This window comes from Paracoccus sp. (in: a-proteobacteria), assembly GCF_046289755.1.
Taxonomy (GTDB): Bacteria; Pseudomonadota; Alphaproteobacteria; order Rhodobacterales; family Rhodobacteraceae; genus Paracoccus.
Window position 1 is genome coordinate 1 of record NZ_JBKBVD010000024.1, and the last position, 53,580, is coordinate 53,580.

At 67.5% G+C, this 53,580-nt stretch carries 48 protein-coding genes and 1 pseudogene; 31 read left to right on the forward strand and 18 right to left on the reverse strand.

Features of this window, described 5'->3' with window-relative positions; translation table 11 throughout:
• Window positions 1-143, forward strand: a pseudogene (tuf, locus tag ACK41U_RS10580) (elongation factor Tu); the annotation flags it as partial.
• Between the two features lie 187 nt (window positions 144-330).
• Window positions 331-726: a VOC family protein gene (locus ACK41U_RS10585; RefSeq protein WP_409679519.1), complete on the forward strand. Its 396-nt coding sequence runs from the start codon at window positions 331-333 to the stop codon at window positions 724-726.
• An 87-nt stretch (window positions 727-813) separates the two neighbouring features.
• On the opposite strand, the gene ACK41U_RS10590 is transcribed toward ACK41U_RS10585, so the two are convergent.
• Entirely contained in the window at window positions 814-1,311 is a 498-nt protein-coding gene (locus ACK41U_RS10590) for a ferritin-like domain-containing protein (protein WP_409679522.1), read from the reverse strand.
• Window positions 1,312-1,500: 189 nt separating this feature from the next.
• On the opposite strand from ACK41U_RS10590, the gene ACK41U_RS10595 reads away from it, so the two are divergent.
• Window positions 1,501-3,372 (forward strand): ABC transporter ATP-binding protein, encoded by a 1,872-nt coding sequence (locus ACK41U_RS10595; protein ID WP_409679526.1) that lies wholly within the window; start codon window positions 1,501-1,503, stop codon window positions 3,370-3,372.
• A gap of 164 nt (window positions 3,373-3,536) precedes the next feature.
• On the forward strand, window positions 3,537-4,166 hold the full coding sequence (locus ACK41U_RS10600) for a LysE family translocator (RefSeq protein WP_409679529.1): 630 nt from the start codon (window positions 3,537-3,539) through the stop codon (window positions 4,164-4,166).
• Window positions 4,167-4,242: 76 nt separating this feature from the next.
• Here ACK41U_RS10600 and ACK41U_RS10605 read toward each other — a convergent pair whose 3' ends face one another.
• The 6 genes from ACK41U_RS10605 to ACK41U_RS10630 all read right to left on the reverse strand — a co-directional run bounded on the left by ACK41U_RS10605 (window position 4,243) and on the right by ACK41U_RS10630 (window position 10,656).
• A complete protein-coding gene (locus ACK41U_RS10605; protein WP_409679532.1) occupies window positions 4,243-6,321 on the reverse strand; it encodes an OmpA family protein in 2,079 nt (692 codons plus the stop codon).
• A gap of 377 nt (window positions 6,322-6,698) precedes the next feature.
• Window positions 6,699-7,541 (reverse strand): ferredoxin--NADP reductase, encoded by an 843-nt coding sequence (locus ACK41U_RS10610; protein ID WP_409679535.1) that lies wholly within the window; start codon window positions 7,539-7,541, stop codon window positions 6,699-6,701.
• Window positions 7,542-7,589: 48 nt separating this feature from the next.
• The gene (locus ACK41U_RS10615) at window positions 7,590-7,961 is read right to left on the reverse strand and encodes a DUF934 domain-containing protein (RefSeq protein WP_409679538.1); all 372 of its coding nucleotides are present in this window, start codon (window positions 7,959-7,961) and stop codon (window positions 7,590-7,592) included.
• Window positions 7,958-8,689: a phosphoadenylyl-sulfate reductase gene (locus ACK41U_RS10620; RefSeq protein ID WP_409679541.1), complete on the reverse strand. Its 732-nt coding sequence runs from the start codon at window positions 8,687-8,689 to the stop codon at window positions 7,958-7,960. Before ACK41U_RS10620 ends, ACK41U_RS10615 begins: the two co-directional genes overlap by 4 nt.
• Window positions 8,682-10,340 carry a nitrite/sulfite reductase gene (locus ACK41U_RS10625; protein WP_409679544.1) on the reverse strand — a complete coding sequence of 553 codons (1,659 nt, stop codon included), beginning with the start codon at window positions 10,338-10,340 and terminating at the stop codon, window positions 8,682-8,684. Before ACK41U_RS10625 ends, ACK41U_RS10620 begins: the two co-directional genes overlap by 8 nt.
• Window positions 10,333-10,656, reverse strand: a complete 324-nt coding sequence (locus tag ACK41U_RS10630; RefSeq protein WP_409679546.1) for a DUF2849 domain-containing protein — start codon at window positions 10,654-10,656, stop codon at window positions 10,333-10,335. The genes ACK41U_RS10625 and ACK41U_RS10630 overlap by 8 nt, the downstream gene beginning before the upstream one ends.
• Window positions 10,657-10,740: 84 nt before the next feature.
• Here ACK41U_RS10630 and ACK41U_RS10635 point away from each other — a divergent pair, with 84 nt between their 5' ends.
• The 3 genes from ACK41U_RS10635 to ACK41U_RS10645 all read left to right on the forward strand — a co-directional run bounded on the left by ACK41U_RS10635 (window position 10,741) and on the right by ACK41U_RS10645 (window position 13,469).
• On the forward strand, window positions 10,741-11,271 hold the full coding sequence (locus tag ACK41U_RS10635; RefSeq protein WP_409679549.1) for an Lrp/AsnC family transcriptional regulator: 531 nt from the start codon (window positions 10,741-10,743) through the stop codon (window positions 11,269-11,271).
• 4 nt (window positions 11,272-11,275) lie between these two features.
• On the forward strand, window positions 11,276-11,641 hold the full coding sequence (gene arsC / locus ACK41U_RS10640; RefSeq protein WP_409679552.1) for an arsenate reductase (glutaredoxin): 366 nt from the start codon (window positions 11,276-11,278) through the stop codon (window positions 11,639-11,641).
• Window positions 11,642-11,798: 157 nt separating this feature from the next.
• Window positions 11,799-13,469, forward strand: a complete 1,671-nt coding sequence (locus ACK41U_RS10645) for a cation:proton antiporter (RefSeq protein WP_409679555.1) — start codon at window positions 11,799-11,801, stop codon at window positions 13,467-13,469.
• A 4-nt stretch (window positions 13,470-13,473) separates the two neighbouring features.
• Here the strand turns inward: ACK41U_RS10645 and ACK41U_RS10650 are convergent, their stop codons facing one another.
• Window positions 13,474-13,932 (reverse strand): Rrf2 family transcriptional regulator, encoded by a 459-nt coding sequence (locus ACK41U_RS10650; RefSeq protein ID WP_409679557.1) that lies wholly within the window; start codon window positions 13,930-13,932, stop codon window positions 13,474-13,476.
• A 195-nt stretch (window positions 13,933-14,127) separates the two neighbouring features.
• On the opposite strand from ACK41U_RS10650, the gene ACK41U_RS10655 reads away from it, so the two are divergent.
• The 9 genes from ACK41U_RS10655 (at window position 14,128) to ACK41U_RS10695 (ending at window position 26,894) form a co-directional block, all read left to right on the forward strand.
• A complete protein-coding gene (locus tag ACK41U_RS10655) occupies window positions 14,128-14,790 on the forward strand; it encodes an alpha/beta hydrolase (RefSeq protein ID WP_409679560.1) in 663 nt (220 codons plus the stop codon).
• A gap of 3 nt (window positions 14,791-14,793) precedes the next feature.
• Window positions 14,794-15,936: an HD domain-containing protein gene (locus ACK41U_RS10660; protein ID WP_409679563.1), complete on the forward strand. Its 1,143-nt coding sequence runs from the start codon at window positions 14,794-14,796 to the stop codon at window positions 15,934-15,936.
• Window positions 15,937-16,039: 103 nt separating this feature from the next.
• Entirely contained in the window at window positions 16,040-17,251 is a 1,212-nt protein-coding gene (locus tag ACK41U_RS10665) for an NADP-dependent isocitrate dehydrogenase (protein WP_409679566.1), read from the forward strand.
• Between the two features lie 194 nt (window positions 17,252-17,445).
• A complete protein-coding gene (purQ, locus tag ACK41U_RS10670; RefSeq protein ID WP_409679568.1) occupies window positions 17,446-18,114 on the forward strand; it encodes a phosphoribosylformylglycinamidine synthase subunit PurQ in 669 nt (222 codons plus the stop codon).
• Window positions 18,115-18,240: 126 nt separating this feature from the next.
• Window positions 18,241-20,016 (forward strand): ATP-binding protein, encoded by a 1,776-nt coding sequence (locus ACK41U_RS10675; RefSeq protein WP_409679653.1) that lies wholly within the window; start codon window positions 18,241-18,243, stop codon window positions 20,014-20,016.
• Window positions 20,017-20,037: 21 nt separating this feature from the next.
• The gene (locus ACK41U_RS10680; RefSeq protein WP_409679571.1) at window positions 20,038-21,363 is read left to right on the forward strand and encodes a sigma-54-dependent transcriptional regulator; all 1,326 of its coding nucleotides are present in this window, start codon (window positions 20,038-20,040) and stop codon (window positions 21,361-21,363) included.
• 738 nt (window positions 21,364-22,101) lie between these two features.
• Entirely contained in the window at window positions 22,102-23,286 is a 1,185-nt protein-coding gene (gene metZ / locus ACK41U_RS10685; RefSeq protein ID WP_409679574.1) for an O-succinylhomoserine sulfhydrylase, read from the forward strand.
• A 104-nt stretch (window positions 23,287-23,390) separates the two neighbouring features.
• Complete coding sequence (gene folE2, locus ACK41U_RS10690; protein WP_409679577.1) at window positions 23,391-24,368, forward strand: GTP cyclohydrolase FolE2; 978 nt, start codon at window positions 23,391-23,393, stop codon at window positions 24,366-24,368.
• 162 nt (window positions 24,369-24,530) lie between these two features.
• Window positions 24,531-26,894 (forward strand): ATP-dependent helicase, encoded by a 2,364-nt coding sequence (locus ACK41U_RS10695; protein ID WP_409679580.1) that lies wholly within the window; start codon window positions 24,531-24,533, stop codon window positions 26,892-26,894.
• Here the strand turns inward: ACK41U_RS10695 and ACK41U_RS10700 are convergent.
• Together ACK41U_RS10700 and ACK41U_RS10705 are read right to left on the reverse strand one after the other, a co-directional pair.
• On the reverse strand, window positions 26,861-27,757 hold the full coding sequence (locus ACK41U_RS10700) for an EcsC family protein (protein WP_409679583.1): 897 nt from the start codon (window positions 27,755-27,757) through the stop codon (window positions 26,861-26,863). The two genes, ACK41U_RS10695 and ACK41U_RS10700, sit on opposite strands and share 34 nt — an antisense overlap.
• Window positions 27,758-27,817: 60 nt before the next feature.
• Window positions 27,818-28,741 (reverse strand): cation diffusion facilitator family transporter, encoded by a 924-nt coding sequence (locus ACK41U_RS10705; RefSeq protein WP_409679586.1) that lies wholly within the window; start codon window positions 28,739-28,741, stop codon window positions 27,818-27,820.
• A gap of 155 nt (window positions 28,742-28,896) precedes the next feature.
• Between ACK41U_RS10705 and ACK41U_RS10710 the strand changes: the two genes are divergently transcribed.
• From ACK41U_RS10710 to der, 9 genes are all read left to right on the forward strand, one after another.
• Window positions 28,897-30,186, forward strand: a complete 1,290-nt coding sequence (locus tag ACK41U_RS10710; RefSeq protein ID WP_409679589.1) for a sarcosine oxidase subunit beta family protein — start codon at window positions 28,897-28,899, stop codon at window positions 30,184-30,186.
• A 95-nt stretch (window positions 30,187-30,281) separates the two neighbouring features.
• Complete coding sequence (locus ACK41U_RS10715) at window positions 30,282-30,560, forward strand: hypothetical protein (RefSeq protein ID WP_409679592.1); 279 nt, start codon at window positions 30,282-30,284, stop codon at window positions 30,558-30,560.
• A 150-nt stretch (window positions 30,561-30,710) separates the two neighbouring features.
• Window positions 30,711-31,079 (forward strand): sarcosine oxidase subunit delta, encoded by a 369-nt coding sequence (locus tag ACK41U_RS10720; protein ID WP_409679595.1) that lies wholly within the window; start codon window positions 30,711-30,713, stop codon window positions 31,077-31,079.
• On the forward strand, window positions 31,076-34,006 hold the full coding sequence (locus ACK41U_RS10725; RefSeq protein WP_409679598.1) for a sarcosine oxidase subunit alpha family protein: 2,931 nt from the start codon (window positions 31,076-31,078) through the stop codon (window positions 34,004-34,006). Before ACK41U_RS10720 ends, ACK41U_RS10725 begins: the two co-directional genes overlap by 4 nt.
• Window positions 33,999-34,532: a sarcosine oxidase subunit gamma gene (locus ACK41U_RS10730; RefSeq protein WP_409679600.1), complete on the forward strand. Its 534-nt coding sequence runs from the start codon at window positions 33,999-34,001 to the stop codon at window positions 34,530-34,532. Before ACK41U_RS10725 ends, ACK41U_RS10730 begins: the two co-directional genes overlap by 8 nt.
• A 218-nt stretch (window positions 34,533-34,750) precedes the next feature.
• Window positions 34,751-35,350, forward strand: coding sequence for a superoxide dismutase (locus ACK41U_RS10735; RefSeq protein ID WP_409679603.1), 600 nt, complete (start codon window positions 34,751-34,753; stop codon window positions 35,348-35,350).
• A gap of 170 nt (window positions 35,351-35,520) precedes the next feature.
• Window positions 35,521-36,189, forward strand: coding sequence for a hypothetical protein (locus ACK41U_RS10740; protein WP_409679606.1), 669 nt, complete (start codon window positions 35,521-35,523; stop codon window positions 36,187-36,189).
• A gap of 49 nt (window positions 36,190-36,238) precedes the next feature.
• Entirely contained in the window at window positions 36,239-37,564 is a 1,326-nt protein-coding gene (locus ACK41U_RS10745) for a PQQ-binding-like beta-propeller repeat protein (protein ID WP_409679609.1), read from the forward strand.
• The gene (gene der / locus ACK41U_RS10750; RefSeq protein ID WP_409679611.1) at window positions 37,561-39,042 is read left to right on the forward strand and encodes a ribosome biogenesis GTPase Der; all 1,482 of its coding nucleotides are present in this window, start codon (window positions 37,561-37,563) and stop codon (window positions 39,040-39,042) included. The genes ACK41U_RS10745 and der overlap by 4 nt, the downstream gene beginning before the upstream one ends.
• A gap of 18 nt (window positions 39,043-39,060) precedes the next feature.
• Here der and ACK41U_RS10755 read toward each other — a convergent pair whose 3' ends face one another.
• The 4 genes from ACK41U_RS10755 to ACK41U_RS10770 form a co-directional block, all read right to left on the reverse strand.
• Window positions 39,061-39,774 carry a hypothetical protein gene (locus ACK41U_RS10755; protein ID WP_409679614.1) on the reverse strand — a complete coding sequence of 238 codons (714 nt, stop codon included), beginning with the start codon at window positions 39,772-39,774 and terminating at the stop codon, window positions 39,061-39,063.
• 58 nt (window positions 39,775-39,832) lie between these two features.
• Window positions 39,833-41,125, reverse strand: a complete 1,293-nt coding sequence (gene serS / locus ACK41U_RS10760; RefSeq protein ID WP_409679616.1) for a serine--tRNA ligase — start codon at window positions 41,123-41,125, stop codon at window positions 39,833-39,835.
• Window positions 41,126-41,273: 148 nt separating this feature from the next.
• Window positions 41,274-41,606 carry an ArsR/SmtB family transcription factor gene (locus ACK41U_RS10765; RefSeq protein WP_409679619.1) on the reverse strand — a complete coding sequence of 111 codons (333 nt, stop codon included), beginning with the start codon at window positions 41,604-41,606 and terminating at the stop codon, window positions 41,274-41,276.
• A gap of 17 nt (window positions 41,607-41,623) precedes the next feature.
• The gene (locus ACK41U_RS10770; protein ID WP_409679622.1) at window positions 41,624-42,094 is read right to left on the reverse strand and encodes a hypothetical protein; all 471 of its coding nucleotides are present in this window, start codon (window positions 42,092-42,094) and stop codon (window positions 41,624-41,626) included.
• 151 nt (window positions 42,095-42,245) lie between these two features.
• On the opposite strand from ACK41U_RS10770, the gene meaB reads away from it, so the two are divergent.
• From meaB to ACK41U_RS10795, 5 genes are all read left to right on the forward strand, one after another.
• Window positions 42,246-43,229, forward strand: a complete 984-nt coding sequence (meaB, locus tag ACK41U_RS10775) for a methylmalonyl Co-A mutase-associated GTPase MeaB (RefSeq protein ID WP_409679623.1) — start codon at window positions 42,246-42,248, stop codon at window positions 43,227-43,229.
• Window positions 43,230-43,318: 89 nt separating this feature from the next.
• On the forward strand, window positions 43,319-44,386 hold the full coding sequence (locus tag ACK41U_RS10780) for a bifunctional transcriptional activator/DNA repair enzyme AdaA (RefSeq protein WP_409679626.1): 1,068 nt from the start codon (window positions 43,319-43,321) through the stop codon (window positions 44,384-44,386).
• A gap of 122 nt (window positions 44,387-44,508) precedes the next feature.
• Window positions 44,509-44,799: a 50S ribosomal protein L28 gene (rpmB, locus tag ACK41U_RS10785; protein ID WP_409679629.1), complete on the forward strand. Its 291-nt coding sequence runs from the start codon at window positions 44,509-44,511 to the stop codon at window positions 44,797-44,799.
• A gap of 132 nt (window positions 44,800-44,931) precedes the next feature.
• The gene (locus tag ACK41U_RS10790; protein WP_409679632.1) at window positions 44,932-45,267 is read left to right on the forward strand and encodes a hypothetical protein; all 336 of its coding nucleotides are present in this window, start codon (window positions 44,932-44,934) and stop codon (window positions 45,265-45,267) included.
• A 39-nt stretch (window positions 45,268-45,306) separates the two neighbouring features.
• Window positions 45,307-45,789 carry a copper chaperone PCu(A)C gene (locus ACK41U_RS10795; protein WP_409679635.1) on the forward strand — a complete coding sequence of 161 codons (483 nt, stop codon included), beginning with the start codon at window positions 45,307-45,309 and terminating at the stop codon, window positions 45,787-45,789.
• Between the two features lie 114 nt (window positions 45,790-45,903).
• Here the strand turns inward: ACK41U_RS10795 and ACK41U_RS10800 are convergent, their stop codons facing one another.
• Both ACK41U_RS10800 and ACK41U_RS10805 read right to left on the reverse strand, forming a co-directional pair.
• Entirely contained in the window at window positions 45,904-46,041 is a 138-nt protein-coding gene (locus ACK41U_RS10800) for a hypothetical protein (protein WP_409679639.1), read from the reverse strand.
• 10 nt (window positions 46,042-46,051) lie between these two features.
• Window positions 46,052-48,469 carry a heavy metal translocating P-type ATPase gene (locus tag ACK41U_RS10805; RefSeq protein WP_409679642.1) on the reverse strand — a complete coding sequence of 806 codons (2,418 nt, stop codon included), beginning with the start codon at window positions 48,467-48,469 and terminating at the stop codon, window positions 46,052-46,054.
• Between the two features lie 484 nt (window positions 48,470-48,953).
• Here ACK41U_RS10805 and ACK41U_RS10810 point away from each other — a divergent pair, with 484 nt between their 5' ends.
• Window positions 48,954-49,499, forward strand: a complete 546-nt coding sequence (locus tag ACK41U_RS10810) for a L,D-transpeptidase (RefSeq protein WP_409679645.1) — start codon at window positions 48,954-48,956, stop codon at window positions 49,497-49,499.
• A gap of 125 nt (window positions 49,500-49,624) precedes the next feature.
• On the opposite strand, the gene ACK41U_RS10815 is transcribed toward ACK41U_RS10810, so the two are convergent.
• Window positions 49,625-51,841 carry a methyl-accepting chemotaxis protein gene (locus tag ACK41U_RS10815; RefSeq protein WP_409679648.1) on the reverse strand — a complete coding sequence of 739 codons (2,217 nt, stop codon included), beginning with the start codon at window positions 51,839-51,841 and terminating at the stop codon, window positions 49,625-49,627.
• A 98-nt stretch (window positions 51,842-51,939) separates the two neighbouring features.
• A partial coding sequence (locus tag ACK41U_RS10820) for a methyl-accepting chemotaxis protein (protein WP_409679650.1) occupies window positions 51,940-53,580 on the reverse strand: 1,641 nt, incomplete at its 5' end.

Below are 53,580 nucleotides of genomic sequence, written 5' to 3' on the forward strand. Positions count from 1 at the left end.
CCGAGATGGTCATGCCGGGCGACAACCTCAAGTTCGAGGTCGAGCTGATCGCGCCCATCGCGATGGAAGAGAAACTGCGCTTCGCCATCCGCGAAGGCGGCCGCACCGTCGGCGCAGGCGTCGTGTCGAAAATCATCAAGTGATTGCGCGCCGGGCCGCAAGGCCCGGCAGCCACCGCCATATCGGGTGATCCTTTCGGGGATATCACGATGGAAAGGCCGTCCTTCGGGGCGGCCTTTTGCCATTCCGGCCTGCGGTTGGGCGTCTTGACGGCTTGCGGGTTCCGGCGCAGGTTCGGCCCCGAAGATGACCAAAGACATGGAGGGGCCGATGGCCAGGTATATCCACTCGATGATCCGCGTGCTGGACGAGGCGCGCTCGGTCGATTTCTACGATCGTTGTTTCGGCCTGAAGGTCGCTGACCGGCTGGATTTCGACAGTTTCACGCTGATCTATCTGTCCAATGATGAAAGCGGGACCGAGCTTGAGCTGACCGTGAACAAGGACCGGACCACACCCTATGACCTGGGCGACGGCTATGGCCATGTCGCGTTTTCGGTCGATGATGTGGACGCCACCCATGCCCGGCTGCTGTCCGAGGGCTTTGCACCGCGCAAGCTGGTCGATTTCGCGCCCGGCGGCGAGGTGATCGCGCGGTTCTTCTTTATCCGCGACCCGGACGGCTACGAGATCGAGGTTCTGCAACGCGCAGGCCGCTATAAATAACGCCCCGCCCGCCCGTCAGAGGCGCGCGAGGCGTGGCGATCGGGCCCGTGTCTTCATCGGCAAGACACGGGTTTTTTCATCAGGCGGTTACTGCGCGGCGGCCGCGTTCACGCCACCTTCGGCGATCTTGCTCATATGCACATCGCCGCCACGGGTGCTGTCCAGACAGTCTTTCAACGCCACGGCATCGTCGTCATAGCCGAGGCGTCTGGCGAAGGTGTGAACGCAGCCATAGCCCGCAATGGCGTAGTGGGTCAGGCGCTGATACTGGGTGATGATCGCCGCATCGCGGGTGTCGTCGTCGCCGAAATCGGCCTCCAGCCCGTGTTTGCGGGCCTCGGTCACCAGACCCTCCATGCCCTTGCAATGCTCGCCCTTGGGGCTGATGTCGTGGCGTTTGCACAGCTCGGCCAGAATCTCCTTGCCCTTGCCGATGCCGTCAGCCCCGGCCTTCAGCGCGTCGGACAGTTCCAGATTGGTGGCGGCGCGGGCCAGTTCGGACGTGACCGGCTGCGACTGGGTGCAGGCCGAGTACAGATCCTTGAGCTGGTCCAGATACAGGTCGTGCAGGTTGCGGATGGTCATGTGAGCCTCCTTGGCGTCTTGCGTCTGGTCCGCGCGGTGCGGACCCCTGAGCAGACAACCCGCAGCCGCGCGCCCTGTTCCAGCCAGTGGCACAGATCAGCGCAGACCTGCCCATGCGCGCTTGACAGTCCGCGCCTGTCGGGCCAGCAGTTCGGCCCTGACCCCACCTCCTTGCAGAGAGGCAGACCCATGTTCGGCTGGTTCGAGCGACGCATCGACCCCTATCCCCCGCAGATGCCGGCCATGCCGCCGCGCACGCTATGGGGCTTTGTGCTGCATTACAGCCGTGGCGCCTTGCCCTGGCTGGTGCTGCTGGCGCTTGGCTCGGCCGCGATCGCGCTGATCGAGGTGATGCTGTTCTCGTGGCTGGGCGAGCTGATCGACCGGCTGTCGGACACGCCGCGCGAGGTGTTCTGGGCGCAAGAGGGTGGGCGCATCGCGCTGATGGCGGTGGTGCTGCTGATCGCGATGCCGCTGCTGCATCTGTTCAGCTCGATGATCATGCATCAGACGCTGATGGGCAATTTCCCGCAGCGCATCCGCTGGCAGGCGCATCGCTATCTGCTGCGCCAGTCCATCGGCTATTTTCAGGATGAATTCGCGGGCCGCATCGCGCAGCGCCTGATGCAGACGGCTTTGGCCGTGCGCGAAGTGGCGATGAAGCTGATGGATGTCGGCAGCTATGTGCTGATCTATTTTCTGGGCGCGCTGGTGCTGGCGGCCACGCAGGACTGGCGGCTGGCAGTGCCGTTCGTGCTGTGGGTCGCGGGCTATGGCGCGCTTTTGTGGCTGATCGTGCCGCGCCTTGGCCGGGTGGCGCAGGCGCAGGCCGATGCCCGCAGCGCGATGACGGGCCGGATCGTGGACAGCTATACCAACATTGCGACGGTCAAGCTGTTCTCGCATTCCGACCGCGAGGAACGCTGGATGCAGGCGGGCATGGACCGTTTTCTGGGCACCGTGCATGCGCAGATGCGACTGTCTGCGGCACAGGACATTGTGCTGAACCTGCTGAATGTGGTGCTGGTGGCGGCGGTGGCGGGTCTGGGCCTGTGGCTTTGGTCGCAGGATCAGATTGCGGTCGGCGCGGTGGCCATCGCGGTGCCTCTGGCGCTGCGGCTCAGCAATATGTCGCATTGGATCATCTGGGAATTCGCCGCTCTGTTCGAGAATATCGGCACCGTGCGCGACGGCATCTCCAGCCTTGCGCTGCCGCGCGAGGTGCGCGATGTGCCCGGTGCGCTGGCGCTGGCCAGGGGGCCGGGCGAGGTGCGCTTTGATGCCGTGACCTTCCGCTATAGCGGCCCCGAGGGCGCGCGCCCGCTGCCGGTGCTGGAGGATCTGACCCTGACCATCCGCCCCGGTGAACGGGTCGGGCTGGTCGGGCGTTCGGGTGCGGGGAAATCGACGCTGATCAACCTGCTGTTGCGGTTCCACGACATCGAAACCGGGCGCATCACCATCGACGGGCAGGACGTGTCGCAGGTCACGCAGGACAGCCTGCGCGGGGCGATCGGGGTGGTGACGCAGGACAGCTCGCTGCTGCACCGCTCGGTGCGCGAGAACATCGCCTATGGCCGGCCCGACGCGACCGACGACCAGATCATGGACGCATTGCGCATGGCCGAGGCCGACGGCTTCGTGCCGGGCCTGTCCGACAGTCAGGGCCGCCGCGGGCTGGAGGCGCATGTGGGCGAGCGCGGCGTCAAGCTGTCGGGCGGCCAGCGCCAGCGCGTGGCGATTGCGCGGGTGGCCCTGAAGGACGCGCCGATCCTGATTCTGGACGAGGCCACCAGCGCGCTGGACAGCGAGGTCGAGGCCGCGATCCAGTCCCGGCTGGAGGTGCTGATGGCGGGCAAGACCGTCATCGCCATTGCGCACCGCCTGTCCACGATTGCCGCCATGGACCGGCTGGTGGTGATGGATCAGGGCCGCATCATCGAGCAGGGCACCCATGCCGAGCTGTTGGCCCGTGGTGGCCTCTATGCCCGGCTGTGGCAACGCCAGTCGGGCGGCTTTCTGGATCTGGACGAGGCGGAGGCTGCGGCACAGGGCGGATGACGACAGGGCTGCCGCCGCCTTGTGGTGCAGGCCGCCCGCCCTTTGGGCTGTGGCGCGCGATTTTGGTCGTGGGCGCCGTCCCGTGGTCAGAAAACCGTTCCCCCCTGTCGCAAACTGAATAATGTAAGGCGCCGGGCCCCTCCGGGCGACAGACAGGAACCACCATGCTGACAGATCACGCCCATCACCTGATGCTTGTCTTTGCCGCATATCTTGTGGTGATCGCCAGCCCCGGCCCCAGCACGATGGCGATCATGGCCGTCGCCATGAAGCAGGGTCGTGCGCGCGCCGTGGCGCTGGCGCTGGGGGTGGTGACGGGCAGCATGTTCTGGGCGGTTCTGGCCGCGACCGGCATCTCGACCGTTCTGGCGACCTATGGGGGGGCGCTGTTCGCGATCAAGATCGCCGGGGGCCTCTATCTGCTGTATCTTGCGTGGAAATCGGCCCGCGCGGCGCTGGCATCGGGGGACGGGCCGCTCAGGTCCATTCCGGTGGCAACGAAGGCGGCGCTGTATCGCCGGGGGGTGCTGCTGCATGTGTCCAACCCGAAAGCCATTCTGGGCTGGATCGCCATCATGTCCCTCGGGCTGCGGCCTGACAGCCCGTCCTGGACCATGCAGGCGGTGATCGCGGGCTGTGCCGTTCTGGGGCTGGCGGTCAATATCGGCTATGCGCTGATCTTTTCGACCGGGGTGATGGGGCGGGCCTATCGGAAATCGCGCCGCTGGATCGAGGGCGGGCTTGCCGCGATCTTTGGCTATGCCGGGGTCCGCCTGCTGATGCTGAAGCCCTGAACGGCGGCCTTGCGGGCCTTGCCCATGCAAAAGGCCCCGGCGTGATACCGGGGCCTTTCGTCATCTCTTGCGCGGCTTACTGGGCCAGCAGATCGGTGATGCGACGCACCGAAGCGCGGCGGTTGTTGCGGATGTCGCCTTCCTGACGGATCAGCAGGAACTGCTCGCCATAGCCCTGCGTCACCAGATTTTCCGGCGGCACGGCGAAGTATTCGGCCAGCGCCAGCGCCACGGTTTCGGCGCGGCGGTCGGACAGGGCAAGGTTATAGGCCTCGGACCCCACCGTGTCGGTATGGCCCTCGATCAGAAAGATCTCGCGCGGATTGGCGCGGACCTGCTCCTGAATGATCCGGCCAAGCGTCGCCAGCTGCTGCGCCTGATCGGGACGGACCGCCGCCGAGCCGGTGTCAAAGGTGATTGCGTCGATATTGACCGGCGCGACCAGGGCCCGCACCTCGGGGATATTGCGCACCTGCGACAGGGTAAAGCGGCGGTCGACATTGGCCTGACGTTGCAGCGCCGCGCGCAGCTCATCCTCGTTCAGACCGGTCTGCGCGTTCACCGTTGCCGGGGCGGGCAGGGTGGTCACGTCGACGGGCTGCACATCGGCGGTGTCGTCGATCAGCCGCGTGCTGGTGCCGTCGGTCGAAACCAGCGTGCGCCGCAGCACCCGCAGATCGGCGTCGCGGATCGTCACGACACGGCTGCCGTCTTCGCGCGTGACAATGGTGCGCGACGAGCCGTCGTCAAAGTTCTCGGTGGTGACGGTCGAGCCGGGCTGACGCAGCAGCGCGACCTCATCCTTGATCACCTCCTGACTGCCATCGGCGCGGGTCACGACCACGCGGTCGGGCGCGCTCAGCGCCACCTGACGGTTGTTGTTCAGCACCGTGCCGACCGCGACCGCGCCCAGACCCAGCAACAGTGCCCGCGTCAGATCGTTGTTGCCGCCGCCCGAAGACGGCTCGGCCTGACCCTGCACCGCACCCGACAGGGCGTCGCGCAGATTGGTCTGGAAATCCTCGGAAGACGACCGCGCGCTGTCCTCGGTCACCTGCTGTTCGGTCACCTCGCCCGACCCTTCCTCGGCCTCCAGCGCCGAGGCGCCGGACGGGGCCGAGCCTGCCGCGGCCTCGCGCGAGGCTTCGGTCTCGGGGGTGTCCTCTTCGGCGGCGCGCAGCACCATCTCGCCGCTGCCGTCAACGCGATACATCTGCGCGGTGACCGGCGCCAGGCGGTATTCGCCGATGTCATTGGTCTCGATCACCACGCCGCGCGGCGTCATCGAGCGACCATCGCAGGGCGGCGTGCTGCTGTCGATGCAGGTCAGCGCGGCGACCTCAAGGCCCGCCGCCAGCTCCTCATCCAGCACGCGGGCAAGGCCGGGCAGGTTGCGGGCGCGGTCCTGCTGAACCTGTCCGCGCGCCAGCCGGACCGCGCCATCATCAGCCATGTCCTCGGCCGCGCTGTCGTCCGTTGCGGCGGGGGCTTCCGTCTCAGGCTGGGCGTCGCCGGACAGGGCGCGGGCCAGCTCGTCCACCAGATCGGTTTCGTCATCCGCCCCGGTCGCGGCGTCAGGCGCGACATCGGGTTCGGCTACCGGCTCAGCCACAACCTCGGCCTCCGCCACAACCTCGACCTCAGGCTCTGCCACAGCTTCCGGCGCGGCCTCGGCCTCTGCCATCGCCTCTGCCTCGGGCGGCGGCGCCGCCTCTTCCGCCTCGGTCATCTCCGCTGCATCGCCAGACGCGACCTCTTCGGCGGCCAGTGCGGCGGCCAGATCCTCCGCGCTCACCTCACCCTCCGCGACCGGCATCCCGTCGCTCTCCGCCGCCGCCGTATCACCATCTGCGTCGGCCAGCACGATCGCGCCGCCCTCGGACAGATCGACGGCAATCCCGCCCGGCGTCACCAGCCCGATATCGTCGGCGCAGGGCCGTTCGGACCCGTCGGCGCATTCCAGCGTGCCCGCCTCCAGCCCGTCGTCCAGTTCCGCCTGAAGGGCCGCAGCCTCGTCAGGCCGCGTCCCGGCCTGTGCGGCGGCACGGATGGCGGCCTCATCGTCCGTGATGCGCAGCTCTGCCATCGCCAGCTGGGGCGCCAGCAGGGACAGGCAGGCGGCAATCGCCGTCGTGTTGTGGATGATCCGGCGCATGGGTGCTCCTCTCCGTCGCATTGATCCTTGGTCGAGGGTGTAACAGCATTCGAAAAAATCGGTTCCCAAAAAGGGCGTTACCGGCCCGTGATGCCGCGCTGCCGCAGCGACATCGCGCGGGCAACCCGGTCGGATAGCTCCTGGGTGGAAAACCGCATCCCTCAAGAATGTCAGGTCATGCGCCACATGGCGAAACTGCAAACGTGGACAACCAGCAAAGGCGCGCAGGATACCCACGCCCTGATCCCCGGGCACGCGACCCCCGGCCTTCAGGCCTCCTTCCGGTCACAACGCAGGAAGGGGCGGTCATCCCGCCCCTTCTTCTTCATTCAAATATCCTGGGGTGAGGCCCGGCACGGGCCGAGGGGCAACGCCCCTCAGACGCCCTCGCCGACGAACGCCTTTTCGACCACGAATTCGCGCGGATCTGAATTGGCGCCCTCGTGCAGGCCGAACCCTTCCAGAACCGTCTTCACATCCACGTTGAAGGCCAGCGAGCCGCAGATCATCGCGCGGTCGGTCTCGGCCGACATCGGCGGCAGTCCCAGATCCTGGAACACCTTGCCCGAGGTCATGTTGTCGGTGATCCGCCCCATGAAGGGCGACGGCTCGCGCGTGGTCGTGGGATAATACAGCAGCCGCTTGGCGAAATCCTCGCCATAGAGTTCCGACAGCAGCGGGTCGTGGCGCAGATTGTCGACCAGTTCGGCGCCATAGACCAGCTCTTCTCCGGTGCGGCAGGTGTGCATCATGATGACCTGCTCATAACGCTCATAGGTCTCGGGGTCGCGCATCAGGCTGGCAAAGGGCGCGATGCCGGTGCCGGTGGCCAGAAACCACAGCCGCTTGCCCGGCAGCAGCGCGTCCAGAACCAGCGTGCCCACGGGTTTCGGGCGCAGGATGATCTGATCGCCCGGCTTGATGTGTTGCAGCCGCGAGGTCAGCGGCCCGTCCGGCACCTTGATGGAATAGAATTCCAGCTCGTCGTCCCAGTTGGGCGAGGCGATGGAATAGGCGCGCAGGACGGGCTTGCCGTTGTCGCCGGGCAGGCCGATCATCACGAACTCGCCCGAACGGAAGCGCAGGCTGGCAGGCCGTGTCACCCGGAACGAGAACAGGCTGTCGGTCCAGTGCCTGACCGAGGTGACGGTCTGGGCATCGGGAAGCGTCTTCTTGGCAGCGTGGGTCGCGGGTCCGGTCACGGGCATGTCCAGCGTCATTGTGAATTCCTTGCGTCTTCTAGTCGATGGGGCAGGCGGGCGAAAGGCTCAGCCCGCCAGATGCGCCCGATGGTCCCAGGCTTTCCAGTCGGCGCGCGCGCGCCACTGATCTTCGGGCTGGCGGGCGGCGATGTCACCGGCCACCTGCACCTCGTCGAACCCCACACGGCGCGCCATGGCATATTGATCCGCGATCAGCCGTCCCGTGGCGCGCAGGCGCCCGGTATAGCCCAGCTCGCGCAGCAGGCGGGCCAGCGTAAAGCCGCGCCCGTCGCTGAAGGCGGGAAAGTCGATAGCGATCAGCGGCTGGTCCAGATGTCCGGACAGGCTGGCCGGGGGCGTGTCAGGGGCCAGCACGACCGAGGGCTGGTCGGTGACCGGGTGAAAGCCGTCGTCACGGGCGAGAACATCGGTGCTCATGCCGAAACCTTTCCGCGGACCATGCGCCCGCCAATGAAGTGAATGCCGCATTCGGATTTGTCCTGCCCGCGCCAGCGGCCCGAACGGGGGTCTTCGCCCGCAGCGACGGGCGAGGTGCAGGGCGCGCAGCCAATCGAAGGGTAGCCCTGCGCCACCAGCGGATGCCGGGGCAGGCGGTTCTCGATCATGTAATCCTGCACATCCTCGGGGCGCCAATGCGCCAGGGGGTTCACGCGCAGGCGGGCGGGGGGTTCCGGCTCGAAGAACTCCAGTGCCGCGCGCTGGCCGTTCTGGAACCGCTTGCGGCCGGTGATCCATGCGTCATAGCCCGACAGGACACGTTCCAGCGGCACCGTCTTGCGGAAATCGCAGCAGGCGTCGGGATTGGTCTTGTTCAGGGTGCCGTCCGGGTCATGGGCGGCGATCTCGGCCTGACTGGCGCTGATGACCTGCACATTGGTCAGGCCCAGCTTCGTCGCCACCTCGCGCTGATAGGCCAGCGTTTCGGGAAACAGCATCTGCGTGTCGATGAACAGCACCGGCAGGCCCGGCGCCACGAGGCTGACCATATGCAGCAGCACCACCGATTCCGCCCCGAAGGACGACACCAGCGTCACCTGCCCCAGATCGGGGTCGGTGACGGCGCGCCGCAGCACCTCGATGGCGGCATGGTGGCGATAGCGGTCGTTCAGCCGCCCCGCGCGCGTGTCGAGGTTGCCGTCAAGCATCGGCCTGCGCCGGATAGAGCGCCGCCTTGAAGGGCGCCTGCCCAAGCCTGCGATAGGCGTCGATAAAGCGTTCCGACGCATCCTCACGCACCTCCAGATAGGCGCGCAGCAGCCGGTCGATGGCGGGCACGACCTGTTCGGCGGGGAAACCCGCGCCTGCGCGTTCGCCGATGGCCGGGATGTCATAGGCATCGCCGCCAAGGGTGATCTGGTAGTTCTCGACCCCCGCCCGGTCGAGGCCCAGAATGCCGATATGGCCCAGATGGTGGTGCCCGCAGGCATTGATGCAGCCCGAGATGCGGATGTTCAGATTGCCGATCTCCTGCTCCAGCCCAAGGGTGCGGAAGTGGTCGGCGATCTCTTCCGCGATGGGGATGGAGCGCGCGGTGGCCAGCGCGCAGTAATCCATGCCGGGGCAGGCGATGATGTCGCTGGTCAGCCCGGCATTGGCGGTGGCCAGCCCGGCGTCTTTCAGCGCCGCATACAGCGCGGGCAGGTCCGATTTGTGGACATGCGGCAGGGCCACGTTCTGGTCGTGCATGATGCGCAGGTCGTGATGGCCATACCGCTCGGCCAGATCGGCCAGCAGCCGCATCTGCGCGGCCGAGGCATCGCCCGGCGTCTGGCCCGGCGCCTTGAAGGTCACGATGGCGCTGGCATAGCCATCCACCCGGTGCGCGCGCAGGTTGGTATCAGCCCAGCTGCGGAAGGCCGGGTTGGCCGCGCGTTCGGCCTCATAGGCATCGGTGGGCGCATTGCGGAAGTCGGGCGCGCTGTAGCGGTCCTTGAAGATCGCCAGCGCCTCGCGGTCGGCGCCCTGAAAATCGCGGCGGCGGGCGGCGAATTCTTCCTCGATCTCGGCGCGCATGGTGTCGATGCCGCGCTCGTGCACGGTGATCTTGATGCGGGCCTTGTATTTGTTGTCGCGACGCCCGGCGAGGTTATAGGTCGCGATGATCGCCTCGACATAGGGCAGCAGGTCGTCCTCGGGCAGGAAGTCGCGGACCACCTGACCCAGCAGGGGGGTGCGGCCCAGACCGCCGCCGATCCAGACCTCGAAACCGGGCTGGCCGTTCTGTTCCACCAGCCGCAGGCCGATGTCATGGGCGGCGATCACGGCGCGGTCCTTTTTGCCGCCGGAAATGGCGATCTTGAACTTGCGCGGCAGGAACTGGAATTCGGCGTGATCGGTGGACCAGCTGCGCAGCAGTTCCGCATAGGGGCGGGGATCGGCCAGCTCATCGGCGGCGGCGCCCGCGAAGGCGTCGGTCGTGGTGTTGCGGATCGTATTGCCGCTGGTCTGGATGGCGTGCATGCCGACCTCGGCAAGCGCGTCCAGCATGTCGGGAATGTCCACCAGCCTGGGCCAGTTGAACTGGATGTTCTGGCGGGTGGTCCAATGGCCATAGCCCTTGTCCCATTTCTCGGCCAGCAGGGCCAGCGTGCGCATCTGGTCGGGGCTGATCGTGCCGTAGGGGACCGCGACCCGCAGCATATAGGCATGCAGCTGCAGATAAACGCCGTTCATCAGGCGCAGCGGGCGGAATTCCTCTTCGGTCAGGCTGCCGTCAAGGCGACGGGCGACCTGCGCGCGGAATTCGGCGGCGCGGTGGCGGACATAGTCGGTCTCGACCGGGCGGACATCAAACATGGGCGGTTTCCTTTGCCTGAATGCCGTGAAAATAATTGGACGGGCCGCGCTGGCGGAAGGCCTCGCGGAAATGGACCGGCTCGGGGCCGTTCTCGCCGCGCTTGGCCTCGACCAGATAGGGGCCGACGACCAGATCGGCCTGACCGATGGCCTGCAACAGCGCCAGTTCGGCGATCGCCTCGTCCTCATAGAGCGTGGCCTTGCGCGGATCGGGGGTCCAGCCCTCCTCGCACATCCAGACGTTATGGCCTTCGCGCAGATCGTTTGCGGTGATGACGCCGGGGCGTGCCGCCGACAGGGGGAAGGCTTTGCTCATGACTGGACCTCGGTGTTTGCTTCTCTCTATATAGAATTTTGTTCTGGATTCTTGCGAGGGGGCGCGCGAAATAAGGATGATCTGATGGGCGAGGATAAGATGGCAGAACCGGTTTCCAAGGATGGGCCCGAGGGGCAAACATCTGTCCGGCTGGATGAGGTGGACCGCAAAATCCTGTCCCTGCTGCAGGAGGACGCCAGCCTGTCGCTGGACCAGATTGCCGAGCGTGTGGGCGCCTCGAAGACCCCGGTCTGGAACCGGATCCGCAAGCTGCGCGAGGCAGGCGTGATCCGCAGGCAGGTGGCGATTCTGGACCCCGAGGCGCTGGGGCTGGAGGCCTGTTTCTTCGTGCTGATCCGCACCAGCGAGCATGACAAGGACTGGGCCGCGCGGTTTCTGCGCGCCCTGCGCGAGCGGCCCGAGGTGGTCGAGGCGCACCGGCTGGCGGGCGATATCGACTATATCCTGAAGGTGCAGGTCAGGAACGCGCGCGCCTATGACCGGTTCTATCAGTCGCTGATCGGTGAGGTGAAGATCCACAATGTGACGGCGCTGTTGTCGATGGAAGAGATCAAGGCGACCAGCGCGCTGCCGATCGACGATGCGGGGCGCTAGGGGCATGGCTGGCTATGTGATCTGGCACAAGCCGACCTGCTCGACCTCGCGCTTCGTGCTGACTGCGCTGCGCGAGGCGGGGGTGGCGCCCGAGGTGCGGGACTATATCGCCGATCCGCCCTCGGAGGGTGAGATCGCAGACGCCTTGCGGCGGGCAGGGCTGAGCGCGCGCGATCTGCTGCGCCGCAAGGGCACGCCCTGTCAGGAGCTGGGCCTGTCGGACCCGGCGCTGAGCGAGGGCCAGCTGATCGCCGCCATGGCCGCGCATCCGCTGCTGATCGAGCGGCCGCTGGTCTTTGGTCCCGTGGGCGCGGTTCTGTGCCGCCCGAAAGAGCGGGTCTTTGAGATCTTGTCGCAGGAGGCGGGGTGAGGGCGTTTGTGCGTCCCGCGATGGCCGGGGGCGCTTCGCCCCCGTCGCCAATCGGTTCTTGAACCGATGGCGCACCGATCGGCGACCCCCAGAGGATATTTGAGCCAAGGCAAAGTCTTGGGTTGCGTGGGTCGGACGGACGTAAGAGCATCGGTCTATGGGCGATATGACCGGGTTTCATGAAATTGCGATCCTGATCCTGCTGGCGGCGGGGGTGGGGTTTCTGGGGTTGCTGGCGCGGCAGCCGCTGGTGGTGGCGTTCATCGCCGTGGGCGTGCTGGCCGGGCCGGATGTGCTGGGGCTGGTGCGGTCGACCGAGTTCATCGGGACGCTGAGCCAGATCTCGATTGCGGTGCTGCTGTTTCTGGTCGGGCTGAAGCTGGATGTCGGGCTTGTGCGCAGTCTGGGCCGGGTGGCCGTGGCGACGGGGCTGGGGCAGGTGACGTTTACCGCGCTGATCGGCTTTGCCATCTGCCTGGCGCTGGGGATCGACGCGGTGACATCGGTCTATGTGGCGATTGCGCTGACGTTTTCCTCGACCATCATTATCGTCAAGCTGTTGTCCGACAAGCAGGAAATCGGCGCGCTGCACGGCAAGATCGCGCTTGGCTTTCTGATCGTGCAGGACATTTTCGTCGTGCTGGCCATGGTCACGCTGTCGGCGTTGGGGGTCGGCATCGGCGCGGGCGGCGCCAGCGGCGGCGGATCGCTGGCTGATGTCGGGCTGGTGGTTCTGGGCGGTGTGGTCATGGTCGGGCTGGTGGTGCTGTTCATCCGCCATGCTGCCGACCGGCTGCTGCGGCCCATGGCGCGTTCGCCCGAATTGCTGGTGATCTTTGCGGTGGGCTGGGCGGCGGGACTGGCCGCGCTGGGGGATGCGCTGGGGTTCGGCAAGGAACTGGGCGGGCTGCTGGCGGGCGTGTCGCTGGCCTCGACGCCCTATCGCGAGGCGATCGGGTCGCGGCTGGCCTCGCTGCGTGATTTTCTGCTGTTGTTCTTCTTCATCAATCTGGGGGCGACGCTGGAGCTGGGCGCGCTTGGCAGCCAGATCGGGCCCGCGCTGGTGCTGTCGGTCTTTGTGCTGGTCGGCAATCCGCTGATCGTTCTGGCGATCATGGGGGCCATGGGTTACCGCAGGCGCACCGGCTTTCTGGCCGGGTTGACCGTCGCGCAGATTTCGGAATTCTCGCTGATCTTCATGGCGATGGGGATTGCCATCGGTCATGCCGCCCCCGAGGCGATGGGGCTGGTGACGCTGGTCGGGCTGGTAACGATTGCGGTGTCGGTCTACATGATCACCTGGTCCCACAAGCTGTATGCGCTGTGCGAGCCGCTGCTGGGCCTCTTCGAGCGCCGCGGTGCGGGCGCCGCCGAAGAGGCGGGCATGGCCGCAGACAGCGGCAGCCATGACATGATCGTGTTCGGGCTGGGCCGCTATGGCCAGCAGATCGGGCGGCGGCTGCGCGACCGGGGGCTGGTGGTGCTGGGCGTCGATTTCGACCCCGAGGCGCTGGAGGCATGGCGCGCCGCCGGCATGCCCGCCGCCTATGGCGATGCGACCGATCCCGAATTCGTGGCCCATCTGCCGCTGACCGGGGTGCAGGCCGTGATTTCGGCCGTGCCGCGCGAACGCGGCGCCCTGACCGAGGCGGACCCGCAGCTGACCCTGCTGGACGGGCTGGGGGCGGCGAATTTCACCGGCCGCATCTGCCTGTCGGCGCAGCAGGGAGCCGAGGTCGATGACCTGCGGCGGCGCGGCGCCGACGTGATCCTGCGCCCCTTCGAGGATGCCGCCGATTACGCCGTGCGTCAGATTCTGGAGCGATAAGCCGCTATTCGTCCACCACGTTCAGGATCTTGGGCAGGGCGGGGCAGGGCAGAAGCTGGTTCTTGGACACATCCGCCAGCGTGTGGTTGTGCAGGAACACATAGACATGCGCCGACAGGCTTTCCCACAGCCGGTTCGACAGGGTCTGCGCCCGCGATCCCGAAATCCCGCCCGAGGCGCCCGCGCCGATATGCATGGCGCTGACCGTTTCATCCACCGCCTCAAGAATCTCGGCCACGCGGATCGTTTCGGGGGCGCGGGCCAGCCGATAGCCGCCCCCCGGCCCGCGCACCGAACTGACCAGCCCGGCCCGGCGCAGGCGCACGAAAAGCTGTTCCAGATAGGGCAGTGAAATGTCCTGACGCCTGGAAATCTCGGCCAGCGAGGTCAGGTCGTCGCCCTTGGCGACCGCCAGATCGACCAGCGCGATAATCGCATAGCGCCCCTTGGTTGAAAGTTTCACTGCCACCCCCCAATTTCGTTGTTGCTGCCGGAACACGGCACGCCCGATGCCCTGCCCGTGTTGACGCGCCCGGCTCTGGCGCGCTATGCCCCGGCAGCACAGGTTTCGTGCGCAGGCCGTTCCGCTTGCCAGATCCCGTCTAGAAGCCCTGCGCCGATGCGTCAAGAAACCCGGACCGCCCTGTAAAGGAAGACCATGCCAGAGCTGATTTTCCCCGGCCCCGAGGGCCGTCTCGAAGGCCGTTACCATCCCCAGCCCGGCAAGCCCGACGCCCCCATCGCCATCGTGCTGCATCCGCATCCGCAATATGGCGGCACGATGAACAACCGGGTCGTCTATAACCTGCACTATGCGTTCCACCGCATGGGCTTTACCGTCATGCGCTTCAATTTCCGGGGCGTGGGCCGCAGCCAGGGCGAGTTCGATCAGGGCATCGGCGAGCTGTCGGATGCCGCCTCGGCGCTGGATTACCTGCAGGCGATGAACCCCAACTCCAAGCATTGCTGGGTGGCGGGCTTCAGTTTTGGCGCCTGGATCGGGATGCAGCTGCTGATGCGCCGCCCTGAGATCACCGGCTTTATCAGCGTGGCGCCGCCGGCGAACATGTATGATTTCAGCTTTCTGGCACCCTGCCCGTCCTCGGGGCTGATCGTGAACGGCACTGCCGACCGGGTGGCACCGCCCAAGGACACGCATACTTTGGTCGGCAAGCTGCGCGAGCAGAAGGGCATCATCGTCACCCATGAAGAGATCGAGGGCGCCGATCACTTCTTCCGCGACGATGAGACCCATATGAAGCCGATGATCGACATGGTGCAGACCTATGTGCGCCGCCGCCTGACCGAGACCTCGCGCTAAGGCATGGTTGCGGGGCTGGATCAGACCGGGCTTGACGGGCGAATCGCCTTTCTCTGCGAGGCGGACCGGCTGAAATCGGTCTGCCGCGCGAATGTGCTGATGGACCTGTCGCGCCCCGAAAACAGCGCCGAGCACAGCTGGCATGTCGCGCTCTATGGGCTGGTCTTTGGCGCCAGCGACCGCGCGCTGGCGATGATCCTGCTGCACGATCTGGTCGAGATCGACGTGGGCGATCATCCGATCCATCTGGCCCATGACGGTGCTGCCGTGGCCCGGGCCGAGGCCGCTGCCGCCGCCCGCATCCTTGGCCTGACCCCGGACGGTGCGGCGCTGATGGCGTTGTGGCAGGAATTCGAGGGCGCGCTTAGCCTTGACGCGCAGATGGCCAAACGGATGGACCATATCCAGCCGCTGTTTCAGGTGCTGCAAGCGCCCAACCCGCTGCCCGATCATGTCCGGATCGTGCGCGACAATCTGGACCGGGGCCGCGCCGCCCGGCTGGCGCAGGAATGGCCGCAGGCGATGGCGGCAGCGCGGGCGCTGATGGCAGGCCAGCCGCTGGCGCAGGATGATCTGTCCCGCCGTCTGGCCTTTCTGGCCGAGGCTGACGGGCTGAAATCGGTCAACCGGGCCAACCGCCTGATCGACGGCAGCCGCCCCGAGAACTCTGCCGAACACAGCTGGCATCTGGCGCTCTATGCGCTGGCGCTGGCGCCGCTGGCGGGGCCGGATGTGGACATTGCGCGGGTGATCCGCATGGCGCTGATCCACGATCTGGTCGAGATCGACGTGGGCGATGTGCCGCTGCATTCGGCGGGCGGTCAGGCCCATGGCTCGGCGCAGCGCCAGCAAGAGGAACTGGCCGCAGCACAGCGCCTGTTCGGGATGCTGCCCCCGGCGCAGGCACAGGATTTGCTGGCGCTGTGGCAGGAATTCGAGGACGCCCGCAGCCCCGATGCCGTCTTTGCCAAGGGTCTGGACCGGTTCCAGCCCGCGCTGCAGAATCTGGTCTCGGGCGGGCAGGGCTGGCGCGACTATCGCGTCACGCTGGAGCAGGTGCAGACGCGCGTGGGCCCGTGGGTGCGCGACGCCTCGACCCCGCTCTGGGACTGGTTGCATCACCGGCTGGTGGCGCATTTCGCCTGACCGGTGCGGCAACCTTGTTGGCATACAACGGCATACCGGCTTTCCAAACCGCGACTTTATGGGTATAGCGCCCACATCCGAATCCAACGCCAAGGGGGCATCCATGTCGAAGATCAAGGTCGCCAATCCCGTCGTCGAGCTTGACGGCGATGAGATGACGCGGATCATCTGGGACTTCATCAAGCAAAAGCTGATCATGCCCTATCTGGACATCGACCTGAAATACTACGACCTGGGCATCGAAGAGCGTGACCGCACCGACGACCAGATCACGGTGGATGCAGCCGAGGCGATCAAGCGCCATGGCGTCGGCGTGAAATGCGCGACCATCACCCCCGACGAGCAGCGCGTCGAGGAATTCGGCCTGAAAAAGATGTGGCGCTCGCCCAACGGGACGATCCGCAACATTCTGGGCGGCGTGATCTTCCGCGAGCCGATCATCTGCAAGAACGTGCCGCGTCTGGTGCCGGGCTGGACCCAGCCGATCATCGTGGGCCGCCACGCCTTCGGCGACCAGTACAAGGCCACCGATTTCCGCTTTCCGGGCAAGGGCCGCCTGACCATCCGCTTTGTCGGCGAAGACGGCGAGACGATCGAGCACGAGGTCTTTGACGCGCCTTCCTCGGGTGTGGCGATGGCCATGTACAACCTGGACGATTCGATCCGCGACTTTGCCCGCGCCTCGCTGAACTATGGCCTGTCGCGCAAATACCCGGTCTATCTGTCCACCAAGAACACCATCCTCAAGGCCTATGACGGCCGCTTCAAGGACCTGTTCGCCGAGGTCTACGAGGCCGAGTTCGAGGATCAGTTCAAGAAGGCCGGCATCACTTACGAACATCGCCTGATCGACGACATGGTCGCCTCGGCGATGAAATGGTCGGGCGGCTATGTCTGGGCCTGCAAGAACTATGACGGCGACGTGCAGTCCGATACCGTGGCGCAGGGCTTTGGCTCGCTGGGTCTGATGACCTCGGTGCTGATGACGCCGGACGGGCAGATCGTGGAATCCGAGGCCGCCCACGGCACCGTGACCCGCCACTATCGCGAGCATCAGAAGGGCAACGCGACCTCGACCAACTCGATCGCCTCGATCTTTGCCTGGACGGGCGGCCTCAAGCACCGCGCCAAGCTGGACGATAATGCAGCATTGCTGACCTTTGCCGAGACCCTCGAAAAGGTGACGGTGCGCGCGGTCGAAGACGGCCATATGACCAAGGATCTGGCGCTGCTGGTCGGTCCCGACCAGAAATGGCTGACCACGATGGGCTATCTGGAAAAGGTCGACGAATACCTGAACAAGGCACTTTCCTGAGACTGAAGGGGGCCGGGCAAATGCCCGGCCCTTTTGCCTCCGGCGGGGATATTTGGATGAAGAAGAAACCTGCATCTTCTTCATCCAAATATCCCGGGGGGATCGCCCGGCACGGGCGATGGGGGCAGCGCCCCCTTTCTTTGGCGCCCAAGCTGCGGTAAAGGCCTGCCATCCCGCAGACAGGAGCCCCCGCGATGAAAGCCGCCGTCGTTACCTTCCCCGGATCGAATTGCGACCGTGATCTTGCCGTCGCGCTGGAGCAGGCGGGCGCAGATGTCGCCCGCGTCTGGCACAAGGACAGTGACCTGCCCCAGGGCGTCGACCTGGTCGCCGTGCCGGGCGGGTTTTCCTATGGCGATTACCTGCGCTGTGGTGCCATTGCGGCGCATTCGCCCATCGCGGCGGCCTTGCGCGCCCATGCCGGGCGTGGCGGCTATGTGCTGGGGATCTGCAACGGTTTTCAGGTTCTGACGGAACTGGGCCTGCTGCCCGGCGCGCTGATGCGCAACAGCGGTCTGACCTTTCTCTGCAAGCCCGCCGCGCTGCGGGTCGGGACCGCTGACAGCGCTTTCACCGCAGGGTATCAGACCGGGCAGACCATCACGGTGCCCGTCGCCCATCACGACGGCAACTATCAGATCGACCCCGAAGGGCTGGCGGCGCTGCGCGATCAGGATCGCATTGCCTTCACATATGCGCCGGCGGTCAACGGCTCGGTGGCCGATATTGCGGGCGTTCTGTCGGCCAACCGGCGCGTGCTGGGCATGATGCCGCATCCGGAACGGGCCGCCGATCCGGTGCTGGGCGCGACCGATGGCACGGCGTTGTTTCAGGGGCTTGTGGGCCGTCTTGCACATGCCTGAGGCGACGGCCCGGTCCCTGTGACTTGAGCGCGGGCGCGGTTGGGCGTAGATTGCGCCAATTCGGCCGTGCGGTGAAGGCACGGTCCTGATGATCGGATGGATCGGCGCTTGACCACTGGCGATGATATAGAGGGTGAGGCCGAAGAGCGGCGTGCCCGGCGTGCGCGCCTGTCGGGCCCCTGGTGGCTGCGCCTGGCCGTGGCGGCGCTGTTTCTGGGGGCGGTCGCCACCGTCTGGGTGACCAACGCCTGGCTGACCGAGCGGTTTTCCGAGAATACCCGCGTCCGGTCCGAACTGCGTCTGGCGCTGTACAGCGGCAATCTGATGTCCGAGTTGCAGCGCAATTCCGTCGTGCCGCTGCTGCTGGCACGCGATCCGTCGCTGATCGGGTCGCTGACCGGCAATGATTTCTCGATCACCTCGGCGCGGCTGATGACGGCGCAGAAAGAGATCGGCGCGGCTTCGATCCGCTTGCTGGATGCCTCGGGCCGCGTCGTCGGCTCGACCGACCGCTATCAGATCGGCGCCAACAGTTCGGCTGCGCCCTATTTCGTCGATGCGCTGCGGTCGCGCGACACGGTGTTCACGGTGTCCGAGCAGGCCTCGGGCGCCTATGATTTCAGCTATTCGCGGGCTGTCGTGGCTGATGGCCGCACGCTTGGCGTGATCGTGGTCGGCGCCGATCTCAGCCGGCTGGAGCGGTCCTGGGCCGGGATCTCGGATGCGGTGGCGGTGACCGACAGCGAGGGCCAGATCATCCTGTCGACCGAGCCGCGCTGGCGGGGGCTGACGCTGGACGAGGCGCTGGCCGTCCGCTCGGCGCCCTCCGCGATCCAGCGCGCCTTTCAGGTCACCGCCGACTGGACCAGCCAGCCCGCCGACGCCTATCTGCAGGGCCGCGCCGTCATGCAGTCCGACGCGCGCGTGCCCTTTCGCGGCTGGCGGATGATCAGCTTTACCGCCTATTCCAGCGTGCGCGAGCGGGTGAACGCGATTCTGGCGCTGCAGATCATGGGCTTTGCGATCCTGCTGGCCGGGGGCTTCTGGCTGTTGTCGCGCCGGGCGCGGATCCAGTCGGTCGTCTATATGCGCGAATCGGCCGACCTGCGGGCCCTGAACGCCCGCCTCACGCGCGAGATTGCCGAGCGCGAGCGCGTCCAGAAAGAGCTGCGCGTGGCCGAGCAGACGGTGCAGCAATCCTCCAAGCTGGCGGCTTTGGGTGAGATGTCGGCAGGGGTCAGTCACGAGCTGAACCAGCCTCTGGCCGCGATGAAGACCTATCTGGCGGGGGCGCGGCTGCTGCTGCAACGGGGCCGCCCCGAGGAGGCCTTGTCCAGCTTTCAGCGCATCGACGATCTGATCGACCGGATGGGTGCCATCACCCGGCAGTTGAAATCCTATGCCCGCAAGGGCGGCGAGGCGGTCGAGCCGGTGGATCTGCGCGCCGCGCTGAGCAGCGCGCTGACCATGATGGAGCCGCAATTGCGCAGCCGGCCGATTCGCATCATCCGCAATATCCCGCGCGAGCGGGTCATGGTCATGGCCGACCGTATCCGGCTGGAGCAGGTGCTGATCAACCTGCTGCGCAATGCCGTCGATGCCGTGCGCGACCGGCGCGATGCGCAGATCGAGATCACCGTCGAGGCCGCCGCTCACGCCTATGTGTCGGTGCGCGACAACGGTCCGGGTGTTTCTGACCTGGAAAAACTGTTTGAACCCTTCTGGACGACGAAAAAGCCAGGTGAGGGAACGGGTTTAGGGCTTGCGATTTCCTCCACCATCATGGCGGATTTCGGGGGTCGTCTGACTGCACATAACGAAACCGAAGGCGGCGCGGTGTTCCGTGTCGAGTTGCCGCTGCACCGGCCCGACCGGCCGCGCCAGCCGCTGGCAGCCGAGTAAGGCAAAAGAGAGGATCGCAGAATGTCCCGCAAGCTGAAGATCGCGATTGTGGATGATGAACCGGACATGCGGGAATCGATCAGCCAGTGGCTGGTCCTGTCCGGCTTCGAGACCGAGACCTTCTCCAGCGCCGAAGAGGCGCTGCGGGTCATCGGTGCCGACTGGCCCGGCGTGGTCGTCAGCGACATCCGCATGCCCGGCATGGACGGTATGGCGTTCCTGAAACGCCTGATGCAGCTGGACAGCAGCCTGCCCGTCATCATGATCACCGGTCATGGCGATGTGCCGATGGCGGTCGAGGCGATGCGCATCGGCGCCATGGATTTCATGGAAAAGCCCTTCAATCCCGACCGCATGACGCAGCTGGCCAAAAAGGCCACGCAGGCCCGCCGGATGACGCTGGACAACCGCGCCCTGCGCCGTGATTTGTCCGAGGGCCAGCAGGTCATGTCCAAGCTGATCGGCACCAGCCCGGTGGTGGAACGACTGCGCGAGGATATTCTGGATCTGGGGCAGGCCGATGGCCATGTGATGATCGACGGCGAGACCGGCACCGGCAAGACGCTGGTGGCCCATGCGCTGCACGCGGTCGGCCCGCGCGCGTCGAAGAAATTCGTCCCCGTCTCCTGCGCCGCCTATGATGACGAGGCTTTGGCCGCGCGGCTGTTCGGCCCGCTGGACGAGGGGCTGCCCGCCGTCGAAGAGGCCCGTGGCGGCACGCTGTGTCTGGAAGACATCGAGGCCCTGTCCGAGCCCTTGCAGGCGCGTCTGCTGGCCTTCATCAGCGATCAGGGCACGCCCGCCGAAACCCGGATCATCGCCATCTCGAATGCGCGGGGCGAGGGGCGCCGGGCCGAGGATTCGCTGCGTCCCGACCTGTTCTATCGCCTGTCGGCGCTGAAGATCACGCTGCCGCCGCTGCGCGCGCGCGGCGAGGATATTCTGATCCTGTTCACCCGCATGACCGAGCAGTTCAGCGAGGAATATGGCTGCGAGCCGCCGCAGGTCAGCGCGCAGGAAGCAGCCCAGCTGCTGCAGGCGCCATGGCCGGGCAATATCCGCCAGCTGATCAACGTGGCTGAACGCGCGGTGTTGCAGAACCGCCGCGGCTCGGGCTCGATCGCGTCGCTGCTGATGGCCGATGGCGAGGACAACGAAGAGGCCACCACGACCGAGGGCAAGCCGCTGAAGGAATATGTCGAGAGCTTCGAGAAGATGCTGATCGACAACACCATGCGCCGCCACAAGGGCAGCATCGCGGGCGTGATGGAAGAGCTGTGCCTGCCGCGCCGGACCCTGAACGAAAAGATGGCGAAATACGGGCTGAGTCGCGGTGACTATCTGTAGAATCGTGGCCACGCTGCTTTGCGCATCACGTTACATTCCATAAATGGAATTTAATATGAGAGCTGTGTGAGGTCGTGCACTGTCGGCAGGTCCCGGACGTCGTCTGCGCCGGGTTCCGGGGGCAGAGTGGTGTGGTGTGCGACGGCTGCGAATCGTGCCGCCGTCAGGGGGGTGATGCTGAGCTGACCGCTTGTCCCCTGCTGCGTCTGACTGTCTGAGGCGACGGCCCGAAGGCCTGACGAAGCACGATGAAGCCGGGGACGAAATTCGCCCCCGGCCCTGAAGTTGTGCCGGTCTGCCCCACCGTCGAACGAGAAAACTGGTCAAAAAAGTCGCAGTGGCGGGATGTGCTTCTGGCAGTAGGTTACGCGATCGGCCGGGCGTCGGCCGATCAATTCTTAAGCGCCGCAGCAATATGACAGGCAGTCGGAGAACAGGGTGACAATCCTGCCCTTGTGTCGCGGTTGCGGGCCGGGGCCTGTGGCGACTGCGGGGTGATCTGACCCGCTTGCCCGCCCCGTCCGGGTCGCGGCACTCTCGCAAAGCGGGAGACGCCTCGACTGTTTCTTACACTAGCGTGTCGGCGGCAGTCCGCGCATCTGTCCTTTTGGACAGGCCTGCCGCAGGTGATGCACGGACGCGTCTTGTGCGGTCGTCTGTGACCGCCACCGGGCTGCCGGGACTTGCCTTGTGCCCGCCCGCCGGGTAACCCGCCCTTCGCAGCAGGAGGCAGCCCGCATGAGCGTTTCGTCCGACAAGAAGCCCCATCCCCGCACGCAGGCCGTCCATCACGGCAGCCGTCGCAGCCAGTATGGCGAAATGTCCGAGGCGATCTTCATGACGCAGGGCTTTGTCTATGACAGCGCCGAGGCCGCCGAGGCGCGGTTTCAGCACACCGGCCCGGACGAATTCATCTATGCCCGCTATGGCAACCCGACCAGCCGCATGTTCGAGGACCGCATCGCAGCACTGGAGGGGACCGAGGACGCATTCGCCACCGCCAGCGGCATGGCTGCGGTGAACGGCGCGATGTTTGCGATGTGCAAGCCCGGCGATCATGTTGTCGCGGCCCGCGCGCTGTTCGGTTCCTGCCTCTATGTGCTGGAGCTGCTGGCCCGGTTCGGGGTCGAGGTCAGCTATGTTGATGGCACCGATCTGGACCAGTGGGCTGCTGCGATCCGGCCCGGCACGCGGGCGGTGTTTTTCGAAAGCGTCTCGAACCCGACGCTGGAGGTGATCGACCTCAGGGCTGTGGCCGCACTGGCCCATGCGGCGGGCGCCACGGTGGTGGTGGACAATGTCTTCACCACGCCGGTCTTTTCGCGCGCGGTCGAGATGGGCGCCGATGTGGTGGTCTATTCCGCGACCAAGCATATCGACGGCGGCGGGCGGGCGCTGGCCGGGGTCATCTGCGGCACGCGCCATTTCGTGCGCGAGGTGGCCGAACCCTATCTGAAACATACCGGCGGTGCGATCAGCCCGTTTCACGCCTGGATCATGCTGAACGGATTGCAGACCATGGATCTGCGCGTGCGGGCGCAGGCGGAAAGCGCCGCGTCCATTGCGGCGGCCCTGCATGGCGACCCGCGCCTGAGCCGGGTGATCTATCCGGGCCTGCCCGACCATCCCCAGCACGAGCTGGCGATGGCGCAGATCGGGTCGGGCGGCACCATGATCGCGATCGAGGTCGCGGGCGGCAAGGAGGCCGCCTTCGCGGCGCTGAACCGGCTGCGGATCATCCGCATCTCGAACAATCTGGGCGATGCCAGGTCGATCGTGACGCATCCGGCGACCACGACCCATCAGCGCCTGTGTGATGCCGATAAGGTGCATCTGGGGATCACACCGGGCCTGCTGCGCCTTTCGGTCGGGCTTGAGGATGCGCGCGATCTGATGGACGATCTGTCGCAGGCGCTTGGCTGACTGCATCATCCTGCCGCAGGCTGACGTCTATATATGTCTGTTGCGACGGGGCTTTATTTCCCGTTCAACAGACATATATCACCACGGATAATGCCGGAGGCACAATGACCGAGATACGTCCCCTGACGCCCGCTTATCCGGCTCTGGCCCGGACCTATGACGACCAGTTCCGGGTCGATCCCGCCTACAAGGACAGCCTGCCCGACCTGCAGAACGGCCCGGCCAGCCTGATCGTGGGCGCGCATGCGCAGATCCAGCATGTCGGCATCTCGAATTTCCGGTTGCCGATCCGCTATCTGACCCGGCCCGATGCGCAGGGCAGTGACGGCGAGATCACGCTGGAGACCAGCGTGACCGGCAGCGTCAGCCTTGAGGCCGACCGCAAGGGCATCAACATGTCCCGCATCATGCGGTCGTTTTATGGCCATTCCGAGACGCTGTTCAGCCTGTCGGTGCTGGAGGCGGCGCTGGAGACCTACAAGACCGATCTGGACGCGCTGGACGCGCGGATCCAGATGCGGTTTTCCTATCCGATGAAGGTGGACAGCCTGCGGTCTGGCCTGTCGGGCTGGCAGTATTACGACATCGCGCTGGAAGTGGTCGAGCAGGGCGGGCAGCGGCTGCGCAACATGCATGTCGACTATATCTATTCTTCGACCTGCCCCTGTTCGCTGGAACTGTCCGAACATGCCCGTCAGACGCGCGGGCGGCTGGCGACGCCGCATTCGCAGCGCTCGGTTGCGCGGATCTCATTGGTGATGGCGGGGCCTGAGCGGTTGTGGATCGAGGATGTGATCGAGCTGTGCCGCCGCGCCGTGCCCACCGAGACGCAGGTCATGGTCAAGCGCGAGGATGAGCAGGCCTTTGCCGAGCTGAATGCCGCCAACCCGATCTTTGTCGAGGACGCCGTGCGTGCCTTTGCCGGGCAGCTGATGGGCGATCCGCGCATCGGCGATTTCCGGGTCGTGGCCAGCCATCAGGAATCGCTGCATTCCCATGATGCGGTCAGCCTGCTGACGCGGGGGCCGACATTCGCGCAGGTGTCGCTGGACCCGATGACCTTTGCGGGGTTGCGGGCGTAATCTGCGGGCCTGATTTGGGGGCCTGATTTGCGTCCCGCGAGCGCCGGGGGGCTTCGCGCCCCCCGGACCCCCCGCGGGATATTTGCAGACCAATGCAGGTGGGGGGAACGGAGGCGGAACATCGGGCTTTCCTTGTGCGGGCGGCGCGCCTATGTTCGCGGGATGGACCTGACCCACGATTCCGATCACGAGGCACCCGTGCCTTTGTCGCGTCGCGCCATGGCGGCGCGGCCTGCACCCTATCTTGAGGGGCTGAACGCCGCGCAGCGTGCCGCCGTCGAGGTGCTGGAGGGGCCGGTGCTGATGCTGGCCGGTGCCGGAACCGGCAAGACCCGCGCGCTGACCACGCGGATTGCGCATCTGCTGACGCAGGGGCTGGCGCGGCCGGGGCAGGTGCTGGCCGTGACTTTCACCAACAAGGCCGCGCGCGAGATGAAGCTGCGGATCGCGCGGCTGTTGGGCGAGACGGTCGAGGGGATGCCCTGGCTGGGCACGTTCCATTCGATCAGTGTCAAGATCCTGCGCCGCCATGCCGAGATGATCGGCAATGGCACGCTGCATCTGAAGCCCAGTTTCACCATTCTGGACACGGATGATCAGATCCGGCTGCTGAAGCAGCTGATCGCGGCCGAGAATATCGACGAAAAGCGCTGGCCCGCGCGGCAACTGGCCCATCTGATCGACGGCTGGAAGAACCGCTGCCTGACGCCCGGCACTCTGCCGCGGGGCGAGGGTGAGGCCTTTGATGGCAAGGGGGGCCGGCTGTATGCCGCCTATCAGGAGCGGCTGCTGACCCTGAACGCCGTCGATTTCGGCGATCTGCTGATGCATTGCGTGCTGCTGTTTCAGGCGCACCCGGATGTGCTGCGGCAATGGCAGGACCGGTTCCGCTATATTCTGGTGGACGAGTATCAGGACACCAACGTCGCGCAATACATGTGGCTGCGGCTGCTGGCACAGGCGCATCGCAATATCTGTTGTGTCGGCGATGACGACCAGTCGATCTATGGCTGGCGCGGCGCCGAGGTCGGCAATATCCTGCGCTTTGAGAAGGATTTTCCCGGCGCGCAGGTGATCCGGCTGGAGCAGAATTACCGCTCGACCCCGCAGATTCTGGGTGCGGCATCCGGGCTGATCGCGGGCAATCAGGGGCGGTTGGGCAAGACGCTTTGGACCGATGCGGAGGCGGGCGAGAAGGTGCGCCTGATCGGGCATTGGGACAGCGAGGCCGAGGCGCGCTGGATCGGCGATGAGATCGAGGCGTTTCAGGGCGGGCACCGGGCCGCACTTGGGCCGGTGGGGCTGGATCAGATCGCGATTCTGGTGCGGGCCAGCCATCAGATGCGGGCCTTCGAGGATCGCTTCATGACCATCGGGCTGCCCTATCGGGTGATCGGTGGCCCGCGGTTCTACGAGCGGCAGGAGATCCGCGATGCGATGGCCTATTTCCGGCTGGTCGTGTCCCCTGATGACGATCTGGCATTCGAGCGGATCGTGAACACGCCCAAGCGGGGTCTGGGCGACAAGGCGGTGCAGACGGTTCAGCATGCGGCGCGGCAGAACGGCGTCAACCTGCTGGAGGGCGCGCGGATCGTGGTCGAGGACAAGCAGCTGGGCGGCAAGGCGCTGGCCAATCTGCGTGATTTCGTCGGCCTGATCGGGCGCTCGCATATGGCGGTGCGTGATGGCGTGCCCCATGTCGAGCTGGCCGAGCGGATTCTGGACGAATCGGGCTATACCGCCATGTGGCAGAGCGACAAGTCGCCCGATGCGCCGGGGCGGCTGGACAACCTCAAGGAGCTGGTCAAGGCGCTGGAAGAGTTCGAGAACCTTCAGGGCTTTCTGGAACATGTCTCGCTGGTCATGGACCGCGACGAGGGCGAGCAGGTCGAGCAGGTCAGCATCATGACGCTGCATGGCGCCAAGGGGCTGGAATTCCCGGTCGTGTTCCTGCCGGGATGGGAGGACGGGCTGTTCCCCAACCAGCGCGCCATGGACGATCAGGGCAATCGCGGGCTGGAGGAAGAGCGGCGGCTGGCCTATGTCGGCATCACGCGGGCCGAGCGGCTGGCCACGATCAGCTTTGCGGGCAACCGGCGGCTTTACGGGCAGTGGCAGTCCAGCATGCCCTCGCGCTTTGTCGATGAACTGCCCGAGGAACATATCGAGGTGCTGACGCCGCCGGGTCTGTACGGGGGCGGCTATGGTGCGGCGATGGCGGCCGCGGGCAGCGTGCAGATGCATGACCGGGCGGCGAAGGCCGATGTCTATAACTCGCCGGGCTGGAAGCGGATGCAGGCGCGCGCGGCCGAACGCAAGACCCCGGTGGGGCGGGTGCCGGTGACCATCGACGCGGCCCCCGTGGCGCGGTTCAGCGTGGGGGACCGGGTGGTGCACAGCAAATTCGGCGAGGGGCAGGTCATGGGCATCGCCGAGGACACGCTGACCGTGCAGTTCGACGCCGGGTTCAAGAACGTCAAGGCGTCCTATGTTCAGCCGGCGGGTGGTGACGACGTTCCTTTCTGAGCGGGGCCTTTCTGAACCGCGCCCTTCTGATCGGTCGATTGCCGATCGGTGACGCGCTTCAGCCGGGCGGCAAGGCCGCGCGGGGTGCTGCGGGCGCGCTCAAGCGCGGTTGCATATTCGGCGGCGATGTCCAGATCGGGGTTGTCGGCGGCCAGCCGCAGCAGGCGGAAATGGATCTGAGCGACGCGTTCGTAGTAATCCACGAAGGCATAGTTGATCGCGGCCCCGGTCGCAGCCCCCAGCACCGGCACCGCCTGCGCGCCCAGCTTGGTCGTCAGCTTGGTCGCGAAGCCGCTGGCAAAGCGTGAAATCAGCGCCGAGACCGCCTGCCCGTTGGTCAGCACGCGATTGGCCAGATAGGATTTCGCGGCGGCATCGCCCGCCTCGCCCGGTTCGCCGAACTGAAAGACGGCCAGACATTCCAGCCGGATCTGGGCCTCGGTCGTGTCAAAGCCGTGGCGGCGCGCCACCTTCTGGATCGAGTTGAAGATCACCGTGGTCGAGGCGACCAGATCGGGCACGATCCCGGCCAGCCCGAACCAGCCGCCGGTCGCGCCCGACAGGACGGCGGCGGCGCGGTTGGCGATCAGCGGCGCGTCACGCACCACGCTGACCCCGTCGCCCCGGCCCGACAGATCGTAAAGCTGGGTAAAGGCGGTCTCCAGCACCTTTTCCAGCGCGACGGGCGACAGGCCCAGAACGGTCGTGGCGGCACCCTCGGTCAGGCGGCCCACGGCCTCGACGCCGCGCATCAGCAGGCTGCGGCTGCCGATCTGGCGCAGGGCGATGGCATCCAGTTCGGCGCGCAGGGCGGCCTGCGGGTCGGTGGGAAGGGTGGTGGGCAGGGTGGTGGGCAGCGTCATGGCATCACTCCTTGGCTGGTCCTGATCTGGGGATTGCCCGTGTCGGGGTCAATTGCCGCATCAGCCGGCCCAGCCGGGATCGGTGGTAAAGGCGATGGTCAGCCAGCGGTCGCGGCTTTCGCCGCCAAGGGCGGTGCCGATTTCCTCGCGGATGGCGTCCCATTCCTCCAGCCGCATGGGCGGCCAGCCGGTGGGGACGATGAAATACAGCTCGATCTGGCGACCGCGCCCGACGCGGGCGACATAGGCGCGGTGGCCCAGAAAGCCGTGGCGGGCGCAGGTTTCGGACGCCACCTGATCGACCTGGGCCTTCATCTCGGGCGGGGTGATCAGCAGCATGTCCGACAGCGCGCTGCGGATCGTCGGGATCGGCAGCGGGATCACCACCAGACAGACCAGCGCCAGAACCGCCGGGTCGATATAGGGCGAAAGATGCGCCAGCGGCGTGCCCTGAATCAACCAGCCAAAGACAAAGGCCACCAGCAGCGCGCCGGTCAGCGCCGCCGACATGGTCCAGCCCTTCACGTCCAGCGCCACGAAATTCGACCGGATCGCGCGGTTGGCCCGGTGGTTATGGGTGGCCATGATGCTGGCCGTGACCACGACCAGCGCCGCATAGATGATGGCCTGACCGAAATCCAGATCGCGCCCGCCGGTCAGCAGGCTGCCCACCGCCGTCACCAGCGCATAGACCGCAGCCCCGGTCAGCAGCACCCCGGTCAGGCCCAGCACCATCGGCTCCAGATGCCAGAACCCCATGGTGAACCGCTCGACCAGCCGCGCCTGACGCGCCTGCGAGATGCGCTGCGTGATCAGGGTCGAGACCAGCAGCGCGATCGAGGTCATGCTGGCGTCGATCAGCGAATAGATGCCGTCAAAGATGATCGAGGCTGCGCCGCTGGCCAGACCAAAGCCGACGCCTGCCAGCGCCAGCACAAAGGTCATGGCGATCGACAGTCTGAGAACGCTCTGTTCCGTCTTCATCTTCTCTGCCCTCATCCGCCGCCCAACGCGGCCCGGTTGCTGCCGGTTGCGACACCGTGCCCCTGTGGATGTCGCATTTCACCGTGATCTGCCGCAAGCCGCCTTGAGTGATCCGGCCTCAGCCGCCATTCTGCGCCCAACCAGCAGGAGCCCGCATGCCCCACGCCCCCGATGATGCCCCCGACAAAGCTACCCGTTCAGGCCGCTATTCCGTCTTTGCCCTCGCGCGTGAGGCGCTGCGCCAGCATAGCGGCTGGCGCCGGGCATGGGCCAACCCGCTGCCGCGCCACCGCTACAAGGTGATCGTGGTGGGGGCGGGGGGTCACGGGCTGGCCACCGCCTATTATCTGGGAAAGAATTTCGGCATCACCGACATTGCGGTGATCGAAAAGGGCTGGCTGGGCGGCGGCAATACCGGGCGGAACACGACCATCATCCGCTCGAACTATCTGCAGGACCCTTCAGCGGCGATCTATGAGAAGTCGCGCAGCCTGTATGAGAACCTGTCGCAGGATCTGAACTACAACATCATGTTCAGCCCGCGTGGGCTGATCATGCTGGCCCAGACCGAACACGAGATCCGGGGCTACCGGCGCACCGTCCATGCCAACAATCTGCAAGGCGTGGCGACCGAATGGCTGGAGCCTGCGCGCGTGCGCGAACTGGTGCCGATCATCAACCTTGCGGGGCCGCGCTATCCGGTTTTGGGCGGGCTCTATCAGGCGCGGGGCGGCACGGCGCGCCATGACGCGGTGGCCTGGGGCTATGCGCGGGCGTGCAGCGACATGGGCATGCACATCATCCAGAACTGCGAGGTCACCGGCGTCGAGACCGGGGCCGGGCAGGTCCGTGCCGTCCAGACCAGCAAGGGCCGCATCGGTTGCGAGAAGCTGGCGATCGTCGTGGCGGGCCATTCCAGCCAGTTGGCCGGAATGGCCGGGTTCCGCCTGCCGATCGAAAGCGTGGCGCTGCAGGCGCTGGTGTCCGAGCCGGTCAAGCCCTGCATGGATGTTGTGGTCATGGCCAACACCGTTCACGGCTATCTGTCGCAATCCGACAAGGGCGAGATGGTGATCGGCGGCGGCACTGACGGCTTCAACAACTTCACTCAGCGCGGCAGCTGGCAGCATGTCGAGGAAACCGTCCGCGCATTGATCGAGACCTTCCCGATGCTGTCGCGCCTCAAGATGCTGCGGCAATGGGGCGGTATCGTGGACATGACCGGCGACCGATCACCCATCCTGTCGGCGACGCCGGTGGGCGGGGTCTTTGTGAACTGCGGCTGGGGCACGGGCGGTTTCAAGGCGATTCCCGGCTCGGGCTGGGCGATGGCGGAACTGGTCGCGCGCGGCACGCCGGGGCCGCTGGCCCAAGGATTCGGGCTGAACCGGTTCCGCGAAGGGCGCTTTGTCGACGAGTCGGTCGCCGCCGGCGTGGCGCACTGAACCGGCGGAGAAGCGCGCATGAGGGCAGGGGACGGAACCATGAGCAGGACTGGCGCATTGTTGCGTGAATGGACTGATGACCGAAAGGGACCAACATGGCTGATCGCAACAACAATAGCCTCTATTTCATCGTCGGCGGCATCGTGGTCGTGGTGGCGCTGCTGTTTTTCTTCATGTCGGGCAGCAGCGATACCGGGACCGGCACGGTCGACACGACCGCGCCTGTGGCTGACACGACGCCCGCCCCGGCGGCCGGTGACACCGTCATTATCGACGCCTCGCCCGAACCCGCGGCCCCGGCTGACGCGCCCGCGATGGACGCGCCCGCACCAATGGATGCACCCGCGACCGACGCACCCGCTCCGGCGAACTGATCCGGTCCGGGCCACCGGCCCGCCCCCCCGCACGACATGTCCCGGATGGCCCCGCCATCCGGGCCTTTCCGCATGTCCGCCCCTGATCCCCGCAGCCGTGATCCCCGCAGCCGTGATCCCCGCAGCCCTGATCCCGCAAAGGAACGCCCCATGCTGATCCTGACCTGCCCCTGCTGCGGCATCGCCGCCGAGGAAACCGAGCTGCATCCGGGCGGTGAGGCACATCTGACCCGCATCGGCCCCGCGGGAACCGATGAGGAGTTCGAGTCCTACCTTTTCGCGCGCAGCAATCCCAAAGGCGTGCATTTCGAACGCTGGCGCCACGCCTATGGCTGCGGCAAGTGGTTTCTGGCCGCCCGCTGCACCGCGACCCTGCAGGTCTTCGGCACCTACAGCGCCCAGACCAAACGCCCCCCCGACGACATCATTGCGGCGATCCGCAAGGCCCGCCCCGATTGGCAACCCTATTGGGAGCCCGACCAGACGCCCGCGACCCCTGCCGAAAGCGCCGCCGAATGACCCATGTGCCTCCCTTTCGCCTGCCCTCGGGCGGTCGCCTGATCGACCGCGCCTTTCAGCTGCCGTTCCGCTTTGATGGCCGCCATCTGCGCGGGCTGACGGGCGATACCCTCGCCTCGGCGCTTATGGCGAATGGCCAGATGCTGATGGGCCGGTCGTTCAAATACCACCGCCCGCGCGGCCCCATCGCCTCGGGGGCCGAAGAGCCCAACGCCTTGCTGGGTCTGGGGCAGGGCGGGCGGTTCGAGCCGAACCAGCGCGCCACCACCACGGCGCTGGTGGCGGGCATGGTCACGCGCAGCCAGAACTGCTGGCCCAGCCTCGATGCCGATATCGGCGCGGTGAACGGCTGGCTGGCGCCGGTCCTGCCCGCGGGGTTCTATTACAAGACCTTCATCCATCCCCGCCCCTTCTGGAAGCACCTGTTCGAGCCGGTCATCCGCCGCAGCGCGGGGCTGGGCCGGGCGCCGACCGACCCCGATCCCGACCGGTACGAGCAGGCCTATGGCTTTGCCGATGTGGTGGTCGTCGGCGGCGGCATCGCGGGCCTGACGGCTGCGCGCGAGGCCGCAGCGCAGGGCGGCCGCGTGCTGGTGCTGGAACAGGCGGGCCATTGGGGCGGGCGCACCCCCACCGATCACGAGGGCGGGCAGGCCGCCATCGACGCCCTGCTGACCGACCTGCGCGCGCGCGACACCGTCACCCTGCGCCGCAACTGCATGGCGACCGGCCTCTATGACCACGGCTATCTGATCGCCCGCGAGGCTCTGGCCGATCACGACCCCAATCAGGGCATCCCGCGCCAGCGGCTGTGGCGCATCCGCGCGGGCCATGTCGTCACCGCCACCGGCGCGCTGGAGCGTCCGCTTTCCTTTGCCTGCAACGATGTGCCCGGCGTCATGCTGGCCTCGGCTGCGCGCGATTTCATCGCCGATTACGGCGTGGCCCCCGGCCAGCGCATCGTGGTGGCGACCAACAATGACGACGCCTATCGCACGGCTCTGGCGGCACATGCGGCGGGGCTCGACGTGCCCGCAATCATCGATGCCCGCCCGCTGGCCGATGGCGCCCTGCCGCAGGCCGCCCGCGCGGCGGGCATCACCATGCTGACCGGCACCGGCATCGCCAGGGTGATGGGCGGCAAGCATGTCGAGGGTGTCGTGATCTGCGACCAGTCCGGCACGGGCCGCCCGCTGGACCGGATCGCCTGCGACGTGGTGGCCATGTCGGGCGGCTGGTCGCCGGTCGTGCATCTCTACAGCCATTGCGGCGGCAAGCTGCTCTGGGACGAGGCGCAGGCGCTGTTCCGCCCCGACCCCGACCGCCCGCCTCTGGGCGCCGACGGGCGCGGCAATGTCACCGCCACAGGCGCCGCCAATGGCGATCTGACCTGCGCCGGTGATCTGGAACACCCCGAGGGCGCGACCCTGCCGGTCTGGGTCATGCCCTCTGCGGCGCCCTATAAGCTGCGCGCCAAGATGTGGCTGGATTTCCAGAACGACGTGAAGGTCAGCGACGTGGAACTGGCCGCGCGCGAGGGCTATGCCTCGGTCGAACACACCAAGCGCTACACGACCCTCGGCATGGCGACCGATCAGGGAAAGCTGTCCAATATCAACGGTCTGGCGATCCTGTCTGGGGCGCTGGACCAGCCCATCCCCGCCACCGGCACGACCACCTTCCGCCCGCCCTACACGCCCCTGACCCTGGCCACCATCGCCGCCGAGGCCAGGGGCGACGCGTTCCAGCCCTTGCGCAAGACGCCCCTGCATGGCTGGCACGAAACCCACGGCGCCAGCTTTGAACCCGTGGGCCAGTGGCGCCGCCCCTATTGCTATCCCCGCGCGGGCGAGGATCGCCACGCCGCCGTCAACCGCGAGATCACCGCAGTCCGCGCAGGCGTCGGCACACTGGACGCCTCGACCCTGGGCAAGATCCTCGTCAAGGGGCCGGATGCGGGGCGTTTCCTCGACATGATCTATACCGGCATGATGTCGACCCTGCCGGTGGGCAAATGCCGCTATGGCCTGATGTGCAGCGAGAACGGCTTTCTGATGGATGACGGCGTGGTCGCGCGGCTGTCGGGCGACACATGGCTCTGCCACACCACCACCGGCGGCGCCGACCGCATCCACGCCCATATGGAGGACTGGCTGCAATGCGAATGGTGGGACTGGCAGGTCTATACCGCCAACCTGACCGAACAATTCGCCCAGATCGCCGTCGCAGGCCCGCAGGCCCGCGCCCTGCTGGAACGCCTGCCCGGCAGCATTGATCTGTCGCAACAGGCGCTGCCCTTCATGCACTGGGCGGCAGGCGACATCGCGGGCATCCCCGCCCGCATCTTCCGCATCAGCTTTTCGGGCGAACTCAGCTATGAGATCGCCGTGCCCGCCAGCCGCGGCCTGGAACTGTGGGAGCGTCTGCACAATGCCGGCCGCGATCTGGGCCTGACCGCCTATGGCACCGAGGCCATGCACGTGATGCGCGCCGAAAAGGGCTTCATCATGATCGGGGATGAAACCGACGGCACCATCATCCCGCAGGATCTGGGGCTCGACTGGGCGATCTCGAAGAAAAAGCCCGACTATATCGGCAAGCGCGCGCAGCGCCGGACCCATATGACCGACGGCAAACGCTGGCAGCTGGTCGGGCTGGAAAGCCTGTCGGATCAGGCCCTGCCCGACGGCGCCTATGCGGTGGACGAGGGTGTGAACCCCAACGGCCAGCGCCGCGTGCAGGGGCGCGTGACCTCCAGCTATCATTCGCCCACGCTTGGCCGCCCCGTCGCCATGGGGCTGGTGCGCCACGGCCCGGCCCGCATGGGGCAGGTGCTGGATTTCCCGATGCCCTCGGGCGAGGTGATGCAGGCCCGGATCACCGATCCGGTGTTTTACGACAAGGAAGGGAGCCGCCTGAATGGATGAGACAGTCATGGCTGAACCACTCGCCACCATCACCCGCGTCACCGGCCTCGGCATGATCACCATCCGCGCCGATCTGTCCCGCGCGGGCGACGCGCTGGCCGAGGCTGCGGGCCTCAGCCTCCCCGAATGCACCGGCATCACGACCGATGGCAGCCGCAGCCTGGCCTGGATGTCGCCCGACGAAGTGCTGCTGATCCTGCCCGCCCCCGAGCTGCCCGAGGCGCTCACCGCACTGGAACAGGCACTCACCGGCGAACATGGCCTGATCGTTGATGTCTCCGATGCCCGCGCGGTCTTTGACGTGACCGGCCCGCATGCGGCGGATGTGATCGCCAAGCTGGCGCCGGTTGACGCGGGCGCGATGCCGCCGGGCCATCTCCGCCGCACCCGCATGGCCCAGACCGCCGCCGCCATCTGGCGCACGGATCAGGGCTTCCGCCTCGCAGGCTTCCGCTCGACCGCGGACTACCTCGGCCTCATCCTGCAGAACGCAGCCCTCCCCGGCACGCGGCTCGCCCCCCGCTGACACCGCCCCCCGCTGACACCGGCCTTCACCTGCTTTGGTCACGAAATATCCTCGGGGGGTGAACTGGCCGCAGGCCAGGAGGGGGGCAGACAGCCCCCCTGCGCCCTCCCGGTCAGAGCCGACCCTCAGGAACCCGCCCCCGCCCCCTTGCGTTGATCCGCCGAATACGGGACTGTGCGCCCGGCAAAGATCTCAACCCCTTCAGAAAGGACCGGATCATGGCTTTCACGCTTCCCGATCTTCCCTATTCCCATGACGCGCTGGCCGATGGCGGCATGTCGCGCGAAACGCTGGAATTCCACCACGACAAGCACCACAACGCCTATGTGGTCAAGCTGAACGAGCTGGTGGCCGGCACCGAATGGGAGGGGAAATCCCTCGAAGACATCGTCAAGGGCACCTATCAGCCCGGCGCCGTGGCGCAGAACGGCATCTTCAACAATGCCAGCCAGCACTGGAACCACGCCCAGTTCTGGGAGATGATGGGTCCCAATCCCGGCGCCATGCCGTCGGAACTGGAAGCCGCGATCAAGGACAGCTTTGGTTCGGTCGACGACTTCAGGAAGAAATTTACCGAAGGCGGCGTGGGTCAGTTCGGCTCCGGCTGGGTCTGGCTGGTCAAGACGGCCGAGGGCAAGCTTGAGATCACCAAGACCGAGAACGGCGTCAACCCGCTCTGCTTCGGCCAGACGGCGCTGCTGGGCTGCGACGTGTGGGAGCATTCCTACTATATCGACTTCCGCAACGCGCGGCCGAAATACCTGGAAAACTTCCTCGACAAGCTGGTGAACTGGGAAAACGTCGCCTCGCGCATGTAATCGCGGCGAGACGCACAGTCACTGGCCCGACCCCGGCCCGCCCCGAAAGGGGCGGGCCTTTTGCGTGGCCCACCGCCCCGTGATGGCGCATGCCCGGCGCAACCATTGGCTTTCCGTCGCCGGGCGGTATAAGACGGCCTGCAACCGGAATTTTTCGCACGAAGGCGGCCATGGCCAACCAGAACGACAGCTTCATCGACGAGGTGACCGAGGAACTGCGCCGCGACCGGCTTTATCGCGCGTTGCGACGCTATGGCTGGATCGGGATTCTTGTGATCGTGCTGGTCGTCGGCGGCGCGGGCTGGCGCGAATACAGCCGCGCGCAGGACCGCACGAATGCGCAGAACTGGGGCGATGCGGTGCTTGCCGCCGAGGCCCAGGGCGATGCGGCGGCGATTCTGGCCGTCGATGCGGGCGGGCGGGCCGGGCGCGAGACGCTGGCGCGGCTGCTGGCCGCCGCCACCCAGACCGGGGCGGGCGAGCGCGAGGCCGCGATTGCCACCCTGCGCGAGATGTCGGGCCGCGATGGCGTGCTGGGCGAGCTGGCGCAGCTCAAGCTGGTGATGCTGGCGGGGCCGGATCTGGGCGCCTCGGAACGCGATGCGATGCTGACGCATCTGTCGCGCGCCGGTGCCCCGTTCGAGCTGCTGGCGCTGGAACAAAAGGCCGTGGCGCTGGTCGGCGCGGGCCGGGCCGAGGATGCGCTGACCCTGATTGCGCAGATTCAACAGAAGGATGGCCTCACCGAAGCCTTGCGTCGGCGCCTGTCCGAGATGATGATCGCCTTGGGCACCGAACCCGATGCCCAACCCCAACTGCTGGGCGGGGCCGGGAACTGATGCCGCGCCGCGCCCCATGCACAGCGACTGGACGAGGGAGAGCCGAGGCATGACCCCCACCTTGCGATATGGTCTGGCACTTGTGGCGGGCCTTGGCCTTGCGGCCTGCGGTGACCGCGACGTGATCCTCGAGGGTCAGCGACTGGACCCGCTGGCCGTTACCTCGCCCGATGGCCCCGCCATCGAGGGGCCTGCGGGGATCACCGGCACCGCGCTGTCGCTGGCTGCCCCCTCGGGCAATGCCGAATGGACGCACCGGGCGGGCAATGCCGCGCATCAGCCGGGCCATGTGGCGCTGGGGCAGGGCACCAGCCGCATCTGGTCGGCGCCGATCGGCGAGGGCGATACCCGCCGCCACCGCATCGTGTCCGAGCCGATCCTCGGCGGCGGCCTGATCTATACGCTGGACAGCCGCGCCAACGTCACCGCGACCGCCCCCAATGGCGGCCGGGTCTGGAGCACGGACATCACCCCGGCCCTTGAGGCGCGCGACAGCGCCTCGGGCGGGGGCGTCGCCTATGAGGGCGGGCGCATCTACGCCACCACCGGCTTTGGCGAGCTGGTCGCGCTGGACGCGGCTTCGGGCGGGGTGCTGTGGCGCCAGCGCGTCGGCGCCCCGGTCGGCGGCGGGCCTGCGGTGCAGAACGGCACCGTCTATGTCGCCGCGCGCAACAATGTCGGCTGGGCCGTGCGCGCCAGCGATGGCCGGGTGCTGTGGCAGACCGGCGCCACGCAGTCGGGCTCGGGCGTCATGGGCGTCTCGGTGCCTGCGGTGCAGGGCAATCAGGTCATCTTCCCCTTCTCGTCGGGCGAATTGCTGGCCGTGGACCGCGAAAGCGGGCTGACCAACTGGAATAGCCAGGTCGCGGGCACCCGTCCGGGGCGCAGCATTGCGGTGATCCGTGACATGACCGGCGATCCGGTGGTGTCTGGCAGCCGCGTCTATGCGGGCACCTCGGCGGGGCGGATTCAGGCCGTCGATCTGGCCACCGGCATGACCGAATGGTCCGCACGCGACGGCGCCAACAGCCCGGTCGTCGTCGCGGGCGGCTCGGTCTTTGCCGTCAATGATCAGGCCGAACTGATCCGTTTGGACGCCGTGACCGGGGGCGTCATCTGGCGCCGCCCGATGCCCTATTACACCACCGACCGCGTGCGCCGTCAGGACCGCATCCACGCGCATTACGGGCCGATTCTGGCCGGAGGGCGGCTGTTTGTCGCCTCCAGCGACGGGGTGCTGCGGGTCTTTGACCCGGCCTCGGGCACGCTGACCGGACAGGCTGATATTCCCGGCGGAGCCGCCGCCGCCCCGGTCGTTGCCGGACAAACCCTTTACGTCGTTGCTCGAAACGGCCAGTTGCACGCATATAGATGACATTCACACTCGCCATAGTCGGCCGGCCCAACGTCGGAAAATCCACCTTGTTCAACCGTCTGGTTGGCAAGAAGCTGGCGCTGGTCGATGACCAGCCCGGCGTCACCCGAGACCTGCGTGAAGGCGCAGGCCGACTTGGCGATCTGCGCTTTGTCGTGATCGACAGCGCGGGCCTTGAGATGGTCGAGGATGACAGCCTTCAGGGCCGCATGCGCCGCCTGACCGAGCGTGCCGTGGACGAGGCCGATATCTGCCTTTTCGTCATCGACGCCCGCGTCGGCGTCACGGCGGCGGATGAATATTTCGCCGAAATCCTGCGCCGCCGCGCCAAGCATGTCATCGTCGCCGCCAACAAATCCGAAGGCCGCGCAGGCGAATCCGGCGCGCTGGAGGCCTATGCTCTGGGTCTGGGCGAGCCGCTGCGCGTCTCGGCCGAGCATGGCGAGGGGTTCGATGATCTTTATTCCGTGCTGATGCCGCTTGCCGACCAGATCGAGGCCGACCGCCCGGCCCCCATCGCCGCCGTCACCGATGTGGACCTGTCCGAGGAAGACGCCGAAACCGGCGCGGGCGCCGAAGACTGGCGCCCGTCCGAGGCGCGGCCCCTGCAGCTGGCCGTGATCGGGCGGCCCAATGCCGGGAAATCGACGCTGATCAACAAGATCATCGGTCAGGACCGGCTGCTGACCGGCCCCGAGGCGGGCATCACCCGCGATTCGATCAGCGTCACGACTGAATTCATGGGCACGCCCATGCGCATCTTTGACACGGCGGGCATGCGCAAGCGCGCCAAGGTCACCGACAAGCTGGAAAAGCTGTCGGTGTCCGACGGGCTGCGCGCCGTGCGCTTTGCCGAGGTGGTTGTCGTCCTGCTGGATGTCGAGATCCCCTTCGAGACCCAGGACCTGCGCATCGCCGATTTCGCGGAAACCGAGGGCCGCGCGGTCGTCGTGGCGGCGAACAAATGGGATCTGGAAGAGGACAAGCCGCAAAAGCTGAACGAGCTGCGGGCGAATTTCGAACGCCTGCTGCCGCAGCTGAAAGGCGCGCCGCTGGTCACCGTCTCGGCCCAGACCGGCAAGGGGCTGGACCGGCTGCATGCCGCCGTGCTCAAGGCACATGAGGTCTGGAACCGCCGCATCTCGACCGCGCGGCTGAACCAGTGGCTGGGCGTAATGACCGAAAGCCACCCGCCCCCGGCACCGGGCGGGCGCCGCATCCGGCTGCGCTATATGACGCAGATCAAGACCCGGCCCCCGGCCTTTATCGTCAAGGCGACCCATACCGACCAGATCCCGACCAGCTATGAGCGCTATCTGATCAACGGGCTGCGCGCCGATTTCGACATGCCCGGCACGCCGATCCGGCTGACCTTCCGCGATCAGGGTGTCGACAACCCGTTCAAGGCCAAGGGCGACAAGATCAATCAGTCGGGCGCCCTGTCCAAGCATAAAAAGCGGCAGCGCCCCAAGGCGTGATCCGCCGGGCTGCGCGCCTCAGGACGCGGCGCGCACCAGCACGATGGCCATGCTGGCAATCCCCACAATCGCCCACAGCGCGATCAGGGGGGCGGTGCCCATGGTCGTGATCGCCATGGCGCAAAACGCCCAGATCAGCGCCGCCGAATAGCCGATGCTGGGCCCGATCCAGATCTGCGCGACAATCCCGACCGCCGTCGCCGGCAGGATCGCCGTGGCCGAGATCAGCACCACCGGCATCTGCATCAGCCTGTCCGCCATGATGGCCAGCGCCGCCGAGGTCACCGCGGTCATCCATCCTGCGTAGAATCCGATCGCGGGCCGGTGCCGCCCCGCCGCGCGCCGAGACGCGACAATCGCCGCGCCCGTCGCCGCACACATCGCCACGGCCAGCCCGGCCGGGCTGTCGCGCAACAGCGCAGGTGCCGCGCTTGCAATCAGCAGAGATATGACAAAAAGCCCCTGAACCCGCGGCTGGCGCCGGACCGATGCGGGCCCTTCGGACGGGTCGATCCACTGGCCGATCGCGTCCAGAGCCACCACGGCCCAGACCACCAGCAGCAAGGTCCACATCAGCGGGTTGTCAGGGGCAAGATAGGTATAGGCAAGATGCTGGCCCCGCAGCGACATGGCCAGTGGCAACCCCGGACCCGGCTGCAATGCGCCCAGCACACCGGCGGTCACAAAGACCGCCGCTGCCAGACCATGTGCGATGTTGCCCAGAGATGTCATACCACCGGAACGCCGCTGCTGCCGCTGCGGTTTCCGGCGCCGGCAGGCTGATGCGATCTCAGCCCAGCCGGCCTTCGGCACTCAGCCGCGTAGCGCCGCCCAGATAACGCGACAGCACCTCGGGCAGCACGACCGAGCCATCCGCCTGCTGGCCGTTCTCCAGCACCGCGATCAGCGTGCGCCCCACCGCCAGACCCGATCCGTTCAGCGTATGGACGAATTCCGGCTTGCCACCGCCCGGGGCGCGATAGCGCGCATTCATCCGCCGCGCCTGATAATCGCCGCAATAGCTGACGCTGCTGATCTCGCGATAGCGGTCCTGACCGGGCAGCCAGACCTCGATGTCATGGGTGATGCGCGCGCCCGCCCCCATATCGCCCGTGCACAGCACGATGGTGCGATAGGGCAGTCCCAGCGCCTCCAGCACCGCCTCGGCACAGCGGGTCATCCGCTCATGCTCGGCCAGCCCGCTCTCGGCATCAGTGATCGAGACCATCTCGACCTTCTCGAACTGGTGCTGGCGCAGCATGCCGGTCGTGTCGCGCCCCGCGCTGCCCGCCTCCGAGCGGAAGCACTGGCTATGCGCCACCATCCGGCGCGGCAGGTCCGCGTGATCCAGCAGATCGCCATGCACGGTATTGGTCAGCGTCACCTCGGCGGTGGGGATCAGCCAATACCCCTCGCGGGTCTGATAGCTGTCCTCGCCGAATTTCGGCAATTGCCCGGTGCCCAGCATCATCTCTTCCAGCACCAGCACCGGGGTCCAGGTCTCCTCCAGCCCATGCTGATCCACATGCAGATCCAGCATGAACTGCGCCAAAGCCCGGTGAACCCGCGCCACGGCCCCCTTCAGCACCACAAAGCGGCTGCCCGACAGCTTGGCGCCGGTCTCGAAATCCATGCCGGGCACGACCCCGGCAATCTCGAAATGCTCGCGCGGGGCGAAATCCAGCATGGGCGGCGTGCCCCAGCGGCGCAGCTCGACATTGTCCGCCTCGTCGCGCCCCTCGGGGACCCCCTCCAAAGGCAGGTTCGGAATCGTCAGCAACAGATCGCGCAGCCGCCCGTCCAGATCGGCGGCCTCGGCCTGCATGCGCGCAATCTCGGCCTTGGTCTCGGCCACCCGCGCGCGCAGCCGCTCGAACCCGGCCTCATCGCCGCGCGCCTTCGCGGCGCCCACATCCTTGCTGGCGCGGTTCTGCTCGGCCTGCGCGGCCTCTGCCGCGGCGATCCGGGCGCGACGCTCGGCATCCAGCGACAGGATCTGCGAGGTCAGCCCCGACAAGCCGCGCCGGTTCAGCGCGGCCTCAAAGCCTTCGGGATTCTCACGGATGGCCCGGATGTCATGCATGGCGTTGACCCTTCAATGCGAAACCCGGCCTGATTAGCGCACCCCGCGCCGCCACGAAAGCCCAGCCCCTGCATTGGTCCACAAATATCCCGGGGAGTCGCGCTTGCGCGACGGGGCAGAGCCCCTGCACCTCCCCCCCAAACATACCCTATTGCGCGCAGAACAGCCGGTACATCAGCGCCACGACCTCGGCGGCACGCGGGTCGGCCACCGAATAGAACCGCGCCTTGCCGTCGCGTCGGCACTGCACCAGACCCTCGGCACGCAGCCGGGCCAGCTGCTGGCTGACAGCGGCCTGCCGCTGACCCAGCAGCGCCTCCAGCTCGCCTACGGTCTTTTCGCCGCCCGACAGATGGCACAGGATCATCATCCGCCCCTCATGGGCCAGCGCCTTCATGAACGCACTGGCCTCGGCGGCGCGTTCGACCATGTCTGCGGCAGGCGCCTGCGGCGCCATGGGATCGGCCGGTCTCTGGTTCATCTGGCTGTCCTCTGGCATCATGCGCCACCGGGGCGGATCTGCCCGGTCCCGGTCAGTAAGCTGTTCAGCACCGGGTGGAAATGACGTTTTCCGACATATCCCTCGATCCGGCCCAGTTCCGCCCCGTTGCGCAGCAGCAGAAAACTGGGCGTGATCCAGGGGCGCCGGTCCAGCGCCAGCCCGTCGGGATAGGGGCCGCGCAGATCGACCTCGAAGATGGGCGCAACCCGCCCCTCGGGGCTGGCCGCATAGCCGGGGCCGATCTCGGCCTTCCAGGCGGCGCAATGGTGGCAGGCGGGCGAGGTGACCATCATCAGCCACAGCGGCTGGCGCGACCAGTCGGGCGCCTGCGCAAACCCCGCAGCCTGCGCAGGCCGCCCCCCAGCCACGACCGAAGTCATGACCGCAGCCGCCACGGCGCCGCACAGCAGCGCGCGCCGGTCGATGACCGGGCCGGAACGTCTGTCGCGCGGTCGCATGTCACTCATGGGTCAAGCCTCACTGGGCGGGCATCTGCCCCCGGCTGAAAGGTAGGTGCATCTCCGGCCTGCCGCAAGCAAAGGCGGCGGGGATTGCCCGTGGCGGCGTGCTGGTCCACTCTCGGCCCGCGCCGCCACGACCCCATGGGCAGGAGAGACGATGACCGCCACGCAGGATGATCTGCTCGGACCGCTGTGCCGGGGCGAGCGTCGGGCGCTGTCGCGGGCGATCACGCTGGTCGAATCGACCCGCCCCGATCACCGCGCCCGTGCGCAGGCGCTGCTGGCTGCGCTGCCCGACCGGCAGGCGCTGCGCATCGGGATGTCGGGCACGCCGGGGGTGGGCAAATCGACCTTTATCGAGGCGTTCGGCCTGATGCTGACGGGGCAGGGGCTGCGGGTGGCGGTGCTGGCCGTCGATCCGTCCTCGGCCCGCTCGGGCGGCTCGATTCTGGGGGACAAGACGCGGATGGACTATCTGTCGCGCGATCCGCGCGCCTATATCCGGCCCTCGCCCTCGGGCGCGACGCTTGGCGGCGTCGGCCGCCGCACGCGCGAGGCGATCCGGCTGTGTGAGGCGGCAGGCCATGATGTCGTGCTGGTGGAAACCGTCGGCGTCGGCCAGTCCGAGACGCTGGTGGCCGAGATGACCGACCTGTTCGTGCTGCTGCTGGCGCCTGCGGGGGGCGACGAATTGCAGGGCGTCAAGCGCGGCATCATGGAGATGGCCGACCTGATCCTGATCAACAAGGCCGATGGCGAATTGCTGTCCCCCGCCCGCCGCACGGTGGCCGATTACGCGGGCGCGCTGCGCCTGCTGCGCAAACGGGCGCAGGACCCCGAGGGCTTCCCCAAGGCGCTGCCGGTCTCGGCCACCACCGGCGACGGGCTGGACCGCACCTGGTCCGAGATGCAGACCCTCACCGGCTGGCGCCGCGCGCAGGGTCATTTCGACACCAACCGCGCCATGCAGGCCCGGCAATGGTTTCAGGCCGAATTGCGAAGCGCCCTGCTGGCCCGGATCGAGACGCCCGAGGCCCGTGACCGGCTGGCCCGTCTCGGGCAGCAGGTGGCGCAGGGCGCGCTGCTGCCGGGGGTGGCGGTGCAGGACATGCTGGACTGGCTGGACAGGCCGCGCGGCTGAATGCGTGGCCTGACGGAATGCGCTGCCCGTTTTGGCGCCCCACAGCCGGCGCTGATCGGTTATGACAGAGGGCAGAAAGGGGCATTGCCATGCGCGACCTGCCGGAACACGAGACACTCTATGCCGCCCTGCTGGCGCGCGACCCGGCCTATGAGGGCCGCGCATTGGTCGGCGTCACCACCACCGGCATCTTTTGCCGCCTGACCTGCCCGTCGCGCAAGCCGCGCCCCGAAAACTGCCGCTGGTTCGCCGATGCCTTGGCGGCAGAGGCCGCAGGCTTCCGCCCCTGCCGCCGCTGCGATCCCCTGGGCGTCGGGCCACAGGGCCATGCGGTGATCGCCGATCTGACCGCCGCGCTGCGCGCCGACCCGGCCCGGCGCTGGTCCGAGACCGATCTGCTGGCGCGCGGCCATGACCCCTCGACCGTCCGGCGGCTGTTTCAGCGCCAGTTCGGGCAGAGCTTTTTGTCCATGGCGCGCGCCGCGCGCCTGCGGCAAGGTCTGACCGGGTTGCAGCAGGGGGCGCCGATGATCGAGGCTCAGCTGGATGCGGGGTTCGAATCGGCCTCGGGCTTCCGGCAGGCGTTCCGGCGGCTGTTCGGCCATGCCCCTCATCAGATGCGGGGCGCGGGCGAGGCGCTGGCCGACTGGATCGACACGCCTCTGGGCGGGATGATCGTGATTGCCGACCCGACAAGCCTGCATCTGCTGGAATTTGTCGAGCGCAAGGCGCTGCGGCAGGGGCTGGCGCGGATCTCGGGTCTGCTGGGGGGGCGGATCGGGCTGGGCCGCACCGCCGTCACCGACCGGACCGAGGCCGCGCTGGACGCCTATCTGTCCGGGCGCGACCCGGCGCTGGACCTGCCCGTGACGCTGCATGGCACTGATTTTCAACGCAGCGTCTGGCGCGCGCTGCAACAGATTCCGCCGGGCCAGACCCGCAGCTATGGCCAGCTGGCGGCGGCCCTGGGCGCGCCGCGCGCGGTGCGGGCGGTGGCGGCGGCCAATGCGGCGAACCGGCTGGCGCTGGTCGTGCCCTGCCACCGGGTGATCGGCGCGGACGGGCGGCTTGCGGGCTATGCGGGCGGGCTGTGGCGCAAGGAGCGGCTGATCGCGATCGAGGCCGGATGGGCGGCAAATCCGCGCGACAAGGGTTGACGCCTGCAAGGCTTCACTGTAGTCACCCGCGAACGGAATTCCGGGCGCTGCCTCGCGGCGCCCTTTCACATTGGGACGGACCCCGCCGGTCCGCCCGCACAGCTGAGACGAAGGAAAACACCATGTCGCGCGTCTGCGAACTGACCGGCAAAGGCCCGATGAGCGGTAACAACGTCAGCCATGCCAACAACAGAACCCGTCGCCGGTTTCTGCCGAACCTGAACGATGTCACGCTGACCTCGGAAAAGCTGGGCCGTGGCTATTCGCTGCGCATCTCGGCGGCCGCGCTGCGCTCGGTCGATCACCGTGGCGGGCTGGACGCGTTCCTGGCGAAAGCCAAGGACACCGAGCTGTCGGACCGCGCCCGCAAGATCAAGCGCGACCTGTCCAAAGCCGAACAGCCGCAACTCTGATCCCGTCTGCGGGATGACATTGCAGGGCCCTGCCACCATGGCGGGGCCTTTGCGCGTTCCGCCGCCGCCCCAGGCCCTGTTGCGACCGATTGGCGGCTGTTCCGTGCTGTCGCAACTGGCTAGAGAGGCCGCATGCCGCGCCCCATCGCCGCCCTTCTGATTCTTCTCGTGACGCTGACCAGCATCGGGCTGGGCACGGCGCGCGGCACGGTCATGCTGGGCACCGAGGTGGTGCTGTGCACCGGCCATGGCATCGTCGTGACGCGCCTGCCCGCCGAGCCTGACAGCAGCCGGGCGCATCTGTGCCCCGATATGGCGCTGTCGCTGATGACGGCGCCGCACAGCCCCGATGTCGTGCTGGCGCCGCATCGCAATCCGCCCGCACCGCTGCCGCCCCGCCGCCTTGGCGCGCCGCCCGCCGCCTCGGATCTCTGGGTCCGCGTCCGCGACCCGCCCGGCCTTGCCTGAGATTTCTGCACAACACCGCATAATCCAAGGACAAGACCCATGAAAAAGATCGCTTTCGTCGCGGCTATGGCCGCCCTGACCCCGCTTGCCGCGCTGGCCCATGACGGCATGCACATCAACGATGCCTATGCCCGCAGCACCAACCCCATGACCGGCGCCATCTTCATGGAACTGGAGAATCACCGCGAGGTCGGCTGCACCTTGCAGGCCGTCGCCTCTGACGTGGCCGAGCGGGTCGAGCTGCACACCCACAAGGAAGAAGACGGCGTCATGCGGATGCTGAAGGTCGAAGAGGGCTTTGCCGTCCCCGCAGGCGAGGTCCGGCAACTGGACCGGGGCGGCGATCACGTCATGCTGCTGGGCCTGACCCGTCCGCTGGCCGATGGCGACACGATCGCGCTCAGCCTCGATTTCGGCGATTGCGGCACCGAAGAGGCCGAGGCGGTCGTCGACAATCAGCGCATGGGCGGCGCGCATGACGCCGGCGGGGCCGCAGCCGCCGATGAACACGCGGGCCACTGAGGCAGCTGCGGGTCAGCCCAGCCGGTCGGTCAGGCGCAGGACCATCGGTCCCAGCGCCGCCACCAGCAGGCTGACCCCCCGGGCCGACGGATGCACCCCGTCGGCCAGCAACCGTCAGACTGTCGCCAAAGGCACGCGCGGCGGGCGGGCGCTGGCCTGCGCCATGGCGCGATGGCTGCCGGGGCCGATCGCGGCCCCCATGCCGGCCCAGACCGCCGCCCCCGCCAGCAGATGTCGGCGCGACAGGCTCATCCGGCGCGCCTCATCCCGCACGCCGCAGCCGCAGCGCGTTGGCCACGACGCAGACCGACGAGAGGGCCATCGCCGCCGCCCCCAGCATCGGCGACAGGGCCGGGCCGCCAAAGGGCACCAACACCCCCATCGCCACCGGGATCAGCGCGCTGTTATAGGCAAAGGCCCAGAACAGGTTCTGGCGGATATTGCGCATCACCGCCCGCGACAGCCGCACCGCCCGCACCACCCCCGAGGTATCGCCCGACATCAGCACCGCATCCGCCGATTCGATGGCGACATCGGTGCCGGTGCCGATGGCGATCCCGGTATCGGCGGCGGCCAGCGCCGGGGCGTCGTTGATGCCGTCGCCCACAAAGACCACGCCGCGCCCCATCCCGCGGATCGCCGTCAGCTTGTCCTCGGGCGACAGCCCGGCCTCGATCCGGTCGATGCCCAGACCGCGCCCGACCGCCTGTGCCGCGGCAGGCACATCGCCCGACAGCATCGCCGTTTCCAGCCCCATCGCGTGCAGCGCGGCAATGGTCGCGGCGGCCTCGGGGCGCGCGGTGTCGGCCAGCGCGAGGCTGAGGCAATGCCGCCCGTCCACCGCCAGATGCACCGGCGTCGCCCCTGTTTCCGCCGCCCGGTCGGTCTGCGCCAGCAGCGCAGGCGCAAGCGCGATCCCGGCCTCGTCCAGCGCTGTGCCATTGCCGATCAGCAAGGCGTGCCCCTCGACGCGGGCGGCCAGTCCCCGCCCGGCATGGGCGCGCGCACCCTCGGCCTGCGGCAGGGTCAGGCCGCGCGCCTCAGCCTCGGACAGGATCGCCGTGGCCAGCGGGTGTTCCGACCGCGCCTCGGCGGCGGCCATCAGGCGCAGGCCCGCATCCGGGTCGATCCCCTCGGCCCACAGGCCGGTGACGCGGGGGCGCCCCTCGGTCAGGGTGCCGGTCTTGTCAAAGGCGATCACGCGGGCCTGCGCCAGCTTTTGCAGCGCATCACCCCGGCGGAACAGCACGCCCAGTTCCGCCCCCCGCCCGCTGCCCACCATGATCGAGACCGGCACCGCCAGCCCCATCGCACAGGGGCAGGCGATGATCAGCACCGCGACCGCCGCCACGACCGCCTCGGCCAGCCCCGGCCCAAAGCCCAGCCACAGCCCGAAGGTCAGCGCCGCAAGCCCCATGACCACCGGCACAAAGACCCGCGTGACGCGATCGACCAACGCCTGCACCGGCAGGCGCGTCGCCTGCGCGGCCTCGACCATGGCGACGATGCGCGACAGCACGGTCTGATCGCCGGTCGCGGTCACCCGATAGGTCAGCGCGGCGCCGCCATTGACGGTGCCGCCGGTCACCGCATCGCCGGGCGCCTTGGCTGCGGGAACCGGCTCTCCGGTCAGCATGGATTCGTCGATGGCGCCGTGCCCCTCGGTGATGACGCCGTCCAGCGCCACCCGCTCACCCGGTTGCAGCGCCACCAGATCGCCGGGCCGCAGCGAGGCGACGGGCACCAGCACCGGCGCCCCGCCTTGCAGCAGCCGCGCCTCGGCGGGCGCCAGCTCGATCAGGCGGCGGATGGCGGCGCCCGCCTGGCCGCGCGCCCGCGCCTCCAGCCAGCGGCCGGTCAGGATCAGCGTGGCGATGACGGCGGCGGCCTCGAACCAGACATGGCGCGAGGCTTCGGGCACCAGCTGCGGCGCCAGCGTCACCACGGTCGAATACAGAAACGCCGCCCCCGCCCCAAGCGCCACCAGACTGTTCATCTCGGGCGCGCCGCGCAGCAGCGCCGGAATGCCCGTGGTGAAAAAGCGCCGCCCCGGCCCGGCCAGAACGGCGGCGGTCAGCACCATCTGCAACAGCCAGATCGCCTGAGGCCCGGCCAGCCCGTGCAGCCAGTGGTGAAAGGCCGGGACCGCGTGGCCGCCCATCTCGGTCACAAAGACCGGCAGGCTCAGCAGCGCGGCGGTCAGCATGTCGCGGCGCAGCGCGGTGACCTCGGCATCGGGGTCATGCGCGGGCGGCTGGCCCGCCCCGGCGACCTGCGCCGGATAGCCCATCTGCGTCACGACATCCGCCAGCGCCTGCGGGCTGAGCGAGGGGGAATGCGTGACCGTCGCCCTCTGCGTGGCCAGATTGACCTGCGCCGTGGCAATATCGGGCCGCGCGTCCAGCGCCCGCGCGATCCGCCCGGAACACGAGGCGCAGCTCATGCCCTCGATCGTCAGCTGCGTGACCGGCAGGTCCGCCGGATACCCGGCCTCGGTCAGCGCTTGCTGCACCTGCGGCAGGGTGGCGCCCTCAAGGCGCAGATGCGCCCGCCGCGTCATCGCATTGACGCTGAGGTCGGTGACGCCGGGCAGCGCCGCCAATGCGCGTTCCACCCGCGCGGCGCAGCTTGCACAGGAAATGCCCGGAATGGGCAGGTCGAGAATGTCAGGGGTGTTCATGTCCATATCCGCTGAAAGTGCCAGAAAAGCCGGGCAGCATCAGCAGAACAGGAGGGGCCTGCGGTCGGGCAGGCGCCGTGTGGGGCACCTGCGCGCGCCGCGGCGCCGGGTCGGGGCAACGGCGTGGTCTGGAGGGTGCGACCGGCGCCGGGCGCCCTGCGGGCACATGGCACCGGCAGGCCCGGTCACCACGACCGCGACACAGATGCGCCGGGCGTGCCGGGGGCCTGCGTCCGCCGATCGCGGCGCGGGGTCCAGACGACAGCACCCTCGACGACCGCACTCCCAAAGGCAGCGCCCCCAAAATCTGGGGCGGCGAGGTCTGGGGCCGGGGCGATGATTGCGGGCAGCACATGGGTTCTAGATGTGGTGCAGGGGCCGCTCCGTCAAGCGTGATCGCCGGAAATGGCCGGACGAGTTGCGCGCGCCCGCCCATCGCGTGTAATCTTGGGTGAAATTGAAACGACCGACAGGACATCAGGCCATGAACCGCCGTCAGATGATTTCGCTGGCCCTGCCGCTGCTCGCCATGCCTGTTGCAGGTTTTGCGCAGGCCGCAGCCGACCCCTACGCGCCCACCGAAGTGGCCATCCGCGATGATTTCGAGGTGGGCAGCATCGTCGTGGTCAGCCGCGATTTCTTTCTGTATCACGTGACGGCGCCGGGCCGGGCGACGCGCTATGGCGTGGCCGTCGGTCGTGACGAACTGGTCTGGAAGGGCCGGGCGACCATCGGGCGCAAGGTCGAATGGCCCAGCTGGCGCCCGACGAACGACATGATCGCGCGCAATCCTGCCGCCTATGAGAAATACAAGGACGGCATGCCGGGCGGCCCGCAGAACCCGCTGGGTGCGCGCGCCCTGTATCTTTACAACGACCGGGGGCAGGACACCGCGATCCGCATCCATGGCACGACCGAGCCCGGCTCGATCGGTCGCGCCGTGTCGAACGGTTGCCTGCGCATGCGCAACGAGGCCGTGATGAGCCTGTTCGACCGCGTCCCCCTGGGCACGCCGGTCTACGTTTTCTGAACCGGCGCGCCCCGGGTTTCACAGCCCCCGCCGCCAGACTGGCATGGGGGCTGTGCGGTGACCGGACCTGTGCGGCAGTCAGATCCTGCCGCACCGGGTCCTTTGCGGGGTGGCCGGCCACCGGCCTAGAACTCGAACAACTGGTTGCCGCCGCTGCGGCTGCTGACGATACGCAGCGGCGGCAGGTCCGGTTTGGCCGGGGCTGCGGTGGCGGCGCTTTGGGTCAACCGGGCTGCGGCCCCGCCGCGCGATCCGATGCCGAACCCCGCGATCTCGCGCATCAGATCGCCGGCCTGCTCCTGCAATGCGGCGGCGGCGGCGTTGGTCTGCTCGGCCACGGCGGCGTTCTGCTGGGTCACCTGATCCAGCTGATGAACGCCCGAGTTGATTTCGCCCAGACCGATCGACTGCTCATGCGCCGCCGAGGCGATGGCCGAAATCTGTTCTGACACCTCGTGCGCCTTGCCAAGGATCTGCTCCAGACTTTCCCCGGTGCGCCCGACCAGCGCCGAGCCGGTCTCGACCTGAGCCGCACTTTCTGAAATCAGCCCCTTGATTTCACGCGCGGATTCCGATGCCCGCTGCGCAAGGCCGCGCACCTCCGAGGCGACGACCGCGAAACCCCGCCCGGCATCGCCCGCCCGTGCGGCCTCGACCCCGGCATTCAGCGCCAGCAGGTTGGTCTGGAACGCGATGTCGTCGATGACGCCGATGATCCGGGTGATCTGATCCGAGGATTTCTCGATCCCCTTCATGGCGGCCACCGCATCGCGGACGATGGATGCGCCGTTTTCGGCGATCTCGCGATTGGCGCGGCTGACCTCTTCGGCATTGCGGGCGCGTTCGGCGGTCGAGCGTACGCTTTCAGTCAGCTGGTTCAGCGCGGCGGCGGATTGCTCCAGCGTTGCGGCCTGCGTTTCGGCCCGGCCTGACAGATCCTGCGCGGCAGAGGTGATTTCCTCGGACCCGTTGCGGACCTGATCGGCGACATCCGAGATGCGCGACAGGGTTCCCGACAGGGTCTGCACGACGCTGTTGTAGGAGTCCCGCAGGGCATCATATTCCGCCGGAAACGGGTCGTCTTCGGGGCTGGGAATGGCCTGGTTCAGGTCGCCCTGGGCAAGCCGGTTCAGGCCATCGCCGATCTCGCGCACGACCCGGGCCTGACGGTTCAGCTCGGTTTCACGCCTGGCGCGGGCCTCGTCTTCCGCCGCGCGCTGCGCATCGGCAAGGCGCAGGCGCTCGATCGCGTTTTCCTTGAAGACGGCCAGGGCGCGGGCGATCTGCGCCAGCTCGTTGCGGCCCTCGGTTCCGGTGATCTCGACCGACAGATCGCCCTCGGCCAGCCGGTTGGTCTGCGCCGCACTGCGCGCCAGACGCCGCGACAGCGGCAGCGCCAGCGACGCCGCGATCAGCACCCCCAGCAGCAGCGCCGCCGACACGCCGACCAGGATCGACAGCACGGTCATGTCCCGCACGGCCTTGCCGCGTTCCTGCAACGCGCGCACGCGCGCGGCGATGTCATCGCGGATCAGTGCCACGCTTGTCAGCACGTCATGTGTGGTTTCATCGACAAGACGGGCCGCGTCGCGGGTCGCAAGTTCTGCCGCCCGCACCTGTTCTGCGACCGCCCAGAACCGGGTCAGGCCCCGGTCCAGCCCCGACAGGATATCGCGTTCGGCCCCCGGCAGGCCGGCATTGCCCAGCCCGGACAGGGCGTCGCGCGTGGCCTGAAACGGCTGGCGCGCGGTCTCGAATTCGGACGCGGGCATTCCGGCAAGAAAGCGGTCGATGCGCACGCGTGTCAGCAGAAAATTCTCGGATGCCGTCAGCGCCAGAAACGCCTCGTTGCTGGCACCGCGGCGCCGCAGCGCATCACCGAGGGCGCCGATGGCGCGGCGGTGTTCGATCCCCAGAGCCTGCAACTCATCGGTCAGCGCCGTCCGGTTCAGGCCGGTGTCGACCAGTTGCCCGGCCTCCAGGATGTGGCGTTCCTTGATTGCGACCAGTTGCGCCGCATATGTGTCGGTCTCACCCTCGATCTGCCCCCGCGCAAGGTCGCGCGCCAGCGACAGGACGCTGTTCATCGAGGTCAGAATCAGGTCCCCGGTCCCGACGGACGGATCGTCGTTGAAGGCCAGAAGAGTGCGACGCGCCTCGGTGGCACCCAGCTCGATCTGCGCGGCGCGCAGCAGATCGTCCTTTGCCGTGAACTGCTGATGATCAATCGCCTGCAGATTTCGCATGCGCTCCCAGGTGAAGGCGCCGAAGCCAGCAAGCAAAATCAACAGGATCGCAAATCCCGCTGTCACCTGCGCCGCAATTTTGACATTCTTGAACATGGTTGCTCCGGTGAACTGTTATCGTGTTTGGATCGAGGGGCACCAGACCAATGCACCAGACTGCTGCATCGGATGGGCGCGCGGGCCTTGCTGCGGGGTCAAAAGGCCACCGTCAGGCCCGGCGAGGGCGGGTCGTCGTCCGGCTGAAGAAACTGCGTCAGATCCTGACCGCCTGCACAGCCGCCCTCGGAAGGCCCGTCTGCCACAGGCCCCCAGCCGAGTGGCCGGGCCATCGACAAAAAGCCTGCCAAAGTCGAAATCAGCTCATCGCTCTGGTTCAGGATATCGGCGGCGGATGCCCGGTGGCCGACGGCGGCGCCGTCGGCGTCGCCTGTCAGCGTGCCCGACCCGTCCATCGAGGTCCTGACAACGGCCAGCCCCTCGGTCTGCTCGTGCGCCGCAGATGAGATGGTCGCCAGCAGACCGCTCAGATCGGATGCCTGAGTCAGGATGCCGGACAGCGAGGTGCTTGTGCGGGTGACCAGATCCACGCCGACACTGACCTGCGCTGCGGCGGCTGACAGCAGTTCGCGGATCTCGCGCGCCGAGGTCGCGGCACGTTGTGCAAGTGCGCGCACCTCTGATGCAACGACGGCAAAGCCGCGCCCGGCATCGCCCGCCCGCGCCGCTTCGACACCGGCGTTCAGGGCCAGAAGATTGGTCTGGAAGGCGATATCCTCGATGACCCCGATGATGCTGCTGACCTGCGCCGATCGCTGTTCGATCGCCTCCATTGCGGTGATGGTCTCGGCCGCGACCGCGTGGCTTGCGCGCGCATGGCTTTCGGTGTCGCGACTGGTGCGTGCCGCTGCCGCCGCAGCCTCGCGCGCAATGGCAAGCTGGTTCTGAACCCGGGCCAGCGCCTGCTCTCCGGTCGACAGCATTGCCGCCTGCTGGCTGGCACGGTCGGCCGCAATCGTGGCGCAGGCGTCGATATCGCCCGCATCACGCTTCAGCGCGTCCGCGACAAGTCCGACCCTGACGATAAGTCCGTCGATCTGCGCCAGCAGCTGGTTATAGGCCTGCCGGACCCCCTCGAACTCGGCCGGAAACGGGTCGTCTGCGGGGCTGGTGATGGGGTGGTTCAGGTCTCCGGCGGCCAGACGCTCCAGTCCCAGACAGATCGCGCTGATCATGCGGTCCTGCCGGGCCCCCGCGGTCGCCTGCGCGGCGGTAAAGGCAATGTCGCGATCGGCGCATTGCTCAACCAACTGTCCGTTTGTTGCCTGTGCATCGCAGGCGTTCTGCACCGCCAGCCCGGCGAGGTCGCGGATGCGGTGGACCTGACCGATCACACCGATCAGCGCCGCCGCCACGACCAGCAGGGCCGTGGCGTGCAGCAGCGGGGTGCCAGTCTGATGGCCGTTCTGATGGCCCTGCACGACCACCCCCGGCAAAAGCACCTCGATCAGCAGGGGCTGCACCAGGGTGATCGCGGCAAAGGTCACGATGACCCGCCAGCCGCAAAGAACCGCCAGCACGGCAATAGCGGCGAAGGCCAGCAGCCGCAGGTCGCCTTGCCGGGGCTGATCAGGCCACAGCGCGACAAGCAGCCCCAGTCCGATGGCCAGCGACGCCGCGGCCGTCAGCCGCGCGACCGGCCCTTCGGGATCGTGCAGCACCCATGCGGCAGACATCAGGGCCAGCGCGACCATGCAGCCCGCGATGCCGGGCGCGGTCGGGGTCCCGGTCAGTGCCGACCGTGCGACGATGATCGTCAGCACCCACAGCATCCCGGT

Excerpts from the sequence above, each read along its gene's own strand:
- ACK41U_RS10585 (WP_409679519.1), top strand. The coding sequence starts at position 331 with ATGGCCAGGTATATCCACTCGATGATCCGCGTGCTGGACGAGGCGCGC.
- ACK41U_RS10590 (WP_409679522.1), bottom strand. The coding sequence starts at position 1,311 with ATGACCATCCGCAACCTGCACGACCTGTATCTGGACCAGCTCAAGGAT.
- ACK41U_RS10595 (WP_409679526.1), top strand. The coding sequence starts at position 1,501 with ATGTTCGGCTGGTTCGAGCGACGCATCGACCCCTATCCCCCGCAGATG.
- ACK41U_RS10600 (WP_409679529.1), top strand. The coding sequence starts at position 3,537 with ATGCTGACAGATCACGCCCATCACCTGATGCTTGTCTTTGCCGCATAT.
- ACK41U_RS10605 (WP_409679532.1), bottom strand. The coding sequence starts at position 6,321 with ATGCGCCGGATCATCCACAACACGACGGCGATTGCCGCCTGCCTGTCC.
- ACK41U_RS10610 (WP_409679535.1), bottom strand. The coding sequence starts at position 7,541 with ATGACGCTGGACATGCCCGTGACCGGACCCGCGACCCACGCTGCCAAG.
- ACK41U_RS10615 (WP_409679538.1), bottom strand. The coding sequence starts at position 7,961 with ATGAGCACCGATGTTCTCGCCCGTGACGACGGCTTTCACCCGGTCACC.
- ACK41U_RS10620 (WP_409679541.1), bottom strand. The coding sequence starts at position 8,689 with ATGCTTGACGGCAACCTCGACACGCGCGCGGGGCGGCTGAACGACCGC.
- ACK41U_RS10625 (WP_409679544.1), bottom strand. The coding sequence starts at position 10,340 with ATGTTTGATGTCCGCCCGGTCGAGACCGACTATGTCCGCCACCGCGCC.
- ACK41U_RS10630 (WP_409679546.1), bottom strand. The coding sequence starts at position 10,656 with ATGAGCAAAGCCTTCCCCCTGTCGGCGGCACGCCCCGGCGTCATCACC.
- ACK41U_RS10635 (WP_409679549.1), top strand. The coding sequence starts at position 10,741 with ATGGGCGAGGATAAGATGGCAGAACCGGTTTCCAAGGATGGGCCCGAG.
- arsC (WP_409679552.1), top strand. The coding sequence starts at position 11,276 with ATGGCTGGCTATGTGATCTGGCACAAGCCGACCTGCTCGACCTCGCGC.
- ACK41U_RS10645 (WP_409679555.1), top strand. The coding sequence starts at position 11,799 with ATGGGCGATATGACCGGGTTTCATGAAATTGCGATCCTGATCCTGCTG.
- ACK41U_RS10655 (WP_409679560.1), top strand. The coding sequence starts at position 14,128 with ATGCCAGAGCTGATTTTCCCCGGCCCCGAGGGCCGTCTCGAAGGCCGT.
- ACK41U_RS10660 (WP_409679563.1), top strand. The coding sequence starts at position 14,794 with ATGGTTGCGGGGCTGGATCAGACCGGGCTTGACGGGCGAATCGCCTTT.
- ACK41U_RS10665 (WP_409679566.1), top strand. The coding sequence starts at position 16,040 with ATGTCGAAGATCAAGGTCGCCAATCCCGTCGTCGAGCTTGACGGCGAT.
- purQ (WP_409679568.1), top strand. The coding sequence starts at position 17,446 with ATGAAAGCCGCCGTCGTTACCTTCCCCGGATCGAATTGCGACCGTGAT.
- ACK41U_RS10680 (WP_409679571.1), top strand. The coding sequence starts at position 20,038 with ATGTCCCGCAAGCTGAAGATCGCGATTGTGGATGATGAACCGGACATG.
- metZ (WP_409679574.1), top strand. The coding sequence starts at position 22,102 with ATGAGCGTTTCGTCCGACAAGAAGCCCCATCCCCGCACGCAGGCCGTC.
- folE2 (WP_409679577.1), top strand. The coding sequence starts at position 23,391 with ATGACCGAGATACGTCCCCTGACGCCCGCTTATCCGGCTCTGGCCCGG.
- ACK41U_RS10695 (WP_409679580.1), top strand. The coding sequence starts at position 24,531 with ATGGACCTGACCCACGATTCCGATCACGAGGCACCCGTGCCTTTGTCG.
- ACK41U_RS10700 (WP_409679583.1), bottom strand. The coding sequence starts at position 27,757 with ATGACGCTGCCCACCACCCTGCCCACCACCCTTCCCACCGACCCGCAG.
- ACK41U_RS10705 (WP_409679586.1), bottom strand. The coding sequence starts at position 28,741 with ATGAAGACGGAACAGAGCGTTCTCAGACTGTCGATCGCCATGACCTTT.
- ACK41U_RS10710 (WP_409679589.1), top strand. The coding sequence starts at position 28,897 with ATGCCCCACGCCCCCGATGATGCCCCCGACAAAGCTACCCGTTCAGGC.
- ACK41U_RS10715 (WP_409679592.1), top strand. The coding sequence starts at position 30,282 with ATGGCTGATCGCAACAACAATAGCCTCTATTTCATCGTCGGCGGCATC.
- ACK41U_RS10720 (WP_409679595.1), top strand. The coding sequence starts at position 30,711 with ATGCTGATCCTGACCTGCCCCTGCTGCGGCATCGCCGCCGAGGAAACC.
- ACK41U_RS10725 (WP_409679598.1), top strand. The coding sequence starts at position 31,076 with ATGACCCATGTGCCTCCCTTTCGCCTGCCCTCGGGCGGTCGCCTGATC.
- ACK41U_RS10730 (WP_409679600.1), top strand. The coding sequence starts at position 33,999 with ATGGATGAGACAGTCATGGCTGAACCACTCGCCACCATCACCCGCGTC.
- ACK41U_RS10735 (WP_409679603.1), top strand. The coding sequence starts at position 34,751 with ATGGCTTTCACGCTTCCCGATCTTCCCTATTCCCATGACGCGCTGGCC.
- ACK41U_RS10740 (WP_409679606.1), top strand. The coding sequence starts at position 35,521 with ATGGCCAACCAGAACGACAGCTTCATCGACGAGGTGACCGAGGAACTG.
- ACK41U_RS10745 (WP_409679609.1), top strand. The coding sequence starts at position 36,239 with ATGACCCCCACCTTGCGATATGGTCTGGCACTTGTGGCGGGCCTTGGC.
- der (WP_409679611.1), top strand. The coding sequence starts at position 37,561 with ATGACATTCACACTCGCCATAGTCGGCCGGCCCAACGTCGGAAAATCC.
- ACK41U_RS10755 (WP_409679614.1), bottom strand. The coding sequence starts at position 39,774 with ATGACATCTCTGGGCAACATCGCACATGGTCTGGCAGCGGCGGTCTTT.
- serS (WP_409679616.1), bottom strand. The coding sequence starts at position 41,125 with ATGCATGACATCCGGGCCATCCGTGAGAATCCCGAAGGCTTTGAGGCC.
- ACK41U_RS10765 (WP_409679619.1), bottom strand. The coding sequence starts at position 41,606 with ATGAACCAGAGACCGGCCGATCCCATGGCGCCGCAGGCGCCTGCCGCA.
- ACK41U_RS10770 (WP_409679622.1), bottom strand. The coding sequence starts at position 42,094 with ATGAGTGACATGCGACCGCGCGACAGACGTTCCGGCCCGGTCATCGAC.
- meaB (WP_409679623.1), top strand. The coding sequence starts at position 42,246 with ATGACCGCCACGCAGGATGATCTGCTCGGACCGCTGTGCCGGGGCGAG.
- ACK41U_RS10780 (WP_409679626.1), top strand. The coding sequence starts at position 43,319 with ATGCGCGACCTGCCGGAACACGAGACACTCTATGCCGCCCTGCTGGCG.
- rpmB (WP_409679629.1), top strand. The coding sequence starts at position 44,509 with ATGTCGCGCGTCTGCGAACTGACCGGCAAAGGCCCGATGAGCGGTAAC.
- ACK41U_RS10790 (WP_409679632.1), top strand. The coding sequence starts at position 44,932 with ATGCCGCGCCCCATCGCCGCCCTTCTGATTCTTCTCGTGACGCTGACC.
- ACK41U_RS10795 (WP_409679635.1), top strand. The coding sequence starts at position 45,307 with ATGAAAAAGATCGCTTTCGTCGCGGCTATGGCCGCCCTGACCCCGCTT.
- ACK41U_RS10800 (WP_409679639.1), bottom strand. The coding sequence starts at position 46,041 with ATGAGCCTGTCGCGCCGACATCTGCTGGCGGGGGCGGCGGTCTGGGCC.
- ACK41U_RS10805 (WP_409679642.1), bottom strand. The coding sequence starts at position 48,469 with ATGAACACCCCTGACATTCTCGACCTGCCCATTCCGGGCATTTCCTGT.
- ACK41U_RS10810 (WP_409679645.1), top strand. The coding sequence starts at position 48,954 with ATGAACCGCCGTCAGATGATTTCGCTGGCCCTGCCGCTGCTCGCCATG.
- ACK41U_RS10815 (WP_409679648.1), bottom strand. The coding sequence starts at position 51,841 with ATGTTCAAGAATGTCAAAATTGCGGCGCAGGTGACAGCGGGATTTGCG.